Source organism: Pantoea sp. EKM101V, assembly GCF_011800325.1.
In the GTDB taxonomy this organism is placed as follows: domain Bacteria; phylum Pseudomonadota; class Gammaproteobacteria; order Enterobacterales; family Enterobacteriaceae; genus Pantoea; species Pantoea anthophila.
This window is the reverse complement of sequence record NZ_JAALFP010000004.1, coordinates 1-57,068: the sequence shown is the minus strand read 5'-3', so window position 1 is coordinate 57,068 and position 57,068 is coordinate 1. Positions and strand designations below refer to the sequence as shown.

At 58.8% G+C, this 57,068-nt stretch carries 55 protein-coding genes, 1 tRNA gene and 1 pseudogene (1 of these 57 running past the window's edge); 11 read left to right on the top strand and 46 right to left on the bottom strand.

What is annotated here, in order from left to right; translation table 11 throughout:
- From HFD92_RS08310 to HFD92_RS08260, 11 genes are all read right to left on the bottom strand, one after another.
- On the bottom strand, positions 1-114 hold the 5' portion of the coding sequence (locus HFD92_RS08310) for a UbiX family flavin prenyltransferase (RefSeq protein WP_009088982.1). Its footprint begins 456 nt before the window's first position; only the first 114 of its 570 coding nucleotides appear in the window; the start codon lies at positions 112-114; the stop codon falls past the left edge of the window.
- Positions 115-227: 113 nt separating this feature from the next.
- Complete coding sequence (purF, locus tag HFD92_RS08305; protein ID WP_009088981.1) at positions 228-1,745, bottom strand: amidophosphoribosyltransferase; 1,518 nt, start codon at positions 1,743-1,745, stop codon at positions 228-230.
- A gap of 37 nt (positions 1,746-1,782) precedes the next feature.
- The gene (gene cvpA, locus HFD92_RS08300) at positions 1,783-2,268 is read right to left on the bottom strand and encodes a colicin V production protein (RefSeq protein WP_009088980.1); all 486 of its coding nucleotides are present in this window, start codon (positions 2,266-2,268) and stop codon (positions 1,783-1,785) included.
- A gap of 263 nt (positions 2,269-2,531) precedes the next feature.
- Complete coding sequence (dedD, locus tag HFD92_RS08295) at positions 2,532-3,314, bottom strand: cell division protein DedD (RefSeq protein WP_111207522.1); 783 nt, start codon at positions 3,312-3,314, stop codon at positions 2,532-2,534.
- Positions 3,304-4,572 (bottom strand): bifunctional tetrahydrofolate synthase/dihydrofolate synthase, encoded by a 1,269-nt coding sequence (gene folC, locus HFD92_RS08290; RefSeq protein WP_111207524.1) that lies wholly within the window; start codon positions 4,570-4,572, stop codon positions 3,304-3,306. Before folC ends, dedD begins: the two co-directional genes overlap by 11 nt.
- 94 nt (positions 4,573-4,666) lie before the next feature.
- Positions 4,667-5,581 carry an acetyl-CoA carboxylase, carboxyltransferase subunit beta gene (accD, locus tag HFD92_RS08285; protein ID WP_009088976.1) on the bottom strand — a complete coding sequence of 305 codons (915 nt, stop codon included), beginning with the start codon at positions 5,579-5,581 and terminating at the stop codon, positions 4,667-4,669.
- A gap of 144 nt (positions 5,582-5,725) precedes the next feature.
- Complete coding sequence (locus HFD92_RS08280) at positions 5,726-6,388, bottom strand: DedA family protein (RefSeq protein ID WP_009088975.1); 663 nt, start codon at positions 6,386-6,388, stop codon at positions 5,726-5,728.
- 29 nt (positions 6,389-6,417) lie between these two features.
- On the bottom strand, positions 6,418-7,221 hold the full coding sequence (gene truA / locus HFD92_RS08275) for a tRNA pseudouridine(38-40) synthase TruA (protein WP_046102282.1): 804 nt from the start codon (positions 7,219-7,221) through the stop codon (positions 6,418-6,420).
- A 2-nt stretch (positions 7,222-7,223) separates the two neighbouring features.
- The gene (locus tag HFD92_RS08270) at positions 7,224-8,231 is read right to left on the bottom strand and encodes an aspartate-semialdehyde dehydrogenase (protein ID WP_009088972.1); all 1,008 of its coding nucleotides are present in this window, start codon (positions 8,229-8,231) and stop codon (positions 7,224-7,226) included.
- Positions 8,232-8,338: 107 nt separating this feature from the next.
- Entirely contained in the window at positions 8,339-9,472 is a 1,134-nt protein-coding gene (gene pdxB / locus HFD92_RS08265) for a 4-phosphoerythronate dehydrogenase PdxB (protein ID WP_167428746.1), read from the bottom strand.
- Positions 9,473-9,527: 55 nt separating this feature from the next.
- Positions 9,528-10,307, bottom strand: coding sequence for a helix-turn-helix transcriptional regulator (locus tag HFD92_RS08260; RefSeq protein WP_167428745.1), 780 nt, complete (start codon positions 10,305-10,307; stop codon positions 9,528-9,530).
- Between the two features lie 96 nt (positions 10,308-10,403).
- Between HFD92_RS08260 and HFD92_RS08255 the strand changes: the two genes are divergently transcribed.
- A complete protein-coding gene (locus HFD92_RS08255; RefSeq protein ID WP_167428744.1) occupies positions 10,404-11,303 on the top strand; it encodes a DMT family transporter in 900 nt (299 codons plus the stop codon).
- Here HFD92_RS08255 and HFD92_RS08250 read toward each other — a convergent pair.
- Together HFD92_RS08250 and tctD are read right to left on the bottom strand one after the other, a co-directional pair.
- Positions 11,284-12,672: a sensor histidine kinase gene (locus tag HFD92_RS08250; protein ID WP_167428743.1), complete on the bottom strand. Its 1,389-nt coding sequence runs from the start codon at positions 12,670-12,672 to the stop codon at positions 11,284-11,286. The two genes, HFD92_RS08255 and HFD92_RS08250, sit on opposite strands and share 20 nt — an antisense overlap.
- On the bottom strand, positions 12,663-13,334 hold the full coding sequence (gene tctD, locus HFD92_RS08245) for a transcriptional regulator TctD (RefSeq protein WP_058956871.1): 672 nt from the start codon (positions 13,332-13,334) through the stop codon (positions 12,663-12,665). Before tctD ends, HFD92_RS08250 begins: the two co-directional genes overlap by 10 nt.
- A gap of 120 nt (positions 13,335-13,454) precedes the next feature.
- Between tctD and HFD92_RS08240 the strand changes: the two genes are divergently transcribed.
- The 4 genes from HFD92_RS08240 to flk all read left to right on the top strand — a co-directional run bounded on the left by HFD92_RS08240 (position 13,455) and on the right by flk (position 17,557).
- Positions 13,455-14,435 (top strand): tripartite tricarboxylate transporter substrate binding protein, encoded by a 981-nt coding sequence (locus tag HFD92_RS08240; protein ID WP_111207550.1) that lies wholly within the window; start codon positions 13,455-13,457, stop codon positions 14,433-14,435.
- 12 nt (positions 14,436-14,447) lie between these two features.
- The gene (locus tag HFD92_RS08235) at positions 14,448-14,879 is read left to right on the top strand and encodes a tripartite tricarboxylate transporter TctB family protein (protein WP_111207535.1); all 432 of its coding nucleotides are present in this window, start codon (positions 14,448-14,450) and stop codon (positions 14,877-14,879) included.
- Positions 14,880-14,889: 10 nt separating this feature from the next.
- Entirely contained in the window at positions 14,890-16,395 is a 1,506-nt protein-coding gene (locus HFD92_RS08230; RefSeq protein ID WP_009088963.1) for a tripartite tricarboxylate transporter permease, read from the top strand.
- Between the two features lie 112 nt (positions 16,396-16,507).
- The gene (gene flk, locus HFD92_RS08225; protein ID WP_111207537.1) at positions 16,508-17,557 is read left to right on the top strand and encodes a flagella biosynthesis regulator Flk; all 1,050 of its coding nucleotides are present in this window, start codon (positions 16,508-16,510) and stop codon (positions 17,555-17,557) included.
- Between the two features lies 1 nt (position 17,558).
- On the opposite strand, the gene HFD92_RS08220 is transcribed toward flk, so the two are convergent.
- Positions 17,559-18,002 (bottom strand): rhodanese-like domain-containing protein, encoded by a 444-nt coding sequence (locus HFD92_RS08220; protein ID WP_046102291.1) that lies wholly within the window; start codon positions 18,000-18,002, stop codon positions 17,559-17,561.
- Positions 18,003-18,089: 87 nt separating this feature from the next.
- On the opposite strand from HFD92_RS08220, the gene HFD92_RS08215 reads away from it, so the two are divergent.
- Positions 18,090-19,511: a PLP-dependent aminotransferase family protein gene (locus HFD92_RS08215; protein ID WP_167428742.1), complete on the top strand. Its 1,422-nt coding sequence runs from the start codon at positions 18,090-18,092 to the stop codon at positions 19,509-19,511.
- A gap of 81 nt (positions 19,512-19,592) precedes the next feature.
- Here the strand turns inward: HFD92_RS08215 and fabB are convergent, their stop codons facing one another.
- Complete coding sequence (gene fabB / locus HFD92_RS08210; RefSeq protein WP_009088958.1) at positions 19,593-20,813, bottom strand: beta-ketoacyl-ACP synthase I; 1,221 nt, start codon at positions 20,811-20,813, stop codon at positions 19,593-19,595.
- Between the two features lie 154 nt (positions 20,814-20,967).
- Between fabB and mnmC the strand changes: the two genes are divergently transcribed.
- Positions 20,968-22,974 carry a bifunctional tRNA (5-methylaminomethyl-2-thiouridine)(34)-methyltransferase MnmD/FAD-dependent 5-carboxymethylaminomethyl-2-thiouridine(34) oxidoreductase MnmC gene (mnmC, locus tag HFD92_RS08205; protein ID WP_167428741.1) on the top strand — a complete coding sequence of 669 codons (2,007 nt, stop codon included), beginning with the start codon at positions 20,968-20,970 and terminating at the stop codon, positions 22,972-22,974.
- Positions 22,975-23,011: 37 nt separating this feature from the next.
- Here mnmC and HFD92_RS08200 read toward each other — a convergent pair whose 3' ends face one another.
- Genes HFD92_RS08200 through prmB form a run of 6 tightly spaced genes read right to left on the bottom strand, consistent with a single transcriptional unit; the run spans position 23,012 to position 27,598 of the window.
- Entirely contained in the window at positions 23,012-23,296 is a 285-nt protein-coding gene (locus tag HFD92_RS08200; RefSeq protein WP_009088954.1) for a YfcL family protein, read from the bottom strand.
- 32 nt (positions 23,297-23,328) lie between these two features.
- Entirely contained in the window at positions 23,329-23,874 is a 546-nt protein-coding gene (locus tag HFD92_RS08195) for an elongation factor P hydroxylase (protein ID WP_154927577.1), read from the bottom strand.
- Between the two features lie 19 nt (positions 23,875-23,893).
- Positions 23,894-24,697, bottom strand: coding sequence for a sulfite exporter TauE/SafE family protein (locus HFD92_RS08190; protein ID WP_009088951.1), 804 nt, complete (start codon positions 24,695-24,697; stop codon positions 23,894-23,896).
- Between the two features lie 8 nt (positions 24,698-24,705).
- Positions 24,706-25,530: a penicillin-insensitive murein endopeptidase gene (mepA, locus tag HFD92_RS08185; protein ID WP_058956866.1), complete on the bottom strand. Its 825-nt coding sequence runs from the start codon at positions 25,528-25,530 to the stop codon at positions 24,706-24,708.
- Positions 25,531-25,534: 4 nt separating this feature from the next.
- Entirely contained in the window at positions 25,535-26,620 is a 1,086-nt protein-coding gene (gene aroC, locus HFD92_RS08180) for a chorismate synthase (protein WP_009088945.1), read from the bottom strand.
- Positions 26,621-26,665: 45 nt separating this feature from the next.
- A complete protein-coding gene (gene prmB / locus HFD92_RS08175) occupies positions 26,666-27,598 on the bottom strand; it encodes a 50S ribosomal protein L3 N(5)-glutamine methyltransferase (RefSeq protein ID WP_167428740.1) in 933 nt (310 codons plus the stop codon).
- 159 nt (positions 27,599-27,757) lie between these two features.
- Here prmB and smrB point away from each other — a divergent pair, with 159 nt between their 5' ends.
- On the top strand, positions 27,758-28,306 hold the full coding sequence (gene smrB, locus HFD92_RS08170) for an endonuclease SmrB (protein ID WP_167428739.1): 549 nt from the start codon (positions 27,758-27,760) through the stop codon (positions 28,304-28,306).
- A 28-nt stretch (positions 28,307-28,334) separates the two neighbouring features.
- Here smrB and sixA read toward each other — a convergent pair whose 3' ends face one another.
- From sixA to HFD92_RS08150, 4 genes are all read right to left on the bottom strand, one after another.
- Positions 28,335-28,817 carry a phosphohistidine phosphatase SixA gene (sixA, locus tag HFD92_RS08165; protein WP_009088942.1) on the bottom strand — a complete coding sequence of 161 codons (483 nt, stop codon included), beginning with the start codon at positions 28,815-28,817 and terminating at the stop codon, positions 28,335-28,337.
- 200 nt (positions 28,818-29,017) lie between these two features.
- Entirely contained in the window at positions 29,018-31,138 is a 2,121-nt protein-coding gene (fadJ, locus tag HFD92_RS08160) for a fatty acid oxidation complex subunit alpha FadJ (protein WP_167428738.1), read from the bottom strand.
- Entirely contained in the window at positions 31,138-32,448 is a 1,311-nt protein-coding gene (fadI, locus tag HFD92_RS08155; RefSeq protein ID WP_111207542.1) for an acetyl-CoA C-acyltransferase FadI, read from the bottom strand. The genes fadJ and fadI overlap by 1 nt, the downstream gene beginning before the upstream one ends.
- Before the next feature lie 158 nt (positions 32,449-32,606).
- A complete protein-coding gene (locus HFD92_RS08150; protein WP_009088938.1) occupies positions 32,607-32,903 on the bottom strand; it encodes a YfcZ/YiiS family protein in 297 nt (98 codons plus the stop codon).
- 358 nt (positions 32,904-33,261) lie between these two features.
- Between HFD92_RS08150 and fadL the strand changes: the two genes are divergently transcribed.
- Positions 33,262-34,545, top strand: a complete 1,284-nt coding sequence (fadL, locus tag HFD92_RS08145; protein WP_046102298.1) for a long-chain fatty acid transporter FadL — start codon at positions 33,262-33,264, stop codon at positions 34,543-34,545.
- A 93-nt stretch (positions 34,546-34,638) separates the two neighbouring features.
- Here the strand turns inward: fadL and mlaA are convergent, their stop codons facing one another.
- From mlaA to ccmA, 10 genes are all read right to left on the bottom strand, one after another.
- On the bottom strand, positions 34,639-35,403 hold the full coding sequence (mlaA, locus tag HFD92_RS08140; RefSeq protein WP_046102299.1) for a phospholipid-binding lipoprotein MlaA: 765 nt from the start codon (positions 35,401-35,403) through the stop codon (positions 34,639-34,641).
- Positions 35,404-35,552: 149 nt separating this feature from the next.
- Complete coding sequence (ccmI, locus tag HFD92_RS08135; RefSeq protein ID WP_167428737.1) at positions 35,553-36,764, bottom strand: c-type cytochrome biogenesis protein CcmI; 1,212 nt, start codon at positions 36,762-36,764, stop codon at positions 35,553-35,555.
- Complete coding sequence (locus tag HFD92_RS08130; protein ID WP_181405338.1) at positions 36,761-37,216, bottom strand: cytochrome c-type biogenesis protein; 456 nt, start codon at positions 37,214-37,216, stop codon at positions 36,761-36,763. The genes ccmI and HFD92_RS08130 overlap by 4 nt, the downstream gene beginning before the upstream one ends.
- Positions 37,213-37,770, bottom strand: coding sequence for a DsbE family thiol:disulfide interchange protein (locus HFD92_RS08125; RefSeq protein ID WP_167428736.1), 558 nt, complete (start codon positions 37,768-37,770; stop codon positions 37,213-37,215). Before HFD92_RS08125 ends, HFD92_RS08130 begins: the two co-directional genes overlap by 4 nt.
- Positions 37,767-39,725 carry a heme lyase CcmF/NrfE family subunit gene (locus HFD92_RS08120; protein WP_167428735.1) on the bottom strand — a complete coding sequence of 653 codons (1,959 nt, stop codon included), beginning with the start codon at positions 39,723-39,725 and terminating at the stop codon, positions 37,767-37,769. The genes HFD92_RS08125 and HFD92_RS08120 overlap by 4 nt, the downstream gene beginning before the upstream one ends.
- Complete coding sequence (gene ccmE, locus HFD92_RS08115; RefSeq protein ID WP_009088922.1) at positions 39,722-40,207, bottom strand: cytochrome c maturation protein CcmE; 486 nt, start codon at positions 40,205-40,207, stop codon at positions 39,722-39,724. Before ccmE ends, HFD92_RS08120 begins: the two co-directional genes overlap by 4 nt.
- On the bottom strand, positions 40,204-40,437 hold the full coding sequence (gene ccmD, locus HFD92_RS08110; protein WP_009088921.1) for a heme exporter protein CcmD: 234 nt from the start codon (positions 40,435-40,437) through the stop codon (positions 40,204-40,206). The genes ccmE and ccmD overlap by 4 nt, the downstream gene beginning before the upstream one ends.
- A complete protein-coding gene (locus tag HFD92_RS08105) occupies positions 40,434-41,174 on the bottom strand; it encodes a heme ABC transporter permease (protein WP_167428734.1) in 741 nt (246 codons plus the stop codon). The genes ccmD and HFD92_RS08105 overlap by 4 nt, the downstream gene beginning before the upstream one ends.
- 50 nt (positions 41,175-41,224) lie before the next feature.
- Positions 41,225-41,884 carry a heme exporter protein CcmB gene (gene ccmB, locus HFD92_RS08100; protein WP_009088919.1) on the bottom strand — a complete coding sequence of 220 codons (660 nt, stop codon included), beginning with the start codon at positions 41,882-41,884 and terminating at the stop codon, positions 41,225-41,227.
- A complete protein-coding gene (gene ccmA, locus HFD92_RS08095) occupies positions 41,884-42,501 on the bottom strand; it encodes a cytochrome c biogenesis heme-transporting ATPase CcmA (RefSeq protein ID WP_009088917.1) in 618 nt (205 codons plus the stop codon). Before ccmA ends, ccmB begins: the two co-directional genes overlap by 1 nt.
- Positions 42,502-42,743: 242 nt before the next feature.
- On the opposite strand from ccmA, the gene HFD92_RS08090 reads away from it, so the two are divergent.
- Complete coding sequence (locus HFD92_RS08090) at positions 42,744-43,691, top strand: formate/nitrite transporter family protein (protein ID WP_167428733.1); 948 nt, start codon at positions 42,744-42,746, stop codon at positions 43,689-43,691.
- Positions 43,692-43,868: 177 nt separating this feature from the next.
- Positions 43,869-43,940, top strand: a tRNA-Arg gene (locus HFD92_RS08085).
- Positions 43,941-44,196: 256 nt separating this feature from the next.
- Here the strand turns inward: HFD92_RS08085 and HFD92_RS08080 are convergent.
- The 11 genes and pseudogenes from HFD92_RS08080 to HFD92_RS08030 all read right to left on the bottom strand — a co-directional run.
- Positions 44,197-45,582, bottom strand: coding sequence for a VasL domain-containing protein (locus HFD92_RS08080; protein WP_111208569.1), 1,386 nt, complete (start codon positions 45,580-45,582; stop codon positions 44,197-44,199).
- Positions 45,583-45,698: 116 nt separating this feature from the next.
- A complete protein-coding gene (locus HFD92_RS08075; protein ID WP_167428732.1) occupies positions 45,699-46,169 on the bottom strand; it encodes a hypothetical protein in 471 nt (156 codons plus the stop codon).
- Between the two features lie 14 nt (positions 46,170-46,183).
- Positions 46,184-46,639 (bottom strand): type VI secretion system baseplate subunit TssE, encoded by a 456-nt coding sequence (gene tssE, locus HFD92_RS08070; RefSeq protein ID WP_167428731.1) that lies wholly within the window; start codon positions 46,637-46,639, stop codon positions 46,184-46,186.
- Positions 46,639-47,184, bottom strand: coding sequence for a type VI secretion system lipoprotein TssJ (tssJ, locus tag HFD92_RS08065; protein ID WP_167428730.1), 546 nt, complete (start codon positions 47,182-47,184; stop codon positions 46,639-46,641). Before tssJ ends, tssE begins: the two co-directional genes overlap by 1 nt.
- On the bottom strand, positions 47,162-48,247 hold the full coding sequence (gene tssG / locus HFD92_RS08060; protein ID WP_167428729.1) for a type VI secretion system baseplate subunit TssG: 1,086 nt from the start codon (positions 48,245-48,247) through the stop codon (positions 47,162-47,164). Before tssG ends, tssJ begins: the two co-directional genes overlap by 23 nt.
- Complete coding sequence (gene tssF / locus HFD92_RS08055) at positions 48,211-49,965, bottom strand: type VI secretion system baseplate subunit TssF (protein WP_167428728.1); 1,755 nt, start codon at positions 49,963-49,965, stop codon at positions 48,211-48,213. The genes tssG and tssF overlap by 37 nt, the downstream gene beginning before the upstream one ends.
- 42 nt (positions 49,966-50,007) lie before the next feature.
- Positions 50,008-51,606, bottom strand: coding sequence for a type VI secretion system protein TssA (gene tssA / locus HFD92_RS08050; RefSeq protein WP_167428727.1), 1,599 nt, complete (start codon positions 51,604-51,606; stop codon positions 50,008-50,010).
- On the bottom strand, positions 51,606-55,058 hold the full coding sequence (locus tag HFD92_RS08045) for an ImcF-related family protein (protein WP_167428726.1): 3,453 nt from the start codon (positions 55,056-55,058) through the stop codon (positions 51,606-51,608). The genes tssA and HFD92_RS08045 overlap by 1 nt, the downstream gene beginning before the upstream one ends.
- Positions 55,042-56,100 (bottom strand): hypothetical protein, encoded by a 1,059-nt coding sequence (locus HFD92_RS08040; RefSeq protein WP_167428725.1) that lies wholly within the window; start codon positions 56,098-56,100, stop codon positions 55,042-55,044. The genes HFD92_RS08045 and HFD92_RS08040 overlap by 17 nt, the downstream gene beginning before the upstream one ends.
- A gap of 77 nt (positions 56,101-56,177) precedes the next feature.
- Entirely contained in the window at positions 56,178-56,435 is a 258-nt protein-coding gene (locus HFD92_RS08035) for a PAAR domain-containing protein (RefSeq protein WP_167428724.1), read from the bottom strand.
- A gap of 18 nt (positions 56,436-56,453) precedes the next feature.
- Positions 56,454-57,068: pseudogene (locus HFD92_RS08030) on the bottom strand (DUF2235 domain-containing protein); the annotation flags it as partial.

The window sequence follows — 57,068 nt, the reverse complement described above, 5'->3', positions numbered from 1 at the left end:
CTGACTCATGACCAGATGCGTTTCCACCTCTTCCACCTGCTGCAACACCTGCAACATGCGCACGCCGTAGATCACCCCGCTTGCGCCAGAGATGCCAATGATGAGTCGTTTCATAGTCCAACCTTGTCTCCGCTAATGCACCATCATAACGCGGCCGGACGATTTCTGAAAACAAACAGGGCGGGATTGCTCCCGCCCTGTTCTGTGCTGTCCGCCTGTCGGGGATATCAGCCTTCGTTGTGCAGCTCGAGGTTCTCGACTTCGTTCTGGCGCTGAAGCGCTTTCGCGTCATCATTACGCAGCGACTCAAGATACTCCAGATACTGCTGATCGACATCTTTGGTCACGTAGACGCCGTTGAAAACCGAACATTCAAACTGGGTAATATCCGGATTCTCTTCACGCACCGCTTCGATCAGATCGTTGAGATCCTGGAAAATCAGCGCATCCGCTTTGATCAGCTGACGGATCTCTTCCACTTCGCGGCCATGGGCAATCAGCTCCGTGGCGCTCGGCATATCGATGCCGTAGACGTTCGGGAAGCGAATTTCCGGGGCCGCTGACGCCAGGTAAACCCGTTTTGCGCCCGCTTCACGCGCCATCTCAATGATCTGCTCGGAAGTGGTGCCACGCACGATGGAGTCATCCACCAGCAGCACGTTTTTATCACGGAATTCCGCACGGTTCGCGTTGAGCTTACGACGCACTGCGCTGCGGCGTAACTGCTGACCTGGCATGATAAAGGTGCGGCCGACGTAGCGGTTCTTCACGAAGCCCTGGCGATAGGGTTTATCGAGAATACGCGCAATCTCCAGCGCGATATCGGTTGAGGTTTCCGGGATTGGAATCACCACGTCGATATCGAGATCTTCCCACTCGCGGGCAATTTTTTCGCCCAGCTTGGTGCCCATACGGACACGGGCGCTGTAGACCGAAATCTTGTCGAGGAACGAGTCGGGACGTGCAAAATAGACATACTCGAACAGGCACGGATTGCTTTTCGGGTTTTCAGCACACTGACGGGTCGACAGCTGGCCCTCTTCAGTGACATAAACCGCTTCACCCGGTGCCACGTCACGGATGAACTCAAAGCCCAGCGTATCAAGCGCCACGCTCTCTGAGGCAACCATATATTCGGTACGGCCGTCAGCGATGACGCGCTTGCCGAGGACCAGCGGACGAATGCCGTTAGGATCGCGAAAGGCGACCATGCCGTGTCCGATAATCATCGCCACGACGGCGTAAGCGCCGCGCACCTGCTGATGCAGGGCTGCGACCGCAGAAAAAATGTTGTCAGCTTCCAGCGGATCGTTCTGGAAGCGATCCAGTTCCTGCGCAAAGATGTTCAGCAGGATTTCAGAATCTGACGTGGTGTTAACGTGACGGCGACCCTTTTCGAACAGGTGCTTACGCAGTTCATGGGCGTTGGTCAGATTACCGTTGTGCGCCAGAGTGATGCCATAGGGCGAGTTGACGTAGAAAGGCTGCGCTTCAGAGGCACTGGAGCTTCCCGCCGTAGGATAACGCGCGTGACCAATGCCCATGTTGCCCTGCAGACGCTGCATGTGACGTGCTTCGAAAACGTCGCTGACCAGGCCGTTTGCCTTTCGCAGGCGAAAACATTTCAGCGCATCGATAGTACAAATGCCTGCGGCATCCTGCCCGCGGTGCTGGAGCACCGTTAACGCGTCATAGATCGACTGGTTGACCGGCATGAAACCGGTGATACCGACAATACCGCACATGTTGTCATTTCCTCATTAAGCCGCACTCCCGGTCACATCACCGGGGTAAAAAACTCGACGTGCTTTTCAGGTAATCAAAAAACCACCTGATGATATAACTGAACTCGGGAATGAGTTGAGACTGTTGCCAGTCCGGACTTTTGGAAAAGCCAGTGAATGTATCAAGGAAGAACAGCAAAGCGGCCACAATCAGCACACCACGCAACGCCCCGAAACAGACTCCCAACACCCGGTCGGTTCCCGACAGGCCGGTTTTTTCCACCAGCGTGCCGATAACGTAGTTCACTATGGCCCCGACTATCAGGGTTGCCACAAACAGCACACCGATGGCGATACCGTTACGAACCAGTTCGTCGTCAAAACCTGTAAACCAGACTGCAAGGTAGGCGTAGTAATGACTGGCGACAAAAAACGCGCATCCCCAGGTAACAAGAGATAAGGCTTCCCGGACAAACCCACGAATCAGGCTGACCAGAGCCGAAAAACCAACTACCGCAATAATGACGTAATCAATCCAGATCATGAACTCTTCCAGCGCCAGTGCAATTGCACCCCTGCATCCAGTTCGGGGCGCATTCTAACAGAAAAAGAAAACGTTTGCGTAGCGGTTTTCCTTTTCTGCATCCATAAAAAAGGCGATAAAAAAATTCGCTATCGCCTGGGTGATTCTCAGCCGTTCATGCCGTTGAAAATCGTCACTTTTTCCGTCACGCTGCGCTATAAATGAACGCGCCAGCCGGTAAAAGACGCTGCCTGTTACTGCTATCGGCAGCGCCAATCACCCGATTAACGGGCGCTGTAAGGCTTCACCACACCGCCCAGTCCGGAGATGTTTTTCAGCTCGCCCACTGCGCTCTGCATTTTAGCTTTAGAGGCGTCCGGCCCGACATAAATACGGGTAATCTGCCCCTGCACCGGCGTTGACGGCACGGTAAAGGCGCGATAGCCCGAGAGCCGAAGCTGTGCCACGATCTCGTTCACTTTGCTGGCGTTTTTCAGCGCCCCCAGCTGCACCACGTACGCCTGTCCTGCCGGCGCGGTAGTCTCTGCCGCTTTCGGCGTCGTCTCTTCCTTCGGCTGCTCAACCGCTTTAGGCTGTTCAGCCGGCTTCGGCTTCGGCTGCTCTGCCACTTTCGGCTTCGGCTGTTCCACAGGCTTCGGCTTAGTCTGCTCGGTTACTCTGGCTTTCTGCTGCTCGGTGACCTTCGGCTTCGTGACCGTCTGCGCAGGCGCAGACTGATGAACCGGTGGCGGCGAGACCACAGCCGGATCGCTCTCCTCTTCCGGCTGGGTGCGGCCCTGTTCTGCCGTCACGTTGGTTTTACCGCTGCCGTTACTGCTGCTCACCGCATTGCCCGCCCCTTCCGGCGGCTGCGACGGCAGCGACTGCGTGACCGGCGGCACCATTTCGCTGTCCTGCTGGTCGTCCGGTTTTGGCACCAGCGGAATCGCGGCGAACTCCTCTTTATAATGCTTTTTCTGACCATCCAGCAGCCCTGGCAGGACAATCACGCCAACGGCGACCAGAATAATCGTGCCGACTAAACGGTTCTGAAACTTACTTGCCACGTCCTTTCTCCGTTTCAATCGATTCCATGACCTGCGCCACGGTGTGGAATGACCCACAAACCAGCACAACGTCCTGCGGCGCGGCCTGCTGACGCGCCTGCTGCCAGGCGAGTGCAACCGAGCTGAACGCCTCGCCCTGCGGCAGGCTGCTCAGCAGCTGCTCCGCCGTGGCACCGCGCGGGCCATCGAGTGGCGCGCAGTACCAGGCATCCACCACCGGAGCCAGCGCTGCCAGCGTTCCGGCGATATCTTTATCATGCAGCATACCCACAACCGCGTGCACTTTGCCGCGTGCCGGCAGGGCGGCCAGTCGAGAAGCCAGATAGCCCGCCGCATGCGGGTTGTGCGCCACGTCCAGAATCACACGCGGGGATTCACTGATGGTCTGAAAACGTCCTGGCAGCATCGCCAGCGGCAGGCTGGCGCGAATCTGCGCCTCGCTGACCGCCAGCCCGGACATGCGCAGTGCCACCAGTGCCGTCGCCGCGTTGGGCAGCGGCACCTGCGGCAGGGGCAAATCGTTCAGCTCACCGGCCGCATCCCGCAGCGACCAGCTTTCCGCCTGCGCATGAAAGGACCATTCACGGTCGCGCTGCATCAGCTTAGCGCCCTTTTCCTGCGCCACCACGGCGATACTCTGCGGCATTTCCGGCTCACCGACCACTGCCGGTTTGCCTGCCCGGAACACACCCGCTTTTTCCCGCCCGATGCTTTCGCGATCCGGGCCAAGCCAGTCGGTATGATCCAGAGCAATGCTGGTGACGACGGCGACATCAGCATCAACGATATTGGTGGCGTCCAGTCGTCCGCCGAGGCCCACCTCGAGGATCACCACATCCAGCTTCGCCTGGCGAAACAGATTGAGCGCGGAGAGCGTGCCAAATTCAAAATAGGTCAGTGAAATGTCTGCCCGTCCCGCTTCAATCTCCGCAAAGCTGGCGCAGTGCTGCGCTTCGCTCAGCTCCTCTCCCTGAACCCGGACGCGCTCGGTGTAGCGCACCAGATGGGGTGAGCTGTAGACGCCAACCCGATAGCCTGCGGCCATCAGCAGGGTTTCCAGCGTGCGGCAGGTGGTGCCTTTGCCGTTGGTACCGGCGACGGTAAAAACAAAGGGGGCGGGTTTCAGCAGGTCGAGACGTTGTGCCACCTGGCGAATGCGATCCAGACCCAGTTCGATCGCCTGGGTATGCAGGTGCTCAAGATAATAAAGCCACGTGGCCAAAGGCGACGTGGCTTGAGGAAGGTGAAGATTGTCCATATGTCCCGTTTTGCTTATTGATACCCGGCAGACTGCTGCTGCGGTATACGGTGCATTGGTAAGAGGCGCGGTGGACGCGCCTCTCTATCTCCTGTCAGGCCTCGTTGCTTTCCGATTCAGTCGGCGCAGGGGCGGACTGTTCACCGTCATGCAGCGGTGCCGGCAGGTTCATCATTTTTGCCAGCAGGCTTGCCAGTTTGTAGCGCATTTCCGGACGGCGGATGATCATGTCGATCGCGCCCTTTTCAATCAGAAACTCACTGCGCTGGAAGCCTGGCGGCAGTTTTTCACGCACGGTCTGTTCGATAACGCGTGGGCCGGCAAAGCCGATCAGCGCTTTCGGTTCCGCCACGTTGAGGTCACCCAGCATGGCAAAACTGGCGGAAACGCCGCCCATGGTCGGGTCAGTCAGCACGGAAATGTAAGGCAGACCGCGCTCCTGCATTTTCGCCAGCGCCGCACTGGTCTTCGCCATCTGCATCAGCGACATCAGCGCTTCCTGCATACGCGCGCCGCCACTGGCGGAGAAGCAGATCAGCGGACAGTTATCTTCTAACGCCTGCTCAACCGCACGGACAAAACGCGCGCCGACCACAGAGCCCATTGAACCGCCCATAAAGGCAAATTCAAAGGCGGCCGTAACAACCGGCATGCCGTGCAGCTGACCTTTCATCACGATCAATGCATCTTTTTCGCCGGTGTCTTTCTGGGCGGCGACCAGACGATCTTTGTACTTCTTGGAGTCGCGGAACTTGAGCAGATCTTTCGGCTCGAGTTCACTGCCAAGCTCAACCAGGGTGCCCTGGTCGAGGAAACTGCCGAGACGCTCACGGGCGTGCATACGCATGTGATGGTCACACTTCGGGCAGACCTCAAGATTACGCTCCAGCTCGGCGCGGTAGAGAACCTGGCCACAGCTGTCGCACTTGGTCCAGACCCCTTCCGGGATACTGGCTTTGCGCGCAGGCGTCGTGGTGCTTTTATTAAGAATTCGTTCAATCCAGCTCATTGATGACCTTTCTGTTTAAAACTGACCTGGTCCAGTCGTCTTGATACTGCTGAAAACCGCTTCAGCAGACGGTAAATGTCGCTCATTAAACCACAACCTGTTCAGACTGTGGATAAAAATCTGGTCTTACCCCTGAGCAAAGTCTCAGGGCAGCTTCTGCTGTTTAGCCTGACGGCGATGACGCCAGACTTCGATAACGCCCGGCAGGACGGAGACCAGGATAATGCCCACAATCAACAGCTTCAGGTTTTCCTGCACCACCGGCAGATCGCCAAACAGGTAGCCCGCATAGGAGAAGAGCAGGACCCATAACAGCGCACCGGTGACGTTGAACAGCGCGAAGTGGCGATAGGACATATGGCCCATACCGGCGACAAACGGCGCAAACGTGCGGACGATTGGCACAAAGCGCGCCAGGATGATGGTTTTTCCGCCGTGACGGGCATAAAACGCATGGGTTTTATCCAGATAGCTGCGGCGGAAAATCTTCGAGTCCGGGTTACTGAACAACCGTTCGCCAAACAGCCGGCCAATGGTGTAGTTCACCGCATCGCCCAGAATCGCGGCGGTCACTAACAGCGCCACCATCAGATGCACATTCAGATCGTTCCCCGGCAGGGCTGCCAGCGCGCCTGCGACAAACAGCAGGGAGTCGCCCGGCAGAAAGGGCGTCACCACCAGTCCGGTTTCGCAGAACAAAATCAGGAACAAAATCGCGTAAATCCAGACGCCGTACTGAGCAACCAGCTCGGCAAGGTGCACATCAATGTGCAGAATAAAATCAACCAGAAAATGGAGGAACTCCATAGCGTGCCCTTTAATGTCCTGAAAGTGAATTAATCCGCGAGGAACAGGGGTCCCATCGGCGGCTGTGGTAACGCAAAGTGGGATGGATAATCCACCGCCACCAGATACAACCCTTCTGCCCGGGCTGTAGCGGCCGCTAACGTCCGATCTTTCGCCGCCAGCAGCGTTGCCATCCATGACTCCGGCTTGTTGCCGCAGCCTATCTCCATCAGGCTGCCCACGATATTGCGCACCATGTGATGCACAAAGGCGTTGGCTTTGATATCCACAATCACGTAAGGGCCCTGACGCGTCACGTTGAGGTGAATCACGTTGCGCCACGGCGTACGCGACTGGCACTGCACCGCGCGGAATGAGGTGAAATCATTCTCGCCCAGCAGGCATTGCCCGGCGCGCTGCATCTTTTCCGCATCCAGAGGATGGTAAAAGTGCGTCACGCCCTGCGCCAGCACCGCCGGACGCAGACGCTGATTGTAGATCAGGTAGCGATAGCGGCGGGCGGTGGCGCTGAAGCGGGCATGGAAATCTTCCGGCACCGCTTTCACCCAGCGAACGGCGATGTCCGGCGGCAGATTGGCGTTGACGCCCAGCGTCCAGGCGCCGTCAGGCCGCTGCGCCGTGGTGTCGAAATGGACCACCTGCCCGGTGCCGTGCACGCCGGCATCTGTCCGGCCGGCACAAAAGATGCTGACCGGATGATCGGCGACTTTCGACAGCGCACGCTCAACCTTCTCCTGCACGCTGCGGACTTCATTCTGGCGCTGCCAGCCGTAGTAACGGCTGCCGTCATACTCTATGCCGAGCGCCAGTTTTTGCGTCTGACCTTCGGACATGCTTACAGGTACTCCTGAACCAGTTTCTCTGCGGTTTTCACCGCCATCAGCGCGCCGCCGAAACGGATGTTGTCCGCCACGGACCAGAACTGCAGCAGTTCCGGGATGCCGTAATCGTTGCGCACAGCGCCGATGCTGAGCTCGCCGTTGCCTGATGCATCCGTAACCGGCGTCGGCACCTCATCTTCTTCGCTGAGACGAATGTCAGACGCCAGCGCCAGTTCGGCACGCGCTTCCTCCGCCGAGAGCGGACGCAGGTTTTCAATGTGCACGATCTGCGCATTTCCGTAGAAGACCGGCGCCTGAACGCTGCTGACCGCAATCGGCAGGCCTTCGTCCTGCAGCACTTTACGCACCTGCTCAACCACCCGGCGCTCACTCTCAACGCTGCCTTCCGCATCCGCCTGTTGCGGCATCAGGTTAAACGCCAGCTGACGTCCAAAATGGTGATCGTCGGCCGGGATGCCATTCAGCAGGCGGGCACTTTCACCGGCCAGCGCATCGACTGCCACTTTGCCGTAGCTGGAGACCGAGATCAGATTGGTCACCTGCAGGCGGCTCAGTCCGGCCGCATCGACCAGCGGTTTAATCGCGGTCAGCAGCTGGCTGACCAGATTATCCGCCACGCTGATGATATTGCGATTACGGTAATCCGCCAGCACGTGCGGATTCACATCCGGTACCACCAGCGGCACGTCCGGCTCCAGCGCAAACAGCTCGCTGCTGTCGATGACCAGACACCCGGCGTTGGCCGCTTCCTCCGCAAAACGGGCTGAGGCGTCACGCCCCGCGACGAAAAAGGCCAGCTGCGCCTGCGACCAGTCGAACGTCTCTGCATTTTCGACCCGCAACGTGCGGCCCTCGAAACGTTTGTTTTCGCCCGCACTATTTTCGCTGGCCAGCAAATACAATTCACCAACCGGGAACTGGCGTTCCGCCAGCAGTTCCAGTACAGCGTTCCCTACTGCGCCTGTCGCGCCCAGTAGCGCAATATTCCAGCCGTCAGACATGTTGGTTTACTCCAGACAATGACATAAAAACAGAAGGCGGTGATATTCACCGCCCAGGGATTCAGATTTATCCCCCTCCTTAACCAGCACGCGGCATCGCGCGCCGGTTACGCCGGAGAGTAGATTGCGTTAAAGCCCAGCCGATTCAGCATCTCAGCTGTGGTGGCGTCATTACACTTCACCCGCAGCGATGACCACTCACGGCGCTCCAGATATTGCTTACGCAGGCGATCAAATTCGCCGGGCTGCGCCGCCACTTTTCGCAGGGGGGCATCATCGCGGCGCACATCATACACCAGATGCACCAGGCGTTTCAGCGTTGGCTGATCCAGCGGACCATTCAGGGTGATTTCACTAAATTCCGGCTCCGGCAGCAGGGTGCTGAGCGGCACCTGCTGCGGCTGACCGATAAAGTCACACCAGGCTTCGAACACCTGGGTCGTGCCGCGAGCCTTGCCTTCCAGCGTATAGCCTGCAATGTGTGGCGTGGCGATGTCGACCCTGTCCAGCAGCGCCAGAGAGAGGTCCGGCTCCGGCTCCCAGACATCCAGCACCACGCTGAGGTCGTGCCGCATTTTCAGCACCTCCAGCAGCGCGACGTTGTCGACCACCGGGCCGCGACAGGCGTTAATCAGAATGGTGTTGGGCTTCAGCGCCATCAGCAGCGCGGCATCGGCCAGGTGCCAGCTCTTATAAGGCCCCTCTTTGAACAGCGGCGTGTGGAAAGTCAGGATATCGGCCTGCGCGGTCACTGCCTCCAGCGACAGGAAATCCCCTTCGTCACCACGATCGGCGCGCGGCGGATCGCACAGCAGGGTTTTGATGCCCCAGGCTTCCAGGCGCTTCTGCAGCCGTCCACCGACGTTGCCGACACCCACGATGCCGACCGTGCGATCGCGCAGCTGGAAACCATCACGTTCCGCCAGCAGCAGCAGCGCGGAGAAAACGTACTCCACTACCGCAATGGCGTTGCAGCCGGGCGCCGCAGAGAACGCAATGCCGGCCTGCTGAAGCCAGGCCTCGTCGATATGATCGGTGCCCGCCGTGGCGGTGCCGACAAATTTCACCGGCTTGCCCGCCAGCAGCGCCTCATTCACCTGCGTCACTGAGCGCACCATCAGCCCGCTGGCATCGGCCAGTTCATCCACCGGCAGCGGACGGCCCGGCACCGCGACCACGTCGCCGGTCCGGCTGAACAACTCACGGGCATAAGGCATATTTTCATCGACCAGAATTTTCACCACGGCTTTCCTGTCTGTTGCATGAGAGGCAATTATTCTGGCACAAAGCACCGCGTTAGCCTAACCGGGTGCGGTAGCGCTCCGGCGTGGTGCCCGCCTGCTGCTGAAACATCACAATCAGCGCCGAGGCGGAACTGTATCCCAGCTCATGGGCGATACTCTGCACGCTTTCGCCCTGCTCCAGCAGCACGATGGCGCGCAGAAAGCGCAGCCGCTGCCGCCATTCGCCAAACGTCATATGAAGCTGCTGCTGGCAGCGCCGCGCCAGCGTCCGTTCGGTGGTAAAGACCCGCGCCGCCCAGCCTGCCAGGGTGGTGTTATCCCCCGGGCAGGCTTCAAGCGCATGGAGCACCGGTGCAAGAAATTTATCCTGAGAGGTGGGAAGATAACTCTCCTGCACCTCCGCCAGCAGCAGGCGATCGCGCAGTACCTCACACAGCCGCCACTGCGCTTCGGTTTCGGGCTGTTCAAGCTGTTGATCGGCAAAGGTATCCAGGATGGCGTGTGCAATCGCGTCGATTCGCATCAGGCAGGCCTGCTGCGGCAGACCAGCGCAAAGCGGGGCCGCCAGATTAAAGGTGCGGAACTGCGCCTGACGATGGTTATAACTGCTGTGCTGCTGCCCCGGCGGGATCCAGACCGGCATGTCAGCCGGGGTCAGCAGGCGTTCACCCTCTACCTGCATCTCCAGCACGTAACTCTTTACCAGAATCAGCTGGCCCCAGGCATGGGCATGCGGCAGATATTCCGTGCGGGCATTGGCCTGTTCATAGCGCATAAAGTAGCGCAGCTGCGAGACGTCGGCGGGCGGCTGGTAAGTCACTTTCAGAGTCATTCTGTCCGCTCTGTTAAAATTTTTGTCCGATATTAATTATCTGGATAAAACCGGACAAGCGTACACTGCGTCGCATCATGATTCAGGAGAGTCCGTATGTTTTTTCTCTATCCGCTTGGTGCGGTGATGATCTGGTCGATCAACGCGATCGTCAGCAAACTGTCGGCCAGCGCGATCGATCCGGCAGCCATCTCATTCTATCGCTGGCTGCTGGCGCTGCTGGTGCTGACGCCGTTTGTGCTGCCCGGTGTGTGGTGCGCCCGTCAGGCGATTAAGCCCCATCTCTGGCGGCTGGCGATACTCGGTCTGCTTGGCATGGTGCTCTACCAGAGCCTCGCCTATTATGCGGCGCACAGTGTCAGCGCTCTCTTTATGGGGATCATCGGCGCGCTGATCCCGCTGCTTACCGTCCTGCTGAGCGTGGTGATCCTGCGTATTGCGCCAACATCCGGCATCCTGTTCGGCAGCATCCTCTCCTTTGGCGGTCTGGTGTGGCTGGTCAGTGAGGGCAACGTGATGCAGTTGCTGCATCACGGACTGGGTAAAGGGGAGCTGATGATGCTGGCGGCTTCCACCGCCTATGCCCTTTACGGCGTGCTGACTAAGCGCTGGGCGCTGCCGCTGCCCATCTGGCACAGCCTCTATATACAGATTCTGGCTGGTGTCCTGATGCTGCTGCCCGGCTTTCTGCTGGCGCCTGATGTCTCGCTTGATCGACATAACCTGCCGCTGGTGATATTTGCTGGCCTGTTCGCCTCCCTTATCGCGCCATTTTTGTGGATCCACGGGGTACAGCGCCTCGGCGCGAGCACCACCAGCATCTTTATGAATCTGACGCCGCTGTTTACGGCGCTTATCGCCGTGCTGTTTCTTCATGAGCAGCTGCACAGCTACCACTGGATCGGCGGGGGTCTGACGCTGGGCGGGGTGATCCTGGCGCAGCGACTGCGCACGCCCTTAACCCGATGTAAATCGGTTAACCTGCGTGAGCTTTAAATAATATGGTCACCCGCAGTCCGCCCAGGATCGGACTGTGATCCAGGTGCATGGTTGCCCCATGCCAGGCACAGATATCCTGCACCAGTGCGAGACCGATACCGGCTCCCGGCTGGATACCGACATTGTCCAGCCGCTGAAAAGGCTGTAACGCCTTCAGCTGCTCCGCCCCCTCAATGCCCGGCCCGCTGTCCTCAATTTCAAGGCCCCCCACAATCACCCGCGCGGTGACAATGCCGCGACAGGGGGTATATTTAATCGCATTGTCCAGCAGGTTGGCGCACAGTTCGCCAATCAGCACGCCATCGCCCCTGACCAGACAGCTCTCTTCCCCTTCGAAACCCAGATCTATCTGCCGGGTACGGGCCGCCATATAGCGGCTGAAACAGGCATCGCGCACGATAGCCGCTAAATCAACCCGCACCATCGGTTTATCCTCGCCATGACGCGCTTTGATACGGGCTAACTGTAAAAGCCGATCGGTCAGAATAATGGTCTCATCCAGTGTATGACGCATCCCGAGCAGACTCTCCTGCCAGGCTTCAGGACGCTCACTGCTGAGCGCGACGCTGACCTGCGTTTTGAGGATGGTCAGCGGTGTGCGCAGCTGATGTGCCGCGTCAGCACTGAAACGATCCTGGCGCGCCAGCAGTCCCCGCAGTCGGGCAAGATAGCGGTTAAAGGCGATGATAAGCGGTTGCAGTTCTGACCACGGCAAGGAGGGAAGCGGCGTTAATTCGCCACCGTCGCGCTGCAACACGATGCGCGACAGCCGCCGCAGCGGGCGCAAAACCCGACGCAGCATCAGGCTGGCCAGCAGCAGTGTCATCAGAACCAGTCCGCTCTGGCTGATCAGCGCAGTTTGCATTAGCTGGCGGGCAAACTCCTGACGTGAGTTGATGGTTTCCGCCACCAGCACCAGCGCCATGCCATCCACTCCCGCTTCGCTCACCGGCTGCCATAATGCCGCAACGCGAATCCGATGCTGGTGATAGCGTCCATCATAAAAATGCACCAGTGCGGGATAAGCGTTCGACATTTTGCTGGTAATGGGTATGGGCGGCAGATCGTTATAGCCCGATAACGTTTTTCCCTGCGGTGAAATCACCTGATAAAAGAGCTGATCGTTCATGTTACGTTCGAAGCTGTCGAGCACAACCCACGGCACATCAACCTCCAGATGCTGTTCCCGCACCACCAACCGCTCTGCCACCGTTCGTGCTGACGCCAGCAGCGAGCGGTCATAAGCCTGATTAGCGGCCGCCAGCCCGCTCTGATAGTGGGTATAGACTGAGAGCGCCCAGAGCAGTAAAAGTGGCAGGCCAAACCATGCCAGCAGCTCACCCCGCAACGAATGAATCAGCCGCATGAGAGCGTTTCCAGGCTGTAACCCAGCCCGCGCAGGGTCACGATCGCCACGTTGCTGCCTGCCAGCTTTTTACGCACCCGATGTACATAGAGCTCGATACTCTCCGGGCTGGCTTCATCTGACAGGGTAAAGGTCTGCTCGTACAGTGACTGACGCGAAACCGGCCTGCCCTGCCGCTGCATGAGTGTCGTCAGGATGCTTGCTTCCCGCGGCGTCAGCGCCAGGGGTCTGTCTGCCAGCAGAAAATAGCCTTCGCCATCCAGCACCAGCTGACCCAGTGACTGGTTTTGCGATGTATGACTTTGACTGCGTCGCAGCAGCGCCCGTAACCGCGCTTCGAGTTCATCCATTTCAAAGGGTTTCGTCAGGTAGTCATCTGCCCCCAGGTTCAGGCCCCGTACCCGATCGTCCAGCGCACTGCGTGCAGTCAGTAGCAATACCGGCACACTTTGTCCGCGTCGCCGCAACCGTGCCAGCACCTCCAGTCCATCCATGCGTGGCAGTGAAATATCGAGCACGACCAGTGCATAGGCTTCACATTGCAAAGCATGGTCGGCCGCCATGCCATCCGCGACCCGGTCGACGGCGAACCCTTTTTGTGTGAGGGCTTTTTCCAGCCAGCGTGCCAGCTCTTCCGTATCTTCAACCAGTAAGAGACGCATATCACATCCTGCTATTAAATCCGCTCACTGAAAGGTAAATGAAAGGTAACTGTTTTAACAATTCGGTAACGCTGATGTTTCAGCGGCAATCACACTCTGGAAGAATGAATGGAGCATAAGATGAAAAAAATCATCCATACCGCCCTTGCCACTACCCTGCTGTCGCTGATGGCAACACCCACCTTTGCAGCCGGGGAGCCCGGTCGCACCGAATGTATCGCGCCAGCTAAACCGGGTGGCGGGTTCGATCTCACCTGCAAGCTATTGCAGGTCTCTCTCCAGGAAACCGGACAAATTAAGACGCCGATGCGCGTCACCTACATGCCCGGCGGTGTCGGCGCGGTGGCCTACAACGCGATTATTGCCCAGCGGCCGGCTGAAGCGGGCACCGTTGTCGCCTTCTCTGGCGGCTCACTGCTGAACCTTTCACAGGGTAAGTTTGGTCGTTATACCGTGGACGACGTTAAGTGGCTGGCGGCGGTGGGTACCGATTACGGCATGGTGGCCGTTCGTGAGGATGCACCGTGGAAAACGTTAGGTGAGCTGATGACGGCGATGAAAGCCGATCCGACCAAAGTGGTGGTCGGTGCCGGTGCGTCAATAGGCAGTCAGGACTGGATGAAAACGGCGTTGCTGGCGCGCGAAGCGGGAATCGATCCACGCAAAATGCGCTATGTCGCCTTTGAAGGCGGCGGTGAGCCGGTAACCGCCCTGCTCGGAAACCATATTCAGGTGGTCTCAGGTGATATGAGTGAGATGGTGCCGCATCTGCAGGGCGGCAAAATGCGGGTGCTGGCCGTGATGTCCGATCAGCGTCTGCCGGGTCAGCTGGCCGGGGTACCCACGGCAAAAGAGCAGGGTTTCAATATCGTCTGGCCGATTATTCGTGGCTATTACCTCGGTCCGAAAGTCAGTGATGCGGATTATCAGTGGTGGGAACAGGCCTTTAAAAAAATGGCTGAGACGCCGGAGTTTAAAAAGCAGCGCGATCTGCGCGGACTGTTCGAATTTAACCTGACAGGCCAGGCACTCGACAGCTACGTGAAGAAGCAGGTGGCGGATTACCGTGAGCAGGCCAAATCCTTTGGTCTGGCCAAATAACGGGAGCAGATGATGAGCGATCGCATTTTTGCCAGCCTGTGGCTGGCGCTCTGCCTTGGCGGCATGGTGATGGCCTGGCAGATTCAGAGTGAATACAGCTACGAACCCGTGGGGCCGCGTCCTTTCCCGATGGCGATCCTTGGCCTGATGGCCATCTGCGCCCTGCTGATGCTCTTTCGGAAACCGGACACCATTCAGTGGCCCGCAGCTGGCACGCTGAAACGACTGGTAGCGCTGGCGCTGATGATGATGCTCTATGGCTGGCTGTTTGAGACGCTGGGCTTTGCCATCTGCACTACGCTGCTGACCTTTGGCATCGGCCTGCTGTTTGGGGCGCGCTGGTGGGCCGCCGCGCTGGCCGGGCTGGTGATGGGCACCTCGCTGTTTTACGCCTTTGACCGTCTGCTGGAAGTCACCCTTCCGGTCGGCAGCTGGCTGAGTTAAGGAGAGCATCATGGATACCTGGTCCTTTTTAATGCAGGGCTTTGCCGTCGCCATGACGCCAGAGAATCTGCTGATCGCCCTGATCGGCTGCTTTATCGGCACCATTGTTGGCCTGCTGCCTGGCCTGGGGCCAATCAATGGCGTAGCCATTCTGATGCCGCTGGCTTTTGCGCTGCATCTGCCGGCCGAGTCGGCGCTGATTCTGCTGGCCACGGTTTATATCGGCTGTGAGTATGGCGGGCGCATCTCCTCCATTCTGCTCAACGTCCCGGGCGATGCCGGCGCAATCATGACCGCGCTGGATGGGTATCCGATGGCGCAGCAGGGCAAAGCGGGCGTCGCGCTCTCTATTTCGGCGGTCAGCTCGTTTGTTGGCTCTACGATTGCCATCGTCGGCATTATTCTCTTCGCCCCGCTGCTGGCCAGCTGGTCACTGGCGTTTGGACCGGCAGAGTACTTTGCCCTGATGGTGTTTGCCATCGCCTGCCTGGGCAGCATGATGAGCCACAATCCGCTGAAATCTTTTCTTTCGGCGCTCATTGGCCTGGGCATGGCCACGGTCGGGGTGGATGCCAATACCGGCGTCTATCGCTTCACGTTTGACAGCGTTCATCTCTCTGACGGCATTCAGTTTGTGGTCGTTGTCATTGGTCTGTTCTCGGTCAGTGAAATTTTGCTGATGCTCGAGTCGACCAGTAGCGGCCAGAAAGCGGTGCGGGCAAGCGGCCGCATGATGTTCAACATGAAAGAGGCGGCGATGGCCACAGGCGCGACGCTACGCTCCTCTTTTCTGGGGTTCTTTGTCGGCGTTCTGCCTGGTGCCGGAGCGACCATTGCCAGTGCTATCGCCTACATGACGGAGAAAAAAATCAGCGGCAGTGAACAGTTCGGGAAAGGGGATATTCGCGGTGTGGCCGCACCGGAAGCGGCAAACAATGCCTCAGCCTGTGGCTCCTTTATCCCGATGCTGACGCTGGGTATCCCCGGCTCCGGCACCACAGCGGTGATGGTCGGCGCTTTAACGCTCTATAACATCACGCCAGGTCCGGCGATGTTTGTTGAGCAGCCGGATATCGTCTGGGGTCTGATCGCGGCACTGCTGATTGGCAACGTTATGCTGCTGGTGATGAACATTCCGATGATCAATGTTTTCGCCCGGATGCTGAGCATTCCGCTCTGGTTCCTGGTGCCGGCCATTGCCGCCATCTCCGCGGTGGGCGTCTATGCCGTGCACAGCACCACCTTCGATTTGCTCCTGATGGTCGGCCTGGGAATCTTTGGTTATATTCTGCGCAAGATGGACTTTCCGATGTCGCCGCTGATTCTGGGCTTTGTGCTGGGTGAGATGCTGGAGCAGAACCTGCGTCGTGCCCTCTCAATCAGTAACGGTAACCTGGTTATTCTGTGGGAAAGTCCTATCTGCAAAGTGCTGCTGGTGCTGGCGATTTCGGTGCTGGTTCTGCCACCGATCTGGAAACGCTGGCGTCGCTATCGCCTCAGACTGGCTGAAGAGTAAATCTCACGCTGAACTGTGCGTCCCCCGTGGGATTTCGCGGGGGCTTTTGCTATCATGGCCTATTCTTTTTCCGGCGCACCCGACGCTGTTCTGTTTTCCCAAGGAATCCGCCATGCAACCTCTCAGCGGCCCCGGTGTGCCGGTCGGCGATCGTTCATCTCTTAATCCGCAAACCGGCGTAACACGTCACGGTTCTGTGGCGGGTGAACAGCCCCTCTCCCCGGCTCAGCGCACGACATTAGAACGCCTGATCGTGCGTATCTTATCGCTCAGCAATCTGAAGGCACCTGAACTCTGGGCGGGCGTCCGGCATGAGGTGGGCGTAAAGAGTGAGGCGGAGCTGCAGTCGCGTCACTTTCCGGCTGCGGAGCAGTATCTGAATGGTCGTCTGACTCAGGCGCAGAATGGCCATGCCACGCGTCAGTTGATGACTCAGCTCACAGAACTGCTGCCGAAGGGCAATAACCGTCAGGCGGTGAGTGACTTCATCCGCCAGCAGTTTGGTCAGACCGTTCTGAGCTCGCTGAGCCAGGAGCAGCTGCGTCAGGTGCTGACGATGCTGCAGAACGGGCAGATGGCGATCCCGCAGCCGCAGCAGAGCCGCGTCAGCGATCGGACCCTGCTCCCGGCGGAGCATCAGACGCTCAATCAGCAGGTGGTCCGTCTGGCCGCCGCCACCGGAGAACCGACCGGCAAACTCTGGACGGCGGCGCTGAAACTGGTCGGACTGACCAGCGGCGATCCCATCCCCTCGCGCCACTTCCCGCTGCTCACCCAGTATCTGCAGGTACGTCAGACGCTGAGTCAGCACAGCGCACCGACCTTACAGCTGCTGGAAGCCTCGCTGAAACAGCCGCTGGATCAGCACGAGCGGCATAGCCTGGAGGAGTACAGCCAGCAGCGTTTTCAGGCTACACCGCAGACGGTGCTAACCGTGACGCAGACGCAGGATCTGCTGAACTTCCTGTTCAGCCGTCGCGCCGATCGTGCCGAGAAAGTTCACGAACAGCCGCTGGCCGCCAGTGAGATTAAACCGCAGCCGATCTGGTCGCCCTTTGTCGCCTCGCTGCCGTCACCGCTGCAGCCCCTGGCGCAGCGTCCCCTGCTGGGTCTGTTTGTTGCGCTGGTGGTGATCACCCTTCTGCTCTGGCTGGTGCTTTAGGTCAGCAGCCACAGGATGCATCGGGTGCGGTGACGGGCCATTCGCCCGGCGCCTCCCCCCAGGTCAGCGGATGACCTTCCCGTTTCCAGAAATCCAGCCCGCCAGTCAGCTCCTTCACCTGAAATCCCAGTTCCGCCAGCTTCAGAGCCGCTTTCGTCGAGCCGTTACAGCCGATACCGTCGCAATAGGTGACATAAACGCGGTCGCGGTCGAGCGGCTCGCAGCTGGAAGCATTGATCTCACGGTGGGGAAAATTAATCGCGCCGCTGATATGGCCGGCGCGATAAGCCGCCGGTGCGCGCGCATCGATCACCTGAATGCCGGGCAGATTCCGGGCCAGATCCTCCGCCAGATCCCAGGCGTCTGTATAATAAGCGAGTTTTGCCTGCAGATAGTCGAGGCTTTGCTGCGGCGTGGCGGCGGGAAAATGTAATACAGATGACATCGCGATTCTCCTGTTGAAGTGAGCGTGCAGTTTACGGCAGAGTGGACTGCCTGCTGATACCCATTTTGCGCCAGGAATAAGACCCATATGAGTTCTCCGCTGTTGCAGCTTTTCCAGCATCAGGCCAGCGGCGGCGTGCGTGAGCGCCTCTGCACCACCCTGCGGCTGGCCATTAACCGGCATCATCTGCACGCCGGTCAGCAGCTGCCCTCCAGTCGCCAGCTGGCGCAGGATCTCCGGATTTCACGCGTCACGGTGGAAGCCGCCTATGGTCAGCTTGAGAGCGAAGGCTATCTGCGACGCGAGATCGGTCGCGGAACGTTTGTGGCCATCACGATTCCCGCAGGCACCGCTCCAGCGGCACGCGTTCAGCCCGCGCGTTTCTCAGCGCGGGGTCAGCAGGTGCTGGCAACCGGAGGCTGTCAGGATCCTCCGTTTCCTCACGCCTTTGCCGCCGGTTCCCCGGAGTTACGCGCTTTTCCCCATGACAGCTGGCGACGCCTGAGCAGCAGCGTGCAGCGTTCGCTGGGCAGCGCCGCCATGGGATATGGCGATCCCTGCGGCTACCTGCCGCTGCGCAGTGCGATTGCTGATTATCTGGTGCTCTCGCGGGGTATGCAGTGCCAGCCGGAGCAGGTGATTATCCTGACCAGTTCGCAACAGGCGCTGCAGCTGCTGGCGATGATGTTCGTCGATCCCGGAGATGATGTGTGGATAGAGGAGCCAGGCTATCCCGGCGCACGAAACGCGCTGCTCGCCGCAGGCGCAAAGGTGCACGGGATAACCGTCGATGCCGAAGGCGCAGTGCCGGGTCACGGCAGTGCAAAGCTGATGTATCTGACCCCTTCACACCACTATCCGACCGGGGTAACGCTGAGCCTGCCTCGCCGTCTCGCCTGGCTCGCCTGGGCGCAGCGCAACCAAAGCTGGCTGATTGAAGATGACTACGACAGCGAGTTTCATTATGACGAGCGCCCGATTCCTGCGCTGCAGGGACTGGACCGTCATCAGCGGGTCATTACGCTCGGCACCTTTTCGAAATCGCTGTTCCCTTCACTGCGTCTGGCGTGGATGGTGGTGCCTCCTGCGCTGATTGCCCCTCTGGGCCAGGCGCGCAGCGTGCTGGATGGACACAGCGCCCTGCTGCCCCAGGCGATTACCGCGGCCTTTCTGCAGCAGGGACATTTTGCCACTCATCTGCGGCTGATGCGTCAGCTCTATCACAGCCGTCGCGATCGATTGCTGGAGCAGATTGCGCAGCGACTCTCACCGTGGATCACGCCCATCGTCAGTGGCGGCGGACTCCAGCTGACGGTGACAGTAGAACAGGATGAAGCGCGCTTAACCGCGCTCGCGGCACAACAGGGGTTGCTGTTGCCTCGTCTCAGCCCGCTCTATGCCGGCTCTGCGTCTCAGCAGGGCTGGATACTCGGCTTCGCCGCGCTGACGCCTGATGAGATTGTGGCAGGGTGCGATAAACTGCTGAGGCTGCTGCAGCGGGAGGGATAAATCTGGCCGGCGCCGGTTTACCGCAAGCCAGAAAACAAAAGGGCCGGCAAAGCCGGCCCTTCAGCGTGCTGACGTAAAAGATTACGCCTGATATTTACGCATGGTCAGCGTGGCGTTGGTGCCACCGAAACCAAAGCTGTTGGACATCACGGTCGTCAGCTCTTTTTCCATCGGCTCAGTCACGATGTTCATGCCGGTGGCAGCTGCATCCAGTGAGTTGATGTTGATGCTTGGCGCGATAAAGCCATGCTCCAGCATCAGCAGCGAGTAAATCGCTTCCTGCACGCCAGCCGCACCCAGTGAGTGACCGGTCATTGCTTTGGTTGCTGAAATGTAAGGGGTTTTCTCGCCAAACACTTCACGAATCGCACCCAGCTCTTTCACGTCGCCCACTGGCGTAGAGGTACCGTGGCTGTTCAGATAGTCGATTGGCGTGTCGACGCCGTTCATTGCCATCTTCATGCAGCGCACCGCACCTTCACCTGAAGGCGCAACCATGTCTGCACCGTCAGAGGTCGCACCATAGCCGACGATTTCGGCATAGATGTGTGCACCGCGAGCCAGCGCATGCTCCAGCTCTTCAACCACCACCATGCCACCGCCACCGGCGATAACAAAACCGTCGCGCTCGTTGTCATAGGTGCGTGACGCTTTTTCTGGTGTGTCGTTGTAACGGGTGGAGAGCGCGCCCATGGCGTCGAACTCACAGGCCATTTCCCAGCAGAGCTCTTCGCCGCCGCCGGCAAAAACGATATCCTGTTTGCCCAGCTGAATCTGCTCAACGGCGTTACCGATACAGTGCGCAGAGGTGGCACAGGCGGAGCTGATCGAGTAGTTTACGCCATGAATTTTGAATGGCGTGGCGAGACAGGCAGAGACGCCAGAAGCCATCGCCTTGGTGACCACATAAGGGCCAACCGCTTTCAGGCCGCGTGGGCTGCGCATTGCATCAGCACCAAAGACCTGGAAGCGCGGGGAACCACCGCCTGAACCTGCAATCAGACCTACACGCGGGTTGCTCTGATACATTTCATCAGTCAGGCCGGAATCTTTAATCGCTTCTTCCATGGAGAGATAAGCATAGATGGACGCATCACTCATAAAGCGCACAACTTTGCGATCGATGAGGCCGGTGGTATCTAATTTGACGTTACCCCAGACGTGACTACGCATGCCGGAATCTTTCATCTCTTCAGAAAAGGTGATGCCAGAGCGTCCTTCACGCAGAGATGACAGCACTTCCTGCTGGTTATTACCAATACTGGAAACGATCCCTAAGCCAGTAATCACAGCACGTTTCATTCAATCTTCCTCATCCACTTCTTCGTAATTGGCATGCACTCTAGCGTACACTTGTACGCCGAACAAGTCCGATCAGCTATTTCCTTTTGTAAATTTGCGTCATGTGGCCTGGGTCGTTAAAATCGCGCCACTGCCTGAAAAACGAGCCTTTCCCGTGAAATTAACCCCGGTTAAACATGCGCAGCTAAACTGGAATGAACAGGGTACACCTGTTTCCCGAGCGTTTGGCGACGTCTATTTCTCTAACGACAACGGTCTGGAAGAGACACGCTATGTGTTCCTTGGCGGCAACGGTTTCCCGCAGCGTTTTGCGGCGCATCCGCGCGATCTCCTGATCGTGGCGGAAAGCGGGTTTGGTACCGGCCTTAATTTTCTTACTCTGTGGCAGGCCTTTGACGCCTTTCAGCGTGAACAGCCTGGTGCGACAGTAAAACGTCTGCATTTCATTAGCTTTGAGAAATTTCCGTTAACCCGCGCGGATCTGATCGCGGCGCATCAGCACTGGCCCGAACTTGCCCCCTGGGCAGAAGCGCTGCAGGCTCAGTGGCCCGCTGCCCTGCCCGGCTGCCAGCGACTGCTGTTTGACGGCGGACGCATCACGCTGGATCTGTGGCTGGGTGATATCAACCTGCTGATGGAAAAGGTGGATGAGAGCCTGCATCGTCAGGTCGATGCCTGGTTCCTCGATGGCTTCGCGCCCGCAAAGAATCCCGATATGTGGACGCCCGCGCTGTTCAGCATGATGGCGAAGCTGGCGCGTCCACAGGGGACTTTCGCGACTTTTACTGCTGCAGGGTTTGTGCGGCGCGGTCTGCAGGAGGCGGGATTTGACGTCACCCGCCGCAAAGGATTTGGCCCGAAACGCGAAATGCTGTGCGGCAGCCTGCAGGATGCGCCTCTGCTCCCCGGCACGCAGCCCTGGTATCATCGCCATCCGGCGGCGCAGCAGGAGGTCGCCCTGATTGGCGGCGGCGTGGCCAGCGCGACCCTGGCGCTGGCGCTGCTGCGCCGAGGCTGGCGGGTAACGCTCTACTGCGCCGATGAGGCACCCGCGCTGGGTGCCTCCGGTAACCGGCAGGGCGCACTCTATCCGCTGCTCAATCAGCATGATCCGGCCCTCGCCACCTTCTTCCCGGCGGCATTCAGCTTTGCCCGGCGACTCTACGACCAGAGCGGGGTCACCTTTGAGCATGAGTGGAGTGGCGTGCTGCAACTGGGCTGGGATGAAAAGAGCCGCAAAAAGATCGAACAGATGCTGGCGATGGATCTGCCTGAAACCCTCGCCTGCGGCGTCGATGTCGCAGAGGCGGAAAACCGGGCGAAGGTAGCGCTGGGCTGCGGCGGCATTTTCTATCCGGAGGGCGGCTGGCTCTCACCGGCTGAGCTGACCACCGCGCTGCTCGCCCATGGCGAGACACAGGGCTTACGTATTCACTGGCTGCACCGGGTAAGCGGGCTTTCTCAACAGGAGGATGGCTGGACGCTGACCTTCAGCGACCGCCCGGCGGTTCACCATTCTGCGGTGGTCCTGGCAAACGGTCACGCGATCGCCGACTTTGCGCAAAGCGCCCCGCTGCCAGCCTACCCGGTAGCGGGTCAGGTGAGCCATGTTCCCGCCACGCCTGCCCTCAGCGCGCTGCAGACCGTGCTCTGTTACGACGGCTATCTGACGCCGGTCAGCACCCAGTTTGGTACCCACTGTATCGGTGCCAGCTACCATCGTGGTGAAACCGCAACGCATTATCGCGAGGCGGATCAGCAGGAGAATCGCCTTCGCCTGCTGCACTGTCTGCCTGACAGCCGCTGGGCGGAAACGGTGAATGTCAGTGAGGGAGAAGCCAGAATGGGCGTGCGCTGCGCCACGCGCGATCACCTGCCGATGGTGGGCGGCGTGCCCGATTATGCCGCGACGCTGGCACAGTATGCGGATTTACCGGCCCGGCTTGCGGCAGGCAGTCAGATTGCTGACGCGCCCGATCTGCCGGGGCTTTATCTGTTTGGTGCGCTGGGTTCACGCGGCTTGTGCAGCGCACCGCTGGCGGCAGAGGTGCTGGCCGCCCAGCTGGCGGGTGAGCCACAGCCGCTGGATGCGACCACGCTGGCAGCACTCAATCCGAATCGCTACTGGGTCAGGAAACTGCTGAAGGGAAAAGCGGTGTAAAGCGGGTCTGCAGGGCGGCGCTTACCGCCCTGTCATATCATGCGGAGAGCTGGCGCGCCTGAACAAACAGGTTGTCCCACATGCCGACCACCAGCGCCTGGTCGCGCGGTGAGAGCTCACCTGCGGCAATGGCGTTCTGCAGGCTGCGGGTCACCTGAACCTGCAGCGCTTCTGGCGTATGCTCATCCAGCTGCTCCACTTCAGCGACCGCCAGGGTCAGGTGCCCGCGCAGATAACCGCTGGCGAACAGTTCATCGTCACTGGCATGCTCGACCATGTCGTCAATCAGGGCCAGGATACGCGCTTCAAATTCTGCGATCATCTCAATTCCTCTTTTGATAATGTCATCCTGCATCACAGATCGTCCGGCCAGGGAAACTGCGCCGCTGTTAATGAAGGCCTGCCATAAAATTCCGCCAGGGCGGTAATAAAACGCGCGGGACGCGCGGGAATACCCGACGTCAGATAGCTCATGACCTGAGCATGTACCTTACGCTGAAACGCAATGCGATCCGGCTCACAATCTCCGTCGAGATTGTCACAACTGACGTTGAAGGGAAAGCCCGCCGCCATACAAAACATCCACTCCAGCGCCTGTGGCTTCACTTCAACGGCTTCAAACTGGCTCTGGGTCAGCGCATCGCGGCCATCCGGGCAGTACCAGTAGCCAAAATCGACCAGTTTACGGCGTGCCTCTCCGGCGATGCACCAGTGAGAGATCTCATGCAGGGCGCTGGCGTAAAAGCCGTGGGCAAAAACCACCCGGTTCCACGGCGACTCTGCATCAGCAGGAAGATAGATCGGTTCATCGTCGCCTTTAATCAGGCGTGTCTGAAATTCATCGCTGAAGCAGCGATCGAACAGCGTAATCAGCTGTTCATAATGATGGGTCGGGTTCATGACGTTATCACGTAAAAAGTTACGATTGCAGTGTGGAGAGCCACGCCATCACGGCGCTGCCATGGCTGTCCCACAGGAGTTTTATGCTCATTACGGCAGAGACAATCACCACCATCGGGCGGATCAGTTTCTGCCCGCGGCTCAGCACCAGTCGGGCGCCCAGACGCGCGCCGCAGAACGCGCCGAGCATCATAATCAGGCCGGTTCCCCACACCACTTTGCCGCCGAACATAAAGAACAGCAGACTGCCCACGTTAGAGGTGAAGTTGAGAACTTTGGCATGGGCTGTCGCCTTCGCCAGGTTGTAACCGCAGAGCGTGACGAAGGCCAGCGCGTAGAAAGAGCCCGCGCCCGGCCCGAAAAATCCGTCATAGAAGCCCACGGCACCGCCCCCGACCAGCGCATAGGCGAGGCCGTGCAGGCGACGCGCCCGGTCTTCTTCACCGAGACGCGGCATCAGCAGAAACCACAAGCCAATCGCGATCAAAAACAGCGGCAGCATCTGACGCAGAAAGTCCGCCTGCAGGCGCTGAATCAGCACCGCGCCCAGCACGGACCCCAGCAGCGTCATGGCGATATTCAGCCACTGCTCACTCAGATTAACTGCGCCGCGTCGCACAAAGTAGAGGCTGGCGGAGAACGACCCGCCGACCGATTGCAGTTTATTGGTCGCCAGCGCCTGAGCCGGTGAGAGACCCGCCGCCAGCAGCGACGGTACCGTCAGTAACCCCCCGCCACCCGCAATTGAGTCAATAAAACCGGCAAGCATGGCAATCAGAAACAGCAGCCCGACCAGCAGCGGACTGACCACGAACCACTCCATGGAATCCCTTACAGTAGATGTTTATCCAGCAGAGCCTGACAGGCAGGCGGTAACGGCGGCGGTTCACGTTTCACCGGCGCGCCCGATCCGGGCTGCTTCGGCAGGAACCAGCTCTGCAGTTCTGCGCCACAGCCATCGCCCGGAGGCGGTGGCGGCTGATCTTCACAGCCGATACTGCCGGTCGGGCAGCGCAGCCGCACATGCATATGCGCCCGATGCGCGAACCAGGGGCGCACTTTGCGCAGCCAGTCACGATCGGCACCGGCATCCGCACAAAGCTGCTTTTTAATCGCCGGGTTAACGAAGATGCGCGTGACATCATCATCTTTCGCCGCCAGTTTAATCAGGCTGTCGATTTCCGGCTGCCAGTGGCGCGCAATCACGTTTTTATCGCCCGGCCCGACCAGATCCAGCGGCTGCGGCTTCAGCAGCTGCTGCGCGGTCCAGCGGGTTTTCGGCAGTTGCAGCCAGATATCGACATCCAGCCCGGTCTGATGGCTGGCGTGACCGCTGCTGAAACGTCCGCCAGCCGCCATGCCCATATCCCCAATCAGCACATTACCCAGCTGCAGGTTGTGCACACGGGTCGTCAGCCGCTGAATAAACGCAATCAGATCGGGATGACCGAAATAACGACGCTGATCCTGACGCATCACCTGGTAGTCGGGTGAATTGAGCGGGAGTGCCCGGGCGCCAATAATACAGCCATTCGCAAAGCCGCCGATGGACTGCGGTGTGCCGCTGATCGGCTGCTGAATACGCTGCCACGGCGTCGCCGCCAGGCTGGAGGCGCTGAACAACAGCGCGCTCAGAGTAAGCAGAAGTGCCTTCATGCCATCACCAGCGCGGCACGGTGCTGTTAACGTCACCGTTCTGCGCCCGCTGGCGCAGCAGATGATCCATCAGGACGATCGCCATCATCGCCTCGGCGATCGGCACGGCGCGAATCCCGACGCAGGGATCGTGGCGGCCTTTGGTGATCATCTCCACCTCTTCGCCGTCGCGGGTAATGGTTTTACCCGGCACGGTGATGCTGGAGGTCGGTTTCATTGCGAGGTTGGCGCTGATGGTCTGACCGCTGCTGATGCCGCCCAGAATGCCGCCGGCGTGGTTACTCTGGAAACCATCGTGACGGATTTCATCCCGATGCTGGCTGCCGCGCTGGCTGACCACCGCGAAGCCGTCACCGATCTCTACCCCTTTCACCGCGTTGATGCTCATCAGCGCGTGCGCCAGGTCGGCATCCAGACGGTCAAAAACCGGTTCGCCCAGGCCAGGCGGCACGTTGTCAGCCATGACCGTGACTTTAGCCCCGATGGAGTCGCCCTCTTTTTTCAGGCCGCGCATCAGTTCATCCAGCGCCTCCAGCTTCTCCGCATCCGGGCAGAAGAAGGGATTCTCTTCCACGATGCTCCAGTCTTTCAGCTCACAGGCGATATCCCCGATCTGCGCCAGATAGCCGCGCACCACCACACCATGTTTCATCTGCAGATACTTCTTCGCTATCGCACCGGCGGCCACGCGCATCGCGGTTTCACGCGCCGAAGAGCGGCCACCGCCACGGTAGTCGCGCTGACCATACTTCTGCTCATAGGTGTAATCGGCATGGCCGGGACGGAAGAGATCTTTGATCGCGCCATAATCCTGCGACCGCTGATCGGTGTTCTCAATCAGCAGGCCAATAGAGGTGCCGGTGGTCACACCCTCAAACACACCGGACAAAATTTTCACCTGATCCGGCTCGCGACGCTGCGTGGTGTAGCGCGAGGTGCCAGGACGACGACGGTCGAGGTCATGCTGGATATCCGCTTCGGTCAGGGGGATGCCCGGTGGCACCCCATCAACGATGCAGCCCAGCGCAAGACCGTGGGACTCGCCAAAGGTGGTTACTCGAAAAAATTGTCCGATGCTGTTTCCGGCCATGCTGTTTCCTTGTCAGGGTTCGGCGGGCGAGGCTTCGCCCCACTTTTAGTCTTTGTAAAAGGAGAAATGGTGTTGTGCGTCGACGATCTGCTGGCGCGTCAGCGTAAAGACCCCGTCACCGCCGTTGTCAAATTCCAGCCAGGTAAAGGGCACATCGGGATACTGCTCGATCATATGCACCATGCTGTTACCGACTTCGCAGACCAGAACGCCCTGCTCGCTGAGATAATCAGGCGCGCAGGCCAGAATGCGGCGCACCAGCTTCAGACCATCGCTGCCCGCCGCCAGACCCAGCTCCGGTTCGTGGCGATACTCATTGGGCAGATCGCCCATATCTTCCGCATCCACATAAGGCGGGTTAGTGACGATCAGGTCATATTTCAGCAGCGGCAGTTCGCGGAACAGGTCGGCACGAATCGGCGTGACCTGATTGATCAGGCCATGTTCTTCAATATTCTGCTCGGCCACCGCCAGCGCACCGGTCGAGATATCGACGGCGTCAACCTCCGCTTCCGGGAAGGCGTAAGCGCAGGCAATCGCGATGCAGCCGCTGCCGGTGCACATATCCAGAATATGCGCGGGTGGCGTGCTGATGAGACCGGCAAAGCGGTTCTCGATCAGTTCGCCAATCGGTGAACGCGGCACCAGCACGCGCTCATCAACAAAGAATTCGTGACCGCAGAACCAGGCTTTGTTGGTCAGGTAGGCGACCGGAATACGCTCGTTAACGCGACGAATGACGCGCTCGACAATCAGAAGACGCTCGCTGGCGGTCAGACGCGCGTTGCGCATATCTTCCGGAATATCCAGCGGCAGCCAGAGAGACGGCAGGACCAGTTGAACGGCTTCGTCCCAGGGATTGTCTGTGCCATGTCCGTACCAGATTCCGGCAGCGGAAAAGCGGCTTACCGCCCAGCGCAGCATGTCCTGAATGGTGTGCAGTTCGTTCACTGCCTCATCGACGAAAATTTTGTCCACGTAGCCCTCCGCAGGCCTTTTGCTAAATCGGCCGATAGTGTGCCATGAAGCCGGGGAGAATTCAGCGCAGCGAGGTGAAAAAGCTGACAATTAATGACACTTAACGGTAAGGTATCGGCTCTGCTGTGTGACAGCCTTTTCTGATAAGACTGACCTGCCATGAGTAAAAAAACACCGCTAAGCCCGGATGATGAGGCGCTGTTTCGCCAGTTAATGACGGGGACACGTCAGTTAAAACAGGACACCTATGTCCATAAAGCGCCGGTAAAAACCCGCGAGATTCCGGTAAAACGTCTGCTTTCCGAGCAGGCGGACAACAGCCATTACTTTTCGGATGAGTTTCAGCCCCTGCTCTCGACCGAAGGGGCTACCCGTTTCGTGCGCGCCGATGTCAGCCATTTTGAGCTGAAAAAACTGCGCCGGGGTGACTATACCCCGGAGATTTTTCTCGACCTGCACGGCTTAACGCAGATGCAGGCCAAGCAGGAGCTGGGCGCACTGATCGCCGCCTGCCGCCGTGAACATCTGTTCTGCGCCAGCGTCATGACCGGACATGGAAAACATATTCTGAAGCAGCAGACGCCGCTGTGGCTGGCCCAGCATCCGTGGGTCATGGCGTTTCATCAGGCGCCGAAAATGTTCGGCGGTGATGCTGCGCTGCTAGTGCTGATTGAGATTGAGGAGTGGCAACCGCCTGTGTTGCCCTGACAGGGCCGGTGTCATCGGCCCCTCGTCGTCAGATGGCTTTCGCCAGCTTCTTCGGACTGACCTGCCACAGCAGTTTACCGGCACTCTCTGCCGGATCGAACTCGACGCAGGCAATGGCGGAAGTGGCAAACATCGGTGGGGTTTCCTGCGGGCAGAGTTCGGAAACCAGGTAGCCCACCAGGGGCAGATGGGAGATGACCAGCGCCGATTTCACCCCTTCGTTCGCCAGCGCCTGCAGATAGCAGCCGACCAGGCCCGGATCGCCACCCGGCGTTAACTCCGGTAACACGTCCTGGCCTTCCGGCAGGGGATAGGCTTCACGCACGGTAGCGAGCGTCTGCTGCGCGCGTAAATAGGGACTGACCAGGACACGCTCGATGTCCGGCGTCTGGCTGTTAAGCCAGTGGGCCATCTGACGCGATTCATCACAGCCACATAAGGTTAAAGGCCTGACTGAATCACTTGCTGCTTCCAGAGCCGCATCGCCGTGACGCATGATAAAAACTTGCATAAAGCACCGCTGTTGTTTGTCGATATCGCCCGACGCGACGCGTCAGACTCTTCACTCTGCGAATGAACGCTGTGTTTTACCCTAATGGCTTCAGTATAGTCAACCGGTTGTTTATTAAATAAGCACTTCTCAGATTCATGCTGCGCCGCACACGCGGGCGGCGCTTTTCTAACCCGCTGAATCGGAGCCGTTATTCCATTTCACAGAGAAATGTAAAATTTCGTCTGTTCCGCAGCCGCCTGAATCAGCGCCTCACAGGGGGCAAATCGTTCACCGTGCTGCTGCGCGAGACGGTTCAGCCGGCTGACCATTTCCGCCGCGCCCAGTTTATCCATGTAGTGGAACGGCCCGCCCAGGAAAGGCGGAAAACCGATGCCAAACACCGCCCCCACATCGCCGTCCCGGGCGCTGCGAATCACCTGCTCATCGAGACAACGGGCGGCCTCATTCAGCATCATCATCACACAGCGTTCTGCAATCTGTGCCCCACTCTGCCGGGCCTGCGGCGTGATCTTCAGCAGGCTGTAAAGCGAGGCGTCCGGTTTTTTACGCTGCCAGCGCGGCAGGTCATAACGATAGAAGCCCCGGCCATTTTTACGGCCCTTACGGCCATCCCTGATCACCGCATCAAACGCGGTGGGTGCGGCAAAGCGTTCACCATAGGCCTGATGCAGGATGGGGCTGATTTTGCTGCCGACATCAATGCCGACCTCATCGAGCAGCTGAAGCGGACCAACCGGAAAACCAGACTTCACCAGCGCCCGATCGATGTGCTCAATTGGCTCCCCCTCCAGCAGACAGCGCATCGCTTCATTTATATAGGGGGTCAGGATGCGGTTGACATAGAAACCCGGCTTGTCTGCGACGACGATCGGCGTCTTGCCCTGACTGCGTGCCAGTGCCACAACGGTAACCAGCGTCGAGGCCGAAGTATTCAGATGCGGGATCACCTCAACCAGCGGCATTTTTTCCACCGGACTGAAATAGTGCAGCCCGATGACATTCTCAGGACGCTGCGCCCCGGCGGCGATATCCGCAATCGGCAGCGAAGAGGTGTTGGAAGCAAACAGGGTATGCGGCTGACAGTGTGCCTCGACGTCCTGCACCATCTGCTGCTTCAGGGCAAGATCTTCGAACACCGCTTCGATCACCACGTCGCGCTGCGAGAATCCCTGATAATCGATGCCACCTGTGATGCGCGCCATCTGCTGCTGGCGCGCTGCCGGGGTCAGCTGACGACGCCGGACCTTTTTGCTGAGCAAGTCCCAGCTGGTTTTTAATGCATGGCTGACGCCTTCCAGGCTGATATCTTTGATGCGCACCGGCAACCCGGCGTTGATCGCGGTGACGCTGGCAATGCCGCCGCCCATCAGCCCGCCGCCCAGCACCGCAACACGCTTCACGGTCGCGGGTTCAGCTTCACCGCCCCGCTCCTTTTTCATCGCCGTGGTGGCAAAGAAGAGTCCGCGCAGCGCAACGGACTCCGGCGTCATCGCCAGTTCGCCAAAGGCGCGCGCCTCCGCATCATGGCCGGCGCGGCTGCCCTGCTCCAGCCCGATGCGCACCACCTCAATCAGCCGTCTGGCGGCCGGATAGTTATCCTGCGTTTTCGCCGCGGTCTGGCGTGTCGCCAGCGCAAACAGCGCCTGGCGGGCGACCGGGCCATGCAGCAGCCGATCGCGCAGCGGCAGGACGCGTCCGCTGACCTTACCCTTTTTCACCCGTGCAATCGCGGTCTCCAGCAGGATCGGGCGGGGAACCGCATCATCGACGACGCCGAGCTTTCGCGCCTGCTTCGCGCGCAGACTTTTGCCGGTCAGCATCAGCGGCAGCGCCTGCTGAACGCCGATTAAATGCGGCAGCCGCTGCGTCCCGCCAGAGCCAGGCAGCAGGCCGAGCTGTATCTCCGGCAAGCCGAGGCGGGTTTTATCATCCAGCGAGCAGATGCGCGCATCGCAGGCCAGCGCCAGTTCCAGTCCACCGCCCAGGCAGGCCCCGTGAATGGCCGCCACCACCGGAAAAGGCAGCGCGTCGATCATCGCCATCACTTCCTGGCCCTGCTTCGCCAGCGCTTCAGCTTCCTGCGCACTCTGGCAGCGGTCAATCATGCTGATGTCCGCGCCCGCGATAAAATTGTCCGTTTTGCCGGAGATCAGGACCAGTCCCGCCAGCTGCGGATCGCGTCGCGCTTCCGCAATGATGGCGGCAATCTGGCCAGCAAATTCCGCTTTCAGGGTGTTCATCTTCTCGCCAGGGACATCAATCGTGATAATGCCGACGTGATCCTGTCGCATCGTCAGCTGAAAGGCATTCTGCTCCATTATTCGGCCTCCAGAACCATTGCCGCACCCAGACCACCCGCCGCGCAGGCGGTGACCAGTCCCAGCCCGCCACCACGGCGGCGCAGTTCATTAAGCGTCTGGGTAATCATACGCGCGCCCGTGGCGGCAAAAGGATGGCCATAGGCGATGGAACCGCCCAGCACGTTAAAACGCTCTTCGTTGACCTCGCCCAGCGCATGCGGCCGGTTCAGCACCTCACGGGCGAAACGCTCGTCACGAAACAGCTGCAGATTGCTCAGCGTCTGGGCCGCGAACGCCTCATGCATATCTATCAGCGTCAGATCGGCCAGGCTCACCCCGGCACGATCCAGCGCCAGCGGCGAAGCATAGGCTGGCCCCAGCAGCATGTCCTGCTGGACATCAATGGCGGTAAAGGCGTAGCTGCGCAGGTAGCCCAGCGGCGTGACGCCCAGTTCCCGGGCGCGCCCTTCCCGCATCAGAATAACGGCTGCCGCGCCATCCGTCAGCGGCGTGCTGTTGGCGGCGGTAACGCTGCCGTGCTGGCGGTCAAAGGCGGGACGCAGTCGGGCGTAATCCTCTGCTTTAGCGTTCATCCGCACGTTATTGTCCTGATCGATTGCGGCTTTCCACGGCGGTACAAAGGCTGCCATGACTTCCTGATTCAGTACCCCGGATTGCCAGGCTCTGGCGGCATGCTGATGGGAGCGGAGGGCCAGCGCATCCTGAGCCTCACGGGTGATACCGTAGCTTTTCGCCATCTGCTCGGCCGTGTCCCCCATCCGCAGGCCGGTCGAGTACTCCGCCACCGCAGGCGGCACCGGCAGCAGATCGCGCGGGCGCAGCCGTTTAAGGATATGCAGTTTCTGCCCCAGGCTGCGGGCCTTGTTGAGATCCACCAGCGCGCGGGCCAGCGTTTTAGTGACCCCAATCGGCAGCACTGACGAGGAGTCTGCCCCGCCGGCAATAGCTGCAGAAACCGTTCCCGCCATCAGGCTCTCTGCCACATTCGCCACCGCCTGAAAACTGGTGGCGCAGGCACGACTGACGCTGTAGGCGTCGGTATTCACATTCAGCCCGCTGCTTAAGACAATTTCACGCGCAATGTTTGGCGCTTCCGGCATCTGTACCACCTGACCAAATACCAGCAGCTCAATCACGTCAGCCGGTAACTCACTGCGCACCATTAATTCGCTGACCACCATCCGTCCCAGCTCGATGGCGGGAATGCCATGAAAGCCGGTCGCCTGGCGTAAGAAAGGGGTTCGTAACCCGTGGGTAATTGCGATGCGTTCGCCATCACGCGTCAGCAGCGGCTGCGCTTTGCTCATTGTTCTCACCTGTAGCCGGGACTGTGGCATCATTGCCTGAAGAGGTCTGACCTGATCAGTGTTAACCACAAGCGGGTGAGCCGCCAATAGCAGAAAGGAAAAAGTGCGAAGGGAAACACGAAATTGAAAAACGCCGCGCTGAGGCGGCGTAAGAGGCGTTAACGCAGGCCGAGCTGGAAAATCAGGGTTTCAGCCTGGCAGCTGAAGGTGAAATCGATATCCAGCTGCACGCCCTGATCGACATCGCTGAACCGGACGTCAATCACACAGGGTTCCGATTCCACCTGACGGGCACGCTCAGTCAGCCGGGCGGCTTTGGCTTCCGCATCCTGTCGCTGCGGGAACCACTCTGACCAGCTGGCGGTGCAGTCGGTATTATCCATTACGGTGCCGACATCAACGCAGCAGCAGGCAGCGGTTTCGGTCGCACTGCATTTTTTAATGGCATCAGTCATCTTTCTCTCCTGCCCCGGCTTCGGGTGAGTTAAGCGATTTTATGGCCGGAATTTTACCCGCTTGCGATAAGATGCGCCACGCGACTGTGGCTAAGTGACGAATATCACAATAAAAATTGATCCAGAACAAACTGGAATCGGTATGCTGTCTTCACCAGGGTGCTTTTTGTTATGCAGATCGAATTTTAAGCGATCAACTCTGAAATATTTTAAAAACAATATTGCAACTTGCACACAGGTCGGACCTATACTCTCCGCACTGGTCTGATATGTGCGTTTACCGTCAGTCCCTACAATCCGCCGTCCTTTGTTACGCGACGTTATAGCGTTAAATAATAATTCACATGAGGTTGTGGTCATGAACCATAAGAACCTGTTCGCAAAGTCAGCCGTGGCGGCTGCAGTGGCGCTTGTCTCTTCACACGTTTACGCAGCTGGGTTTCAGTTAAATGAGTTCTCTACGATTGGTTTAGGTCGCGCCTACTCAGGCGAAGGGGCAATGGGTGATACGGCGGCATCCGCCAGCCGTAACCCGGCAACGATGGCGTTAATGGATCGCCCGGAGTTTTCCATCGGTGCGGTTTATATTGATCCGGATGTGGATATCACGGGCCGCAGTCCGACGGGCCGCAGCCTGGATGCCAGCAACATCGCCCCGAATCAGTGGATACCCAATATTCATTACGTTCAGCCCATCAACGATCAGTGGTGGATTGGCGCATCGGCAACCTCCAACTATGGCTTAGCAACAGAGTTTAATAATGGTTACACCGCTGGCGGCTATGGCGGTAAAACGGACCTGATGACCGGCAACTTAAACCTCAGCACCGCTTACCGGTTCAATGAGCACTTCAGCGTGGGCGTCGGTTTTGATGCGGTTTATGCTAAAGCGAAAATTGAACGCTATGCCGGTGAATCAGGCGCGAGACTGGGCGTACCGGCTGATACGCAGGTTGCCCATCTGAAAGGCGACGAGTGGGGCTACGGCTGGAATGCCGGTATCCTGTATGAAGTGGATGAAAATAACCGCTTCGGCTTCAGCTATCGTTCAGAGGTGAAGATCGACTTTGATGGCGATTACAAAAGTAATCTGTCCTCCCGTCTGAACGCGGTCAACAACCCGGAAGTGTCAGGCGTGCCTTTTGGTACCAACGGCACGACGGTTCCGGGCGCGTTAACCCTGAATCTGCCGGAGATGTGGGAAGTGTCGGGCTGGCATAAAGTGGCTCCGCAGTGGGCGGTTCACTACAGCATGGCCTACACCAGCTGGAGTCAGTTCCAGGAGCTGAAAGCCACCGGTTCTCAGGGCCAGACGCTGTTCTATAAAGATGAAAGCTTCCACGATGCCTACCGTATCGCGCTGGGCACCACCTATTTCTACGACAGCAACTGGACGTTCCGCACCGGTATCGCATTTGATGACAGCCCGGTGCCAGCCGATAAACGCTCTATCTCCATCCCGGATCAGGATCGTTTGTGGCTGAGTGCAGGTACGTCGTACGCCTTCAATGATAACGCCTCGGTCGATCTGGGCATCTCCTATATGCACGGACAGAAAGTGACGGTGAAAGAAGGTCCTTATACCTTTAACTCAGAAGGCAAGGCCTGGCTTTACGGCGCGAACTTTAACTACAAGTTCTGACCGGATAGCACAATTAAAAAGGGCGACTCAACTGAGTCGCCCTTTTTTGTCGCCCTGAATCGCATGCTGGCTCAGGGAGCCTGCGTCCTGCGTTTACTGCGCGTCGATATCCTTCAGGTCATCCTGAATCGCAGCGGCGTTTGGATTCTCTTCCGGCTTGAGTTTGCCGCCACGCGCCAAAAAGTCGTGACGCTGGAAGTAGGCGTTACGGATAAAGGCGTACGGATCGCTCTGCTGCTTCAGGATCGCATCGGAATCCAGCAGTTGCGCGCGGGTCTCAATCCCCTCCAGCGTCCACTTACCAATCGACATCGGCCAGGTCAGCCAGCCGAGGATCGGATAGAGGGTATCAACGTAGTCACCGCCATCCTGCCGTATAGTGAAGCTGCCGTAAGCCGGCAGCTCAACGTAAGGACCATAGCCGACACCATAGTGGCCCAGCGTGGTGCCGAAACGGTGCGGCTGTTCACGCGCCAGTTCCGGATTGGCTTTACCGGCGACGTCAATGAAACCACCCAGACCCAGCACACTGTTCAGGAAGAAACGGGTGAAGTGGATACCCGCATCGCGTCCGTCACCGACCAGAATAGCGTTAACCATGCTGGCGGGCTCTTCCAGGTTGCCGAGGAAATTGCTCAGGCCGGTTCGTGCAGGCACCGGCACGTAGTCGCGCCAGGCGACAGCGACCGGACGCAGCACATAGGGATCCAGCACATTGTAGTTAAAGTTAAACATCGTGCGGTTAAAGCCTTCGAACGGATCGCTGCGCTGCGCAGGATCGTTATTTGCCGGCTTTGAACTGGCACAACCTACCAGAAGGACGCTGGCCACAGCCAGGCTGGTCAGGCGATAATTCATTCCAATCTCCCTGTGCGGATGAAAAAGGGCTACCCATCGTTCAGGCACAGCCCGGCGTCGAATCGGCTTACCCGATGAGCATAGCTGACTTTATGCCAGAGGCAGCAGGCAATGGCACGCAGCGACCTGAACAGGATCGTTGATGACGTTCAGGGAAGCTGCTGATTAATCTCTACCGCGATCGGCTGATGACCATCCCAGGGCGTCACGGCGCTCTCACCCAGCCAGTCACCCGGCTGCGGGGTGGCGCTGCCGTCGCGGGAGATACGCACCCGAACCGCGACCTGATGCTGCGCCGACAGCAGGCGATCCGGCATCATGGCATTGCTGTCATCCAGCGTCAGCGACAGCGGGAAGTGGCTCAGCGGCATGCGCTTCACCGCCACCGGCACCGGTGACGTCCCGTCAGAAACCGAAATATACAACACTCCGTCCTGCGGTAACATTTTTTCTGCCTGCGGGGTCAGCCGCACGGTCAGCGCCAGCTGACGGCTCTGCTCTCCGGCATCACTTCTCGCCTGCTCAATGCTGCGGGCGATCATCGCGCGTCGTGTGTCATCGGCAGGCAGCACGTTCAGCAGGGCCTGCCAGGCTTCAATCGCCTGATCGTACTGCTGCTGGCCGTAGGCGTTAAATGCCATCAGGCCAAGCGTACGCGGGTTTTGCGGCTCCGCTTTCAGCAGAGCGCGCAGCAGCAGTGACGCCTGACGGTTATCCTGCGGATCGGGAGAGCGCGTCAGCACCTCTGCATAATCCTGCTTCAGCGTCATATCGTTGGGTGAGAGCTGTAAAGCATGCTCAAACGCCTGACTGGCGATATCAGCCTGATTCAGCACCATGCCAAGCCGCCCCAGCATGGTCCAGTCGGCCAGATTATCCGGTTCCGTTTGCAGGGCGGTACGCAATCCGAGCTCTAAACGTGCCAGCTCCTCCATGCTGAGCGGTCTGGCGCCGGGGTCCATCAGCCGCGCACGCAGCGCAGGGTACGCCTGCTGCACCTGCATCCAGCCGGTGTACTGCGTCAGGCCGCCGGTTTTCAGATAGGTTCCCAGCGACACCCCAATCAGCACGAGCACGCCCGGCAGCAAAATCCAGCGGCTGCTGCTGTGGGACGGGAGGCTCTGCGCCGGCGGAATATCGGCCAGCAGCGTCTGCTGTAACTCGCGCTCCATTACCGGGCGCTCAGCAACAACGCCCTGCTCTTCATCCTGCGCCAGCTCATCGATCCGCTGATGGTAAAAGCGCTGATTGAGGCGATCGCGGTCGCCCAGGCCGGCCTGACGCTGCCGCCAGCCCGCGGCCAGGAACAGCGTGCAGGCCGCCAGCAGTAACAGAAAAAGGGTAATCCAGAATGCACTCATGACGGCTTCCTGTCTGACTTCAGTAAGGCATCGAGACGCTGTTGCTCAGCGTCATCCAGCGCACTGTGGGTGTGACGCCGACGGCTGCGCAGAATAATCACCGCGCCACCCAGCAGCACAAACAGCGCCGGGCCAGCCCACAGGATCAGCGTCGACGGGGTCAGCGGTGGCGAATAAGAGACGAAGTTGCCGTAGCGCGCCACCATGTAATCAATGATCTGCTGGCGGCTCTGCCCCTGCTTCATCAGCTCATAAACTTTCAGCCGCATGTCGGCGGCAATCATGGCATTCGAGTCGGCGATGCTGTTGTTCTGACATTTCGGACAGCGCAGTGATGCGGTGAGATCACGGTATTGCGCCTCCTGAGCCGGAGAGTCAAATTGCAGTGTGTCGATGGTCGCCCACAGATTGATGCTGAACAGCAGGCCACAGATCAGTAACAGCGATCTCATGATCCCACCTCCGCACTGTATTTCATCCACAACGGTTTCACTTCCTGCTCCCAGACGCGCGTGTTGAGATCGCCGGCGTGGCGATAGCGGATAATCCCTTTACCGTCGATCAGAAAAGTTTCCGGTGCGCCATAGACGCCGAGGTCGAGTCCCAGCATGCCGCTGCCATCGTAAAGACTCAGGGCGTAGGGATTGCCCAGCGTGTTCAGCCAGTTAACCGCCTTATGGCGATCGTCTTTATAGTTCAGGCCGACCACCCGAATGCCCTGCTCCGCCAGCGTATTCAGATAGTGATGTTCGGCGCGGCAGGTCGGACACCAGGTTGCCCAGACGTTCAGCAGTATCGGCCTGCCATCGGTCAGCACGCGCTGGTCGTAGGTTTTGCCGGGCTGGTCGAGCGCTTCCAGCCGGAACAGCGGCACCGGTTTACCGATCAGCGCCGATTCAAGACGGGTCGGATCGTCACCATCCGCATTGCGGGTCAGCTGCCACAGCAGCGCCGCTGCCAGCAGCAGAAACAGCACCAGCGGGATAAACAGGATTTTCTTGTTCATGCGCGCTCCTCACGTGCGGCTTTTTTGCGCGAGCGATAGCGGGGATCCCACAGGCAGAACAGGCCCCCCAGCGCCATCAGTACGCCGCCAGCCCAGATCCAGCGGACAAAGGGTTTGTAGTAGATACGCACCGCCCAGCCGCCATCCTCCAGCTCCTCGCCCAGCGCTGCATAGAGATCGCGGCTGAAACCCCCATCAATCGCCGCTTCGGTCATCATGGTTCGGGCCGCGGTATAGAAGCGTTTTTCCGCCTGCAGCGTCGCTTCCGGTTTCCCGTTGCGCGTGACATCGATAATCCCCATGCCCCCGCTGTAGTTAGGCCCCTGCAGGTTCTGCACGCCGCGGAAGACAAAGTGATAGTGATGGATGTCCACGCTATCCCCCGCCCGCATCCGCACGTCGCGCTCCACGCTGTACTGCGTGCTGAAGGCGATACCAATTACCGTGACCCCGACGCCAAGGTGGCCCAGCACCATGCCCCAGTGGCTGCGGGAGAGGTGACGCAGCCCGGTCAGAAACGGATGGCGATGCGTGGCGCGTTCGTGCAGTTCCAGCAGCGTCAGCACAATGATCCAGAGAGACATCAGTAAGCCCACCACGGTCATCGCCGCAATGCGATCCTGCAGCCACCAGGGAATCATCATCGAACAGGCCAGGGTAACGAGCAGCGCCAGCGCCAGCCGTTTGGCCAGTTTCTGCGGTTCATCGCGCCGCCAGCGTACCAGCGGCCCGATCCCCATCAGCAGCGCAAACGGCGCCATCAGCCAGCTGAACATCGTATTGAAGAACGGCTCACCCACCGAAATGCTGCCCAGTCCCAGCTGCTTGTGCACCAGCGGCAACAGCGTGCCGAGCAGTACCACCAGCATGGCCGCAATCAGCAGCACATTGTTGCCCAGCAGAAAGGATTCCCGTGACCAGGTTTCGTTCTGTACCCGGCTCCGCACCTGCCCCCCTTTGATCGCATAGAGCAGCAGCGAACTGCCGATGACAATCACCAGAAACGCGAGGATAAACATGCCGCGCGCCGGATCGGAAGCGAACGAGTGGACCGACACCAGCACGCCGGAGCGCACCAGGAACGTACCGAGCAGGCTGAGCGAAAAGGCGGTGATCGCCAGCAGCACGGTCCAGGCCTTAAAGGTGCCACGCTTTTCGGTGACGGCCAGAGAGTGGATCAGCGCCGTGCCCGCCAGCCACGGCATGAACGAGGCGTTCTCTACCGGATCCCAGAACCACCAGCCGCCCCAGCCCAGTTCGTAATAGGCCCAGGCCGAGCCCAGCACAATGCCGATAGTCAGGAAGATCCAGGCTGCGGTGGTCCAGGGACGCGACCAGCGCGCCCACGCGGTATCGAGCCGTCCGGCCATCAGCGAAGCGATGGCAAACGCAAAGGCCACTGAGAATCCGACATAACCCATGTAGAGCAGCGGCGGATGGAAGATCAGGCCGATATCCTGCAGCATCGGGTTCAGGTCGTGCCCGTCTACGGGGAAGTCGGGCAGCGTGCGGGCAAACGGATTCGACGTCAGCAGGATAAACAGCAGGAAGCCGAGATTGATCATCCCCATGACCGCCAGTACGCGCGCCAGCGCGTCCTGTGGCATACCGCGACTGAAGATCGCCACGGCTAAGGTCCAGGTGCTGAGCAGCAACACCCACAGCAGCAGCGATCCCTCATGCGCGCCCCAGGTGGCGGCAATGCGGTAGTAGACCGGCAGCAGGCTGTTGGAGTTGGTGACAACATAGGCCACGGTAAAATCGTTGCAGATAAAAGCCCAGACCAGCAGCATAAAGGCCGCAGCGATGCAGACAAACAGCCCACAGGCCAGCGGGCGCGCCATCGCCATCAGCCGCGCATCCTGACGAATTGCGCCCCAGAGTGGATAGCTGCTGAGCAGCAGCGCCAGCCCCAGCGCCAGACAAAGCAGAAAAGTCCCGGTTTCCGGCATCATGATGATTTATTTCCCGCCTGATACTGTGACTGCGGGCCGTTGTGATTGCTCTTCATCGCGTCTTCTATCTCCGGCGGCGTATATTTCTCATCGTGTTTGGCCAGCACTTCTCTGGCAACGATCTGGTTACCGTCCGCCAGCACGCCCTGCGCCACGACGCCCTGCCCTTCCCGGAACAGATCCGGCAGGATGCCTTCAAAACTGACGCTGACGACACCGCGCGCATCATAAAGTTTGAACGTTACCGCCAGGCTGTTCGGGTCCCGGTGCACGCTGCCGGGCATCACCATGCCACCGACGCGCAGCCGCTGGCCCGCCTCCGGCTTCTCATGCGCCTCGCCTTTGCCATAGAGGATTTCACCCGGGGTATAAAACAGATCGATGTTTGAGCGCAGCGCATACATCACCAGCGCGGTGGCCAGGCCCAGGCCAAGCAGAATCGCAACGGCCGCACAGAGGCGATTGCGTCGACGGCTATTCACACACTCTCTCCTGCCGCTTCAGCCGCGGCTTTTCTGGATTTAGCTGCCCGGATGCGACGTTCACGCGCATCACGCTGGCGGATCTCCGCCAGCAGGCGGCGGCGCAGTAACAGGGTATGCAGCGTCAGTCCCGCCAGCGGAAGCAGCGTGCAGGCCACCGCCAGCCAGACGTAAAAGGCGTAGCCGCCCATGGCAAAAAAGGCGTGCCAGGAGGAAAAGGCCGGCGTCATTTCTGCTCTCCCCGTTTTGCGACGTCAAGAGCCCAGGGGCGATGGCGTTCCGTTAACAGAATCAGGTTGCGCAGCCGCATCAGCGTCAGCGTGATAAACAGCAGCAGATAACCGAGGATGGCCCAGCGCAGCGGCGTTCGCATCACTGGCGCAATCGCCTGCTGAAGGATGCCGGACGAGCCCTGATGCAGGGTATTCCACCACTGCACCGAGAAGTGGATGATGGGCAGGTTGACCACGCCGACCAGAATCAGGATGCCGGCGGCCCGGCCTGCGGTGCGGCGGTCATCGAACGCGTGCCAGAGTGCAATCACGCCCATATAGAGGAAAAGTAACACCAGCTCCGAGGTGAGGCGTGCATCCCAGATCCACCAGGTTCCCCACATCGGTTTGCCCCACGCGGAACCGGTGACCAGCGCAATAAAGGTAAAGACCGCGCCTACGGGTGCCATGGCGGCGGAAACCAGATCGGCCATTTTCATCTGCCACACCAGACCGGTAAACGCCGCGACGGCCATGGCGGCATAGATGCCCATCGACCACATGGCAGCGGGCACATGGATATACATGATGCGAAAACTGTCACCCTGCTGATAGTCAGCGGGAGCAAATCCAAATCCCCAGATCCAGCCCAGCAGTAATGTCGCCACGCCTGCTATCGCAAACCAGGGCACCAGGCGCCCCGAAAGCTGATAGAGCCGTTCGGGCCGGGCCAGCTGATGTAACGCTTTCCACATATCAAATGCTCACATTAACGATAAAAAAGGCCGCGTCTTTTTATGCGCGGTTACTGCAACGTAATCCGTAACGCCGCCGCCGTGGCAAACGGCGAGAGCGTGGCGCTGCCTGCCAGCATCGCGCCAAGAATCGCCAGATAGCCACCCATCGGCAGGCCCTGACTGGCGGCTTCCATCGCGGCACTGGCGAAGATCAACACCGGAATCGCCAGCGGCAACACCAGCAGGCTGAGCAATACCCCACCCCGGCGTAATCCCACCGTCAGCCCGACGCCGATGGCACCGAGAAAACTCAGGGTGGGCGTGCCGAGCAGCAGCGTCAGGGCCATCGCCCGCCAGCCATTGAAATCCAGCGACAGCAGCAGCGCCGCCAGCGGCGACAGGATAATCAGCGGCAGACCGGTGATCAGCCAGTGCGCCACGACTTTGCCGATGACCGTCACCGGTAGCGGCGAAGGCAACAGCAGAAGCTGCTCCAGCGAACCGTCGCTGAAATCGTCGCGAAACAGGCGCTCAAGCGCCAGCAGCGACGCCAGCAGCGCCGCCACCCAGGCGACACCCGGCGCAATGCGCGCCAGCTGCTGCGGATCAGGTCCGATGCCCAGCGGAAACAGGGTAATCACAATCAGGAAAAACCACAGCGGATTGACCACATCAGCGCCGCCGCGAAAGGCGATACGCAATTCACGCTGAATCAGGCGAAACAGCATCAGCTTGCCTCCGCATCGCCAAGGCGAATTTTACGCACCCGCGCGGCCGCAGCGGGTAGATCCTGGTGGGTTGTCAGGATCACGGCGCCCCCGTTATCGGCATGGGCGGCAAATCTGGCCATTAATTTTTCAACCCCCGCTTTGTCGATGGCGGTCAGCGGCTCATCCAGGATCCAGACACGGGCCTGGCTGAGCCAGAGGCGCGCCAGCGCGACGCGACGCTGCTGACCCGCCGACAACCGGCTTACCGGCACCTCTTCGTCACCCGTGAGGTCGACACTGTCAAGCGCAGCAAAGATCTGCGCGTCACTGCAGTCAGGATGGTAGAACCGCAGATTTTCCAGCGGCGTGAGGACGCCTTTGACGCCGGGATGATGGCCCAGATAAAGCATCGCCTGATGCCAGGCGTCGCGCTGCCGCAGGATCGGCTGCTGCTGCCAGCGTATCTCACCCTGTTCAGGACGGCTCAGCCCTGCCAGCAGTCGCAGTAGCGAGGTTTTACCGGCACCGTTGGGGCCTTCAATCTGCACAATGTCACCGGCAGAGACGCGAAATGAGAGCTGCTGAAACAGCGCGCGTTCATCGTATGCACAAGTGAGCGTAATGATTTCCAACATCGAGGGGGGAATCGCACCAGCTAAAAGTGGCCGGGATATTACCACAATGCTGCTAAGGGCCGAAGTCTGAGCCGCTGCTCAGGCGCGCTGTCAGGGGTTTATTCGTGCGGTCTGGCGCTGAGTCTGAATAAAAATGCAGGTATGAAAAAGCTTGTTACGCTTATTCGCATCGCTCGTTACATAATTGGCAAATAAAAAACAGCTACGCTTATTACGCCACAGCACTATCACCAGGAGAAAATATGAAGCCTTCATCAGGTAATGAACCGGGTCCTAACGACGTCGATAGCGAAGAGAAGGACAAGGGCACTGACATCGAAGTCGATGAGGAGGCATTACCCTCCCGCGCCGCGGCGATCCATGAAGAGATCCGTCAGGATGGGGAGAAAGAGCTGGAGCGTGACGGGATGGCCCTGCTCTGGTCAGCCATTGCCGCAGGCCTCTCCATGAGTGCCTCACTGATGGCGAAGGGGATATTCAAGGTCCACCTTGATGGCGTGCCGGGTGCATTTCTGCTGGAAAATCTCGGCTACACCTTTGGCTTTGTCATCGTCATTATGGCGCGCCAGCAGTTATTTACCGAAAACACCGTCACGGCAGTGCTGCCGGTCATGCACAAACCGACCTGGGGTAATGGCGGTCTGCTGTTACGGTTATGGGGTATTGTCCTGCTGGGTAACCTGATCGGTACGGCACTGGGTGCGCTGGCCTTCAACGAGATGCCCATTTTTGATGAGGCGACCCGTCAGGCCTTTACCGACATCAGCATGAAAGTGATGGAGAACTCGCCCGGCTCCATGTTTGCCAACGCCGTCATTTCCGGCTGGATTATCGCCACCATGGTCTGGATGTTCCCCTCTGCGGGCGGGGCCAAACTGGTGGTCATTGTCATGATGACCTGGCTGGTTGCGCTGGGCGATCTGGCGCACATCGTGGTGGGATCGGTGGAGGTGCTCTATCTGGTCTTCAATGGCAGCATCAGCTGGCATGAGTTCCTCTGGCCGTTTGCCCTGCCTACCCTGCTCGGCAACATCACCGGCGGCACCCTGATTTTTGCGCTGATCAGTCACGCACAGATCCGTAATGACATGAGTGAAGCGGCGGTCGCCAAAGCGAAGGCGGAAAAGCGCAGGCAGGAGAAGCGTCGTGAGCGTGAAGAGCGCGGAGAAAAAGAGGAAGGTGCTGAATAACTGTCGTCAGGTAAAAAAGTGCAGCGCAGAAGGATTTGCGCTGCACGTGTTATCTGGCCCCTGCATGAAAAAAGTGGTCTCAAAAGAGAGGCTGAACAGCGACATTGCTGACGTAATGAGCAAACGCGCGGCGACCTGATGAATCTCATCGCCTGTTTCGCTATACTGCGTGCCGCTGTCCCCTTAGTTAAATGGATATAACGAGCCCCTCCTAAGGGCTAGTTGCAGGTTCGATTCCTGCAGGGGACAATATCTGCCCTCCCTTTTACACCTGCCGCATGACAAAACCTGCTTTTTACCGGCGCGATTAATCCTCACTGGTAATCGGGTCAGAATGCTGTCCATGACGTTTCGTCACGCAACGATTCTGACCCGGTAATACAATTTCCGGAATGTCATTCGGGCAGGCATTGAGCAGAGTCTGCAGAACATTCATCCGCGCTGACTGCATCGCGGTCGCCATGCTTATAGCGGACTTAATCACAGCGCATTTTCGCGTCTGCGACTACTCTGCGGCATTCTGTTTTATTTCAGCATAGCTGGCTGTTAACTGTTTCAGATGCATCTCCAGCTGTGCGCGGGCTGCGGCAGGCAAAGGCGCACCAGCCGGTTGTTGAGACAGTACGCGCAGTTGTTCTTCAGCGGGTATCGATTTGTGAAATGAGTGCATTGCAGTAAAAACGATGGATTTCAGCTCACTCACCGTGATGTATTTGCCTTTCTGCTGATCCAGCCCGTTCAGCCTGTTGCTCAGATTTTTTAGCGTTGTCATTCCCTGATCCCAGCCATTGCGCTGTTCTGGCGACAACACGGCCGCGTTAAGGTTTTGCTGCCACTGATCTGCCAGGGATTTGCCCTGCTCCGGCCACAGCGCCTGAGCCTGCTCTGTAAGTGTCCGGCTGTAGGCGATACTCCAGTCAGGAGGCAATCTGTCCAGTCGGGCCAGCTGCTGCTCCGTTTGTGTAATGAGAGACTGGGGTAGCGGCGGTTGCCGACGTAACCGATCCAGATCTTCCGGCGCAAGCGGTGAAGGTAGCGGTGCCAGCGATGCGGCAAACCGGACCTTCAGGGGTTCGGACCGGTTCAGAGAATGCCATCCCCACCCTGCCGCCATGCATATCATCAGCATGGCGCACATCCCGGCAGCAAAGAATGTCCATCTGTTAACCGGGACGGGCGCAGCGGTCAGCACGTTCACGTTCGGCTGCGGTTCCGATTCCGCGACATATACCCACTTCACTGCCCTGCCCTGAGCATCATCAGACCGGCAACCGGCAGGCTCCTTTGAGGCGGCTGTCGCCTCCTTCATCACGGTGGCAGGCAATACGGTATCTGGCTGGGTGTCCGGCGCGGTGCAGGCCGTGCCGTCGCTGTTTTCCAGCCGGACAGCACTCATGTGCATCTGAGTACGCAACGTATCGAGCTGGCTCAGATGCTTAAGCTCCAGACGCTGCAGCACCTCTCCCAGTCCGGTAAGCAGTTGCTCCGCCCGGTAGAGCTGGCTGAGGTCGCTGTAATTTAACGGAAGCGAGCGCATTCGTTGCTGCAAACGTTGACTCAGACTGCTGAGGATTTCCATACGGGCATGGACTGGCTGAGGCCACAGCGCCCCCCACTGATGTCTGACCAGGGCCTCGATTATCGTCAGCCCTTCATTAAGCCCGAATAAGCCAGCCAGTTGCGCACGCGCCAGCGTATACCAGGCTGCCGTTTGCAATTCCACGCCGTTCTGCTCAAACAGTGAAAGGCAGAGCTTTTCAACATACTGCCAGTTCACATCCGGGCGCGCCGGATGTGTCAGCTTACCGAGTTCATCGCGCAGGGCGCTGTAATCCGGCAGCGTGCGCGGATCACCGCCGGTTTTGATTTTTCGCGGGGAAGTGTCATTCATGACCAGTTGTCCGTTGGGTATATCTGAAGGGATGAAAGATGTTCGTTTAAATGGCTGGTAGGATTTCAGGCAATTAACAGGTTTAAAAATCACGCACTCTTTAACAGCTTCAGACGCTACTGCAGAAGCGCAATAATCAGGCTAAAAAATGTGCTCTCGTTAAACCCCTGCCCGGAACGGGAGAGATCACCAGACGGAGCAAAGGTCCAGTCGTTCACCGAAACTGACCGCATAAATAGTCGTCCCAATGGCATCACCTGCACGCCATCCCTGAAGGTCACCTCCACGCATCCTGTCACGCCCTGACCGTACAGGAATACCGGCACAAAGTTTACAGACCGGTTGTCGATATGGAGGGCGAAACTGGCAATCTCAAATGCTCCGCCCTCGACCAGCAGGTCCGTGACGGACACGGCCTGCGTTTCAACATGCAGGCCGGTATCTGTCAGCCATATATCCATCTGCTCCTGAAGCTGTGTCATTCGCAGGCGGAATGCCGCTATATTAGCCTGCGTTTTACAGGTAAATGAGACCGGGCCACGTTGCCTGTCCTGCAGTTTTTTGAGGAACTGTGATTTTAGAGACATGGTGCTTTCTGGCCTCAGATCCGGGTTGTGGTGTCGAGATAGTGCTGTTGCTTCAGATGCCTCAACAGCACCCGCCCCTCGGGCATAAACTCAGTGCCGTAGCGGACAAGTCCGACGCCTTTCAGCTCTGCATCAATGGCATAGCGCAGTTCGCCGGGCACGTGCTGCTCAAGCAGAACAACGTCTATCTTTTTCAGGCGGGGCTCATATCTGAGCAGCAGCGTCGAAAGCGTGCCCATCAGTTCATGAGCCGTTCCTGGCATGCCCTGCAGGATTCGGGTCATATCCGGCAGGCCATAGTCGGGCAGATGCGCCAGCGTACCGGCACGGCAGTTGAGGATACGCTGCATATTGTCCAGTACGGACAGAATCAGCTGGTTCTCCTCGCTGACCTGATGGAGATCGAGGCCGCCGGTGAAGTTGCCCGTCAGCATTTCATACAGTGAAGGCGTATTGTTTACCTGTGGCATCAGTCATCCCTGAGCGGTTTCAGCGTCAGATGGTTGTTACCGGCTTCAAGAATGCGCGGCTTATCCGGGTCAAGATCTTCGCGCTTAATTACCAGCTTCCAGCTGTTGTTAACCCTGTCCGGGTGGCGGAAGAGCCCAGCCACAGCGACAAACTGTGCATCGGCCTCCATCGGCATATTCAGGTCCGCATCACCGCCCGGCTTCAAAACCACATCACGGCTCGCCAGCAGGTCAGCTTTCAGAATGGTTTCCCCCTCTTTCAGCAACTGCTGGTAGACCGTTTTGTCGAATGTTTTGCGATCTCTCAGCTGCCAGACACGAATAATCACCGGCTCGGACAGCGAATTACTCTCGCTGGAGTCGGTGTTAAGCGCCTCACGGGCAGTGAAATCCAGGTGCAGCACTTTAATCTTTTTGTAGAACACCGCGTTAAATGCTGATTTAGTGCCATCGCTAATACCCTGCGTCACCCCGCAGCCCGCCAGACTGAATGTCAGCAGGGGTAACAGCCAGCGCGCGGTCTTAGTTAAACTTGTACGTAACACGTCGGTTTCCTTGTTGTGGTGTGGCGGGCTTCATGCCGGTGTAATAGCCCAGTTCTGTCGTAAAAGTCTGCGGGATATCGTCCGGGAGGGCTTCGTCTTCCGCGCCCAGCACGCCATTCATCCCCAGCCAGAAGGGTCCTTCGCCGAGCGGCGGCGCGGCCAGCAGTCGGGTTTGGGTGGTCAGGGTGATTTTTGCCTTAAAACGCCAGCCAAGGTAGACACGCAGCATCACCAGAAAGTCCTGATACAGCAGACCGTCCGGTTTCCAGCCCTGCGACTCCTGTTCGTTTTCGGTGGACAGGGCAATCAGCAGCTGGCTGCTGGCATCCATCGCCTCGTCACCCAGCGGCGTGTTGCCATCCAGCAGAAAATCGTCGTCTCCGTAAAAACCTAATGGCTGACTGATTTCCACCGGACGCAGGCAATATGGGCTGACCCTGACGGTGGTATCCGGGGCAAGCAGCGTCACCAGCGCCTGTATTCCCTCCTGCGTTTTTCCCGGCTGGCGAAGTACACCAAGCAGCGCCAGAAAGCGCGACACCGGCGTGGCAATATGCTTTGCCGTCCCGGGAATACCCAGCCCCACCAGGCCAAGCAGCGACTGTGAAATCGCATCAGTACCGCCTGGCTCAAAGGTGGCCGGATACGAGTACTTACGCCAGATGCGATAAAATTGCGTCAGGATGCGGTGGCTGAAGATATCCAGAAAGCCCTGTAGCGCCTCATGCCCTTCCCGGCACTGGGCGATGTCATCGAGATAGGCGGTCGGCAGCGGCGAATCCACGCCATACACGCCCATAAATGTGGTGCGAATGAGCGGTGGTTTGCTGCCATTCTCTTCGTCATAGCCGACGGCTTTGAGTTCGCCAGCCGGAAAGCCCATTCCGGGATGCGGCGCAAAGCGCACCGGATCGTCAGAAGGATGGCTGGTTGAGCCTATCAGCGGCCTGCCCGGGTTCTGCTTCTCCAGTAGCTGGCAGAAACGGTAAAAGTTTATCCGGTTAAGGTCAGCCTCCAGCCGTGGGGTCAGCCGGGAATACGGCGGTTGTGCTTCTCTTCCCATTCCAGACGCTCTCCGGTCGGTTGCAGGATAATAATCAGGCGGTTGAACAGATAGATATCGGTATACAGCGCGAAGAAGCGACTCAGCATCTCACCAAACAGGCAGATGTCACCGCGCCCGGCAAAGCCGTGGCTGTCGAGCGTCAAGTCAATCTGCACGCCGCGCACCAGGTAGCCCTGTTCGAAGCGCTCCGTTTCGCTATGCTTCACGTCGATAATCGCCTCCAGACGACGGCGGTTCATCTCACTGTCCGTCCACTCATACAGCGCCAGGGTGCCGCGCAGCACGTCGGCATTATCCATCATCGACAGGAAGCCGCTGCCAAGGTGGCTAAGCACGCGCCAGTGGAAGCGATCCTGATCCGGTGGGTAACAGGGTAATGTCGGTGCACACAGGTTGCGGACGGCAATACTGGCTGAGGTGGTTTTCATCACCGTATCCAGCACGGTGCTTTGTAGCGCGCGGCGTGGTAACTGGCCGTTGGTACCGGTCAGCGTCAGAGACAGGCTTTCATTTTCCGGAACGGTATGGTTATCAAAGGCTTCGCCACCGAGGACAAGCCAGGTGTTATGCAGCCCGGACGGGCCACGTCGCACGCGGGTGTGGTAATAATATTCCGGCGCCTCATGACGCATCATGCCGCCTTTATGGCGGAAGCTTGAGAACGGCACGTAAGTATGCTGGCTTGATGACATCACAGAATCCACCGCGTATATCTCGGTATGGCCATCCTGAACGCGCATCGGGCGCAGCATATATTCGGTCTGCAGGGAGTTGACCGTCAGTGGGTCAGATTCCAGCGGAAACAGGTTGATCACCGGCACACAGTTCAGGCGCAGATGCTTTTCGGTAAAGCTGAAGTCATGCTCCCAGCGCTCCGTCAGCACCACGTCGATTTCAAACCAGGGGAGCTCAGCCGGAAAGACGACAGTTTCCAGCCCACGCAGGCCCGCAAACATGAACTTCTCGCGGAAGGTGAAATACTCCAGCAGCAGCTGATAGCCGCTAAAACTGCTGCTCCCCTTCGGCCACAGGTCGTCATCATCGCCAAAGCCCAGTGCAGCGAAATAGCCGTCCAACGGTTTTCTGTCCACATCGCCTGGCATGCGCAACCACAGATGCGCCATGTTCATGGTAAAAGCTTCATGCATGGCGCAGGCCAGCGGCGCGTCGGCATTAAAATAGAACGGGATTTGAGTGAGATCGACACGACGCCAGTCGGCAAGGTGGCTGCAGTTAAAGCGCAGGCTGATAACCGAACGTCCGTCAGAGTCAGTCGACAGGCGGGCGTGCTCAAGCGACAGTGGCCGGAGGGTGATCGCTTTGGTGGTGGTGTAGCGGCAACGCGTGCCCTTCTCACCGATCGGCCTTGAGTTCACCTCAAAGCCTTTGACGATTCGCATCGGCTCTTTCATTTCGCGCCAGTCAGGGGTGAATTCCACCACTGACATCGACGGAATGGTGCGCAGGTAATGCGGCCAAAGCAGGCTGACCAGGCCTTCGGTCAGTTCAGGCAGGTCGTCATCGAGCTTCTCCCGCAGGCGGCCCATCAGGAAAGCAAAGCCTTCGAACAGGCGCTCCACAAACGGGTCACGTGCAGCTGCCTTGTCGAGATTGAGCATTGCTGCCTGCTCGGGATGCGCACGGGCAAACTCTTCACCGGCTTCCAGCAGGTAGCGCATTTCAGCGTCATAATAACGCAGGGTCAAATCATCCATAAAAACCTGAATAAGTGTGAATTAAAGGTATGCGAGGGATTTTTACCCGCAAAGCACTGCACTGCTCGCTGGATCGAGCGCAATCAGCCCTGCAAGAAGCTGGTCCATCTCTGGCTGTAACCGTGATTTATCGGTTTCACTGCGTGTGGCTTTCATGCGCAGAAGTCTGAGGCGGCGTGATTTCACTTCAAACAGCAGTGCCGGCGTCCACTGCGTGAGGGTAATGGACTGTGCGGCACTATCGAGCTCACCCAGCAGATGCAGGGCCAGTTCATTTTTGCCCTTCTGCTCTGCTACGCGGGCCATCAACAGACGCAGCAACCATTTGTCTTTTGTGGTGTCACTGCCCGGGCGGGTCTGCAGCCAGTGAAGTGTGGCATCCAGACCGTCACTATCCGCTTTATCCAGCGCTTCCGGCTCAAGAGACAGAATATCGTTATTATCCCCACTGTCGGCGCTGACCGGCTCATCCCGCCAGCCGGACATATCGTCCAGTACGCTCTGGTTTATCCAGTTCAGCGTCACTTCATCAGCAAACGGCGTTCCGTCATTAAAGGCCAGGGTTTCAAGCCCGGTAAGGCGGCGCAGCAACCCTTTCAGGTCTGCGGTGATGATGTCGGCCAGTACATCCTGCCCTGATTTCATCAGGGCCTGGTGGATATACCACTGTAAATCCAGCCAGAGGTGGTTGGCACCGCGCGAGAAGGTATTGTCCGCTTGTTCCAGAATCTCCAGCCAGCTCTGCTGGAGATATAGCCGTTTGAGCATGGCTCGCTGGTCAGCCCTTGGCGGTTCGATGCGCGTTTTCCCCTCAGCATCCGGGACCGGAATAGTGTTCAGCGTGTCATGACGCAGACTCTTCATCAGCCGATGCGCCGCAAGCCAGCCACCGGGCTGTTCACGCAGATACCCTGTCAGGATGCGCGCCTGAGCCAGTAAATCCTGACCAGAGGTAATGCGGCTCAGTATCGGCGCGTCAGGCTCTGTCGCGTGTAAGGTCTGTGACTGACTCTTGTTACTGACATTCTGAGGTACCACGGCATCCACACCCCCGGCCTTCATCAGGCGGGATTCCAGCGCGCTGTACAGAGCATTCAGCGCCGGTCGTGACGCCTCCGGCTCTCTCTCCAGGCTGTCCGTAATGAGCAACAGCGCCCCGGCGGTACGCTGTGCATCCTCGCGGACGACCTCCGGATACAATGACAGACTGTCCAGAACGCGGGTACCGCCGAGCCATTCGAGCGCGGCCTTCCGGCTGCGGTCCCGCTGCGGGTGAAGCTGCATGCCGAAGCGCTGCAGTAATCCCGCCAGCAGTTCAAGCCCTTCGGCAAAGCCAGCCTCGCCATCCTGGTGCAGGCGCGCCCAGCAGTAATACGTCGCCACCCGGATATCTTTCGCCCCGGTGATCAGTAACTTCTCGGCAAGCGTGCATATCAGCCCGGTATCGATCCCGGTGAGTTTATTGACCTCTTCGCGGATACGCTGAAAATCATCATCATATCCCGGGTCTTCACCTGTCAGACTGCTGCCACTTACCGGCGTAAGCCAGCCCTGCCAGTTTTCCATGCGCGTCTGCGCCTGTTGTCGCAGCTGAGTTTCGTCTGCCTGACAGGCGGCAACCAGATTCTGCAGTGTGCTCATTATTCGACTCCATCACTGTCACTGTTTCCGGTACTGGCCATCAGCGCCTGCGCGGTGGCCGCACTGTCGACACTGAATATCTGATCGGGCAGCGTGAAACCGCGAAGATCCAGCAGTGCCAGCGGACCTTTGCCGAGTTGTGAGCGCAGCACCCACTGCAGAGTGCGACTGTCCGGGGCGGTAAAGCTCATCATCCACTGGCTGCGGTCAAGCTGCTGGCGTTTGCCCTGCTCCAGCCAGCGAATAAAGCCCCAGGTCCCGCTGTAATCCCCGAACAGGCGCGCACCGGCGTTGACGGTGGTCCAGGTCAGCATCGTCCCCGGCCTGTAAGTCTCTCCCGGCCAGCGGAAACTCTGCCAGTCGGCCATCTGGTTGAAGTAATGCAGCTTTTGCCCATCAATGGTCAACTGCGTCTCCACCACCTGCGGTACAGGACGCGCCTGCAGCTCAAAGCTGATGCCCTGGCTGCCATCGGTAAACAGAATGTCCGACAGCTGGCTCAGCTGGTTAACCGCACGCAGGAAGGCCGGGTTAAAGCTCAGGCCCTGGCTGTTAATCTTATCCGGCACCCACTGGCTGCCCTCTTTGTGCAGCACACCGCTGAGCTCCGTCGTCAGGAAGCGCTCAATACGTCCGCTATCCTTACGCACGAATTCAGCCAGCATCGGCAGGGAGGCATCACTTTTACTCGCTGTAAACGGGAAGCGCCCGTCAAAGGCGGTGCGCCAGTTTGCGACAACGGAACGACTCCACTTATCGTTCAGGCTGGCTGCGGAGGGCTGAAGCACGGTCTCCCAGGCCTGGGTCAGCGGCTGCACAAACATCGTGTTGCCAAACCCACTCCACTCTTCACCCAGGCTGGCGGAAATCAGGCTGCCATACTGTTGGGTGTCAGTAAGATCCACGCTTTTACCCTGAAATACCGTCTGCGCCAGGGTCTGCATCATCTCCAGCGGATCAGAGGCGCTGGCCACCTGTTGCAGACGCAGACGCACACGCGTGATACGGGTCAGCCAGGTCTGCAGGCTCAGAGAATTGTCAGCGGACATAACGTTGCTGCTTTTGTTTTTACCCAGAAGCTGAAGCAGCGGGCCAAAGGTTTCATCCAGCGGACCCTGCGGGCCTGCCGCCGACTGGTCAATCGCCGGTTTATCTTTGCCGCCCACCAGCTCTTTAGCCGACTGGATGATCGAGTCCGACAGACCTTCGCGTTGCTGACCGGTCTGTCCCTGCCAGGCGAGCGTATTCATCAGGGCAATCAGTGGCGACTGACGGACATCACTCATTAGCGTCAGCTGGTCGGTGACGTCGGCGATATTGTTTGCCAGGTTCCAGTGCAGACTGTTAAGGAAACTCAGCCAGCGACCAGCAAAGTCGGTGAAGTACCTTTGCGTCAGACGGGCTTTCAGGGCTTCCGGCGACAGATCGGCTGAAACTGCTTTATGGGAATCGCTCAGCACCCAGTCGATTTCATCCCGGCGGGAATTTGCCGCTTTTTCGATAGCGGGCTGAATGCCCCCCTCCCAGGCCTGGCGCGTGAACATGCCCGGCACCACATCTTCAGTCGTGAACAGACGACGGGCATCGGTACCGCCGGTCATGTCCTCCAGAGAGAGATCGGCGAAGTTACGCCGCACGGATTTGAGCATGTTCTGGTACAGCGTGCTTTCAGCATTACGCCGTCCAATCTGCTGCAACAGGACCTGGCGGCTCTGGCTCACCAGCTGCGCATCCGGCGTGATTTTCCACTGTGGCTGCTCTGGCAGTTCGGAGATATAGAACGCCCACAAATCCGGCGACAGGCTTTGCCACAGGCCGGCTGAAATACCCATCCGCGTCGGCTGCACGGTTTTCATAGCCTGCGCATAAAACGCACCATCGGCTTTATCCGGACGAGCCATCATCAGCCAGGCTTTAAGCTGGTCATAACCCGGTTTAGCAAGCGCAGCGCGCTGGTCACTGTTGGGGGCTGAATTCACCAGCGCACTGAGTTTTTGCATCAGCGCCTGATTCGCCGGGTCGCGTATCAGGCGGTTGTTTGCCACGCCGTACCAGGGCAGCATCGCGTCAAGCAGCTGCGGGTTATGGTCCAGACCAAAGCGCTGATACCAGGGTGCGCCGTCTTTAATACGGTGCTTCAGGCGGCCGGCGTCATTACGCAGCCTATGCAGGGCGGTGAGCTGGTCATCCGAAACAGAGGGATGTTCTGCCAGGGCATGCGCCTGCCCGGCAACAGAAACGATCTGCTGACGGTTGACCGCGAAAGACAGCAGCGTTCCCGCGCCCCAGATACCGATAAGGGCCATCAGCGCCCAGGCAACCGTCTGTTCCCACGCCATACCGACCCGGCGGCCACGAACACGGACGCAGTCATCCACGATGCCCTGCCAGGTGACCGGCAGGCTCAGGGCGTGGCGCTGTGATTCGGGGATATATTTATCAGCGTCGGCAGGTGCAGCACCGGCTGCTTCTCCTGCGATAGCAGCGATTTTATTCTCCGGCAGGCTGAACATCAGGCCACGCAGCGGAATGCGCTGCTGGGAGGCTGCCAGCCATGGCACCAGCTGCTGAGCCCAGCGGGCGATACCGCCGTTTTTGAGGTGCTGGCCCAGTCGCAGCAGAAAGTCGTGGCTGTTGTTCTCAGCGACCTGACTCATTCCCTGGTTTCGCAGTGTTGGCAGCATCCGTTCAAGCTGGCGGGTAATGTCGTCAGGCTGGGCACGCAGCGGGAAAGTAGCCCCAACCGTCTGTTCATTACGTTTTGCCTGCGACCAGGTGCTGTCGCACAACTGCCATAAATAAACCGGGGCAGAATAACGCAACAGTTCGCTGATTTTTTCCAGTTCGCGTAGATCACTTTCGCTCATCTGCGGCGTAATATTCTGTCCTTCGCCATTTACGCGTACGATGCCGTCCAGAGGACGACCACGTCGCAGCTTGCGCAGGGCGGTGTATTTTTTTTCGTCGGGTTCAGCGGTCAGGCTGCCGCCGTAAATCAAGACCGTGCGGTTACCTTCCAGCCACTGACGGGTTTGCAGGTTGGGCACGAGCTGTGCGATGGCGTTTTCATCGCCTGTGACTAATAGCAGACGAACTTTACTTCGCCAGAAGAAGCTATAGCGGCGGCGGAGATGGCTACCGATGTCTGCCTTGAGCGGCAGCAGGGGCGTTCTTTTCTTTTTGACCGGTCTGGAAGAAGACTCTCCCATCACTTTATCCCGAATCATTAAATGAAAAGCGATAAACCCCAGCACCAGTACGCAGAGCGACACTCCCCAGACAACAAAACAGGCCGTCATAATTCGACGTATCACGTCCCATTCCGTGGAGAGATCTTCCCCCCAATACCACCACAACAATCCACCTGCCAGTACAAGCAGCGTGACAGTAGCAACAAACAACACCGCCGTGGCAAGCACCGAAAATTCAGCGGGTTTATTTTCCTTCACCATAAGGTTTAATAATTCCAAGAGCGAGAGTATGTAGAGGGTCTTTGGCTATCCAGCCGCAGGGTTCTTGATAAGTTTTTGCGTAAAGGGCCGCCAGAATCAGCACGATAATCATTTCCATATCACCGGGGTTCCCCCAGTTGAGGTCCTGAACGTGATGGGTCACATTCCAGCCGCTTTGCGCCAGGGTGGGCAGCGTCGGCTGTGAGAACAGCATGCAGGCGTCAGGCGACTTTTCGAGGTCGCTTTGCTGCTCCGCGCGCTCGCAGATTGCGGTTAAAACCTCTTTTCCAGCGATATCGTAAACCTCCCCCCGGGTAACGCTGACCAGCCCATTCTGCGCGACCAGACACAGTGCAGCGGACTCACCGGCAGGCTGTGCAGAATTAAACGAAGAAGCTATCGAATGGCACCCGGCGACCAGAATAGCCTCTGATTCAGGGAGCGTTTGAGCCGTTGCGGCAAGTTCAGACAGCGTCTCCTCGCCTTGCCATGTCTCCGGTTTGTCAGGAAGCGCCACGTCCGGAAATGAAACCTGCATTTGAGTACAGAAAGCACGCCAGGCATCCAGAGAACCCTGCCAGTAGCAGCGCCATAAGCGTGGGAGGGAGGAATCTGCGCTTTGCGTCTGCCATTGCAACACCAGCAGTTTTGCCAGCAAAGCCTCACGTTCAGCCACCGTATCAACCAGCGTTCGACCAATACGCAGCGCTTTCCCGCTCGACTCATTTTTGATCTCAGGAACACGATGCTCCCGCTTTAGCAGCCTCAGCCAGTGTTGCATATCGGTTCCGGCCGGGCCCAGCAGCACCATTTCACTGAGCGCAAAACGGTATTGATGCTGCTCCCACCAGGCCTGTCGCTGCTGCTCAATCAGTTGTTCATAATACCGGGCGTTATGAACCGAAGTCCGGTAATACAGCTGGCGTATTAACCAGAGCACGCCCATCAGAACCACCGCACCAGCCATTCCTTTTATAACCAGCCCTGCACCGCTCCCGGCAGAATGAAGCAGCGCGCCGCCCCCTCCGAACAGCAACACCATCAGCGCGCCCGCGGACAGCCATCGCTTGCCATCAGGAGGGCGCGCGCCCCGGTAGGGCGGATACTCCGGTAACGGCCTCACAGTTCAATGCCGCAATCGGGAAAGGAGCTCACTAGCGTGCAGCCGCAGGCACAACGGTGACCGTGCAGCGCCACCGGCTGTCCGTCCACTTCCGATAACGAACTGCCTTCGCTGATGACCGTCATGCCATGTTTATTGCACTTCACCGCATCGCCTTTACAGGCCATCCCTTTCCCGAAGCAAAGATAATGCCCGCCCAGCACTTTCCCGCCGTACTCCCGCAGGGTATCGCCCTCGCGTATCACTGCTTTCATCCTTTGTTCCTCCCTGAATCAGGCCGTTACGGTCGCCTTAAGATTTTCCGCCCAGCCGGACTCAATCATCGATTTTGCCAGCGCCAGCCGCTGCTCGCTGACGACCTGAGTCTGCTGTGCAACCACCGTGCCTGGCTCCATCGTTGGTGCCTGCAGCTGTGCGGCATCAGGCAGCATCGGCAGCGGTTTGCCGGAAAGCAGATCGATGGCCTGTGTTTCGAGGTAAACGGCCCCCACGGTACCGGCAAGTCCCGTGAGTTTGCCCTTCGCGCTTTTCTGTCTGATGATAACGGCCGCGCCTGCGGCAAGGGTCGCCACCCCCACCACCGCCCCGGCAATCATCAGCGGCGTCATCGGCTTACTGCAGCGGCTGCCGAAGTAGATCATCCGGTAGAGGAAATAGCTGCCCCAGGGTTCGCGGGAGCCTAAGGCGTTGTGCATAAACCATGCGCGGGAATCATGGACCTGATCGTCAAACAGCGCCCGCACCAGCCCGCCAGGTTCAGTGGCGTTACCCGCTTCGCCGCTCGCCGGGAAAAGCACTTTTACACGATCCTCCCCGGCGGTTTTCATGCGGAGCCATTCGCCATACTCATTGTCGTTATTCAGCAGGAAGATGGCGTTACTCACTGA

Coding starts and splice junctions, on each gene's coding strand:
- purF (WP_009088981.1), bottom strand. CDS start 1,745: ATGTGCGGTATTGTCGGTATCACCGGTTTCATGCCGGTCAACCAGTCG.
- cvpA (WP_009088980.1), bottom strand. CDS start 2,268: ATGATCTGGATTGATTACGTCATTATTGCGGTAGTTGGTTTTTCGGCT.
- folC (WP_111207524.1), bottom strand. CDS start 4,572: ATGGACAATCTTCACCTTCCTCAAGCCACGTCGCCTTTGGCCACGTGG.
- accD (WP_009088976.1), bottom strand. CDS start 5,581: ATGAGCTGGATTGAACGAATTCTTAATAAAAGCACCACGACGCCTGCG.
- HFD92_RS08280 (WP_009088975.1), bottom strand. CDS start 6,388: ATGGAGTTCCTCCATTTTCTGGTTGATTTTATTCTGCACATTGATGTG.
- truA (WP_046102282.1), bottom strand. CDS start 7,221: ATGTCCGAAGGTCAGACGCAAAAACTGGCGCTCGGCATAGAGTATGAC.
- HFD92_RS08270 (WP_009088972.1), bottom strand. CDS start 8,231: ATGTCTGACGGCTGGAATATTGCGCTACTGGGCGCGACAGGCGCAGTA.
- HFD92_RS08260 (WP_167428745.1), bottom strand. CDS start 10,307: ATGACTCTGAAAGTGACTTACCAGCCGCCCGCCGACGTCTCGCAGCTG.
- HFD92_RS08255 (WP_167428744.1), top strand. CDS start 10,404: ATGTTTTTTCTCTATCCGCTTGGTGCGGTGATGATCTGGTCGATCAAC.
- HFD92_RS08250 (WP_167428743.1), bottom strand. CDS start 12,672: ATGCGGCTGATTCATTCGTTGCGGGGTGAGCTGCTGGCATGGTTTGGC.
- tctD (WP_058956871.1), bottom strand. CDS start 13,334: ATGCGTCTCTTACTGGTTGAAGATACGGAAGAGCTGGCACGCTGGCTG.
- HFD92_RS08240 (WP_111207550.1), top strand. CDS start 13,455: ATGAAAAAAATCATCCATACCGCCCTTGCCACTACCCTGCTGTCGCTG.
- HFD92_RS08235 (WP_111207535.1), top strand. CDS start 14,448: ATGAGCGATCGCATTTTTGCCAGCCTGTGGCTGGCGCTCTGCCTTGGC.
- HFD92_RS08230 (WP_009088963.1), top strand. CDS start 14,890: ATGGATACCTGGTCCTTTTTAATGCAGGGCTTTGCCGTCGCCATGACG.
- flk (WP_111207537.1), top strand. CDS start 16,508: ATGCAACCTCTCAGCGGCCCCGGTGTGCCGGTCGGCGATCGTTCATCT.
- HFD92_RS08220 (WP_046102291.1), bottom strand. CDS start 18,002: ATGTCATCTGTATTACATTTTCCCGCCGCCACGCCGCAGCAAAGCCTC.
- HFD92_RS08215 (WP_167428742.1), top strand. CDS start 18,090: ATGAGTTCTCCGCTGTTGCAGCTTTTCCAGCATCAGGCCAGCGGCGGC.
- fabB (WP_009088958.1), bottom strand. CDS start 20,813: ATGAAACGTGCTGTGATTACTGGCTTAGGGATCGTTTCCAGTATTGGT.
- HFD92_RS08200 (WP_009088954.1), bottom strand. CDS start 23,296: ATGATCGCAGAATTTGAAGCGCGTATCCTGGCCCTGATTGACGACATG.
- HFD92_RS08195 (WP_154927577.1), bottom strand. CDS start 23,874: ATGAACCCGACCCATCATTATGAACAGCTGATTACGCTGTTCGATCGC.
- HFD92_RS08190 (WP_009088951.1), bottom strand. CDS start 24,697: ATGGAGTGGTTCGTGGTCAGTCCGCTGCTGGTCGGGCTGCTGTTTCTG.
- mepA (WP_058956866.1), bottom strand. CDS start 25,530: ATGAAGGCACTTCTGCTTACTCTGAGCGCGCTGTTGTTCAGCGCCTCC.
- aroC (WP_009088945.1), bottom strand. CDS start 26,620: ATGGCCGGAAACAGCATCGGACAATTTTTTCGAGTAACCACCTTTGGC.
- smrB (WP_167428739.1), top strand. CDS start 27,758: ATGAGTAAAAAAACACCGCTAAGCCCGGATGATGAGGCGCTGTTTCGC.
- sixA (WP_009088942.1), bottom strand. CDS start 28,817: ATGCAAGTTTTTATCATGCGTCACGGCGATGCGGCTCTGGAAGCAGCA.
- fadJ (WP_167428738.1), bottom strand. CDS start 31,138: ATGGAGCAGAATGCCTTTCAGCTGACGATGCGACAGGATCACGTCGGC.
- fadI (WP_111207542.1), bottom strand. CDS start 32,448: ATGAGCAAAGCGCAGCCGCTGCTGACGCGTGATGGCGAACGCATCGCA.
- HFD92_RS08150 (WP_009088938.1), bottom strand. CDS start 32,903: ATGACTGATGCCATTAAAAAATGCAGTGCGACCGAAACCGCTGCCTGC.
- fadL (WP_046102298.1), top strand. CDS start 33,262: ATGAACCATAAGAACCTGTTCGCAAAGTCAGCCGTGGCGGCTGCAGTG.
- mlaA (WP_046102299.1), bottom strand. CDS start 35,403: ATGAATTATCGCCTGACCAGCCTGGCTGTGGCCAGCGTCCTTCTGGTA.
- ccmI (WP_167428737.1), bottom strand. CDS start 36,764: ATGAGTGCATTCTGGATTACCCTTTTTCTGTTACTGCTGGCGGCCTGC.
- HFD92_RS08130 (WP_181405338.1), bottom strand. CDS start 37,216: ATGAGATCGCTGTTACTGATCTGTGGCCTGCTGTTCAGCATCAATCTG.
- HFD92_RS08125 (WP_167428736.1), bottom strand. CDS start 37,770: ATGAACAAGAAAATCCTGTTTATCCCGCTGGTGCTGTTTCTGCTGCTG.
- HFD92_RS08120 (WP_167428735.1), bottom strand. CDS start 39,725: ATGATGCCGGAAACCGGGACTTTTCTGCTTTGTCTGGCGCTGGGGCTG.
- ccmD (WP_009088921.1), bottom strand. CDS start 40,437: ATGACGCCGGCCTTTTCCTCCTGGCACGCCTTTTTTGCCATGGGCGGC.
- HFD92_RS08105 (WP_167428734.1), bottom strand. CDS start 41,174: ATGTGGAAAGCGTTACATCAGCTGGCCCGGCCCGAACGGCTCTATCAG.
- ccmB (WP_009088919.1), bottom strand. CDS start 41,884: ATGCTGTTTCGCCTGATTCAGCGTGAATTGCGTATCGCCTTTCGCGGC.
- ccmA (WP_009088917.1), bottom strand. CDS start 42,501: ATGTTGGAAATCATTACGCTCACTTGTGCATACGATGAACGCGCGCTG.
- HFD92_RS08090 (WP_167428733.1), top strand. CDS start 42,744: ATGAAGCCTTCATCAGGTAATGAACCGGGTCCTAACGACGTCGATAGC.
- HFD92_RS08080 (WP_111208569.1), bottom strand. CDS start 45,582: ATGAATGACACTTCCCCGCGAAAAATCAAAACCGGCGGTGATCCGCGC.
- HFD92_RS08075 (WP_167428732.1), bottom strand. CDS start 46,169: ATGTCTCTAAAATCACAGTTCCTCAAAAAACTGCAGGACAGGCAACGT.
- tssE (WP_167428731.1), bottom strand. CDS start 46,639: ATGCCACAGGTAAACAATACGCCTTCACTGTATGAAATGCTGACGGGC.
- tssG (WP_167428729.1), bottom strand. CDS start 48,247: ATGGGAAGAGAAGCACAACCGCCGTATTCCCGGCTGACCCCACGGCTG.
- tssF (WP_167428728.1), bottom strand. CDS start 49,965: ATGGATGATTTGACCCTGCGTTATTATGACGCTGAAATGCGCTACCTG.
- tssA (WP_167428727.1), bottom strand. CDS start 51,606: ATGAGCACACTGCAGAATCTGGTTGCCGCCTGTCAGGCAGACGAAACT.
- HFD92_RS08045 (WP_167428726.1), bottom strand. CDS start 55,058: ATGGTGAAGGAAAATAAACCCGCTGAATTTTCGGTGCTTGCCACGGCG.
- HFD92_RS08040 (WP_167428725.1), bottom strand. CDS start 56,100: ATGGTGTTGCTGTTCGGAGGGGGCGGCGCGCTGCTTCATTCTGCCGGG.
- HFD92_RS08035 (WP_167428724.1), bottom strand. CDS start 56,435: ATGAAAGCAGTGATACGCGAGGGCGATACCCTGCGGGAGTACGGCGGG.